Annotated in this window: 52 protein-coding genes and 1 other annotated feature (1 of these 53 cut by a window edge); of the genes, 25 read left to right on the forward strand and 27 right to left on the reverse strand. The window is 39.9% G+C overall.

Annotation, left to right across the window (positions count from 1 at the left end):
• Positions 1–137 precede the first annotated feature (137 nt).
• The 5 genes from G6Q48_RS10955 (at position 138) to G6Q48_RS10975 (ending at position 4,379) form a co-directional block, all read left to right on the forward strand.
• Positions 138–761, forward strand: a complete 624-nt coding sequence (locus tag G6Q48_RS10955; RefSeq protein ID WP_166266423.1) for a hypothetical protein — start codon at positions 138–140, stop codon at positions 759–761.
• Positions 762–820: 59 nt separating this feature from the next.
• Complete coding sequence (locus tag G6Q48_RS10960) at positions 821–1,525, forward strand: hypothetical protein (protein ID WP_166266426.1); 705 nt, start codon at positions 821–823, stop codon at positions 1,523–1,525.
• A 1-nt stretch (position 1,526) separates the two neighbouring features.
• A complete protein-coding gene (locus G6Q48_RS10965) occupies positions 1,527–2,912 on the forward strand; it encodes a serine protease (protein WP_166266429.1) in 1,386 nt (461 codons plus the stop codon).
• A gap of 155 nt (positions 2,913–3,067) precedes the next feature.
• Positions 3,068–3,736, forward strand: a complete 669-nt coding sequence (locus G6Q48_RS10970) for a hypothetical protein (RefSeq protein WP_166266432.1) — start codon at positions 3,068–3,070, stop codon at positions 3,734–3,736.
• Positions 3,723–4,379: a hypothetical protein gene (locus G6Q48_RS10975; RefSeq protein WP_166266435.1), complete on the forward strand. Its 657-nt coding sequence runs from the start codon at positions 3,723–3,725 to the stop codon at positions 4,377–4,379. The genes G6Q48_RS10970 and G6Q48_RS10975 overlap by 14 nt, the downstream gene beginning before the upstream one ends.
• A gap of 157 nt (positions 4,380–4,536) precedes the next feature.
• Here G6Q48_RS10975 and cdd read toward each other — a convergent pair whose 3' ends face one another.
• The 4 genes from cdd to metG form a co-directional block, all read right to left on the reverse strand.
• A complete protein-coding gene (gene cdd, locus G6Q48_RS10980; protein ID WP_004256516.1) occupies positions 4,537–5,424 on the reverse strand; it encodes a cytidine deaminase in 888 nt (295 codons plus the stop codon).
• A gap of 205 nt (positions 5,425–5,629) precedes the next feature.
• Entirely contained in the window at positions 5,630–6,325 is a 696-nt protein-coding gene (locus tag G6Q48_RS10985) for a CidB/LrgB family autolysis modulator (protein WP_004256514.1), read from the reverse strand.
• Positions 6,325–6,792, reverse strand: a complete 468-nt coding sequence (locus tag G6Q48_RS10990) for a CidA/LrgA family protein (protein WP_166266438.1) — start codon at positions 6,790–6,792, stop codon at positions 6,325–6,327. Before G6Q48_RS10990 ends, G6Q48_RS10985 begins: the two co-directional genes overlap by 1 nt.
• A 142-nt stretch (positions 6,793–6,934) precedes the next feature.
• A complete protein-coding gene (gene metG / locus G6Q48_RS10995) occupies positions 6,935–8,962 on the reverse strand; it encodes a methionine--tRNA ligase (protein ID WP_166266441.1) in 2,028 nt (675 codons plus the stop codon).
• A gap of 258 nt (positions 8,963–9,220) precedes the next feature.
• Here metG and apbC point away from each other — a divergent pair, with 258 nt between their 5' ends.
• The 6 genes from apbC to asmA all read left to right on the forward strand — a co-directional run bounded on the left by apbC (position 9,221) and on the right by asmA (position 15,570).
• Entirely contained in the window at positions 9,221–10,333 is a 1,113-nt protein-coding gene (apbC, locus tag G6Q48_RS11000; protein ID WP_102138401.1) for an iron-sulfur cluster carrier protein ApbC, read from the forward strand.
• 223 nt (positions 10,334–10,556) lie between these two features.
• On the forward strand, positions 10,557–11,117 hold the full coding sequence (locus G6Q48_RS11005; RefSeq protein WP_004909264.1) for a LemA family protein: 561 nt from the start codon (positions 10,557–10,559) through the stop codon (positions 11,115–11,117).
• A gap of 86 nt (positions 11,118–11,203) precedes the next feature.
• Positions 11,204–12,160, forward strand: coding sequence for a zinc metalloprotease HtpX (gene htpX / locus G6Q48_RS11010; RefSeq protein WP_102138402.1), 957 nt, complete (start codon positions 11,204–11,206; stop codon positions 12,158–12,160).
• A gap of 178 nt (positions 12,161–12,338) precedes the next feature.
• A complete protein-coding gene (udk, locus tag G6Q48_RS11015; RefSeq protein ID WP_102138403.1) occupies positions 12,339–12,983 on the forward strand; it encodes a uridine kinase in 645 nt (214 codons plus the stop codon).
• A gap of 38 nt (positions 12,984–13,021) precedes the next feature.
• Entirely contained in the window at positions 13,022–13,603 is a 582-nt protein-coding gene (gene dcd, locus G6Q48_RS11020) for a dCTP deaminase (protein WP_004909269.1), read from the forward strand.
• 128 nt (positions 13,604–13,731) lie between these two features.
• A complete protein-coding gene (gene asmA, locus G6Q48_RS11025) occupies positions 13,732–15,570 on the forward strand; it encodes an outer membrane assembly protein AsmA (RefSeq protein ID WP_166266444.1) in 1,839 nt (612 codons plus the stop codon).
• 79 nt (positions 15,571–15,649) lie between these two features.
• Here asmA and G6Q48_RS11030 read toward each other — a convergent pair whose 3' ends face one another.
• The gene (locus tag G6Q48_RS11030) at positions 15,650–16,189 is read right to left on the reverse strand and encodes a hypothetical protein (RefSeq protein WP_166266447.1); all 540 of its coding nucleotides are present in this window, start codon (positions 16,187–16,189) and stop codon (positions 15,650–15,652) included.
• A 183-nt stretch (positions 16,190–16,372) separates the two neighbouring features.
• Positions 16,373–17,956, reverse strand: coding sequence for a TerC family protein (locus G6Q48_RS11035; RefSeq protein ID WP_166266450.1), 1,584 nt, complete (start codon positions 17,954–17,956; stop codon positions 16,373–16,375).
• Between the two features lie 242 nt (positions 17,957–18,198).
• Between G6Q48_RS11035 and gndA the strand changes: the two genes are divergently transcribed.
• Both gndA and G6Q48_RS11045 read left to right on the forward strand, forming a co-directional pair.
• On the forward strand, positions 18,199–19,605 hold the full coding sequence (gene gndA, locus G6Q48_RS11040) for an NADP-dependent phosphogluconate dehydrogenase (RefSeq protein ID WP_166266453.1): 1,407 nt from the start codon (positions 18,199–18,201) through the stop codon (positions 19,603–19,605).
• A gap of 192 nt (positions 19,606–19,797) precedes the next feature.
• The gene (locus G6Q48_RS11045) at positions 19,798–20,994 is read left to right on the forward strand and encodes a multidrug effflux MFS transporter (RefSeq protein ID WP_166266456.1); all 1,197 of its coding nucleotides are present in this window, start codon (positions 19,798–19,800) and stop codon (positions 20,992–20,994) included.
• A gap of 72 nt (positions 20,995–21,066) precedes the next feature.
• On the opposite strand, the gene G6Q48_RS11050 is transcribed toward G6Q48_RS11045, so the two are convergent.
• The gene (locus tag G6Q48_RS11050; protein ID WP_166266459.1) at positions 21,067–24,216 is read right to left on the reverse strand and encodes a M66 family metalloprotease; all 3,150 of its coding nucleotides are present in this window, start codon (positions 24,214–24,216) and stop codon (positions 21,067–21,069) included.
• Positions 24,217–24,517: 301 nt separating this feature from the next.
• Between G6Q48_RS11050 and G6Q48_RS11055 the strand changes: the two genes are divergently transcribed.
• A complete protein-coding gene (locus G6Q48_RS11055; RefSeq protein ID WP_102138410.1) occupies positions 24,518–25,159 on the forward strand; it encodes a CatB-related O-acetyltransferase in 642 nt (213 codons plus the stop codon).
• 48 nt (positions 25,160–25,207) lie between these two features.
• On the opposite strand, the gene G6Q48_RS11060 is transcribed toward G6Q48_RS11055, so the two are convergent.
• Positions 25,208–25,705 (reverse strand): YbaK/prolyl-tRNA synthetase associated domain-containing protein, encoded by a 498-nt coding sequence (locus G6Q48_RS11060; protein WP_166266462.1) that lies wholly within the window; start codon positions 25,703–25,705, stop codon positions 25,208–25,210.
• Positions 25,706–26,037: 332 nt separating this feature from the next.
• Between G6Q48_RS11060 and G6Q48_RS11065 the strand changes: the two genes are divergently transcribed.
• Both G6Q48_RS11065 and G6Q48_RS11070 read left to right on the forward strand, forming a co-directional pair.
• Entirely contained in the window at positions 26,038–28,215 is a 2,178-nt protein-coding gene (locus tag G6Q48_RS11065; RefSeq protein ID WP_166266465.1) for a TonB-dependent receptor, read from the forward strand.
• Positions 28,216–28,278: 63 nt separating this feature from the next.
• Entirely contained in the window at positions 28,279–29,265 is a 987-nt protein-coding gene (locus G6Q48_RS11070; RefSeq protein WP_166266468.1) for an ABC transporter substrate-binding protein, read from the forward strand.
• 34 nt (positions 29,266–29,299) lie between these two features.
• Here G6Q48_RS11070 and hisIE read toward each other — a convergent pair whose 3' ends face one another.
• From hisIE to hisG, 8 genes are read right to left on the reverse strand one after another with little or no spacing between them, the layout of a single operon-like run.
• Complete coding sequence (gene hisIE, locus G6Q48_RS11075) at positions 29,300–29,911, reverse strand: bifunctional phosphoribosyl-AMP cyclohydrolase/phosphoribosyl-ATP diphosphatase HisIE (protein WP_166266470.1); 612 nt, start codon at positions 29,909–29,911, stop codon at positions 29,300–29,302.
• Positions 29,905–30,681: an imidazole glycerol phosphate synthase subunit HisF gene (gene hisF / locus G6Q48_RS11080; protein WP_004909328.1), complete on the reverse strand. Its 777-nt coding sequence runs from the start codon at positions 30,679–30,681 to the stop codon at positions 29,905–29,907. Before hisF ends, hisIE begins: the two co-directional genes overlap by 7 nt.
• Complete coding sequence (hisA, locus tag G6Q48_RS11085; protein WP_166266472.1) at positions 30,663–31,400, reverse strand: 1-(5-phosphoribosyl)-5-[(5-phosphoribosylamino)methylideneamino]imidazole-4-carboxamide isomerase; 738 nt, start codon at positions 31,398–31,400, stop codon at positions 30,663–30,665. The genes hisF and hisA overlap by 19 nt, the downstream gene beginning before the upstream one ends.
• A gap of 5 nt (positions 31,401–31,405) precedes the next feature.
• A complete protein-coding gene (gene hisH, locus G6Q48_RS11090) occupies positions 31,406–31,999 on the reverse strand; it encodes an imidazole glycerol phosphate synthase subunit HisH (protein WP_102138416.1) in 594 nt (197 codons plus the stop codon).
• Positions 31,999–33,066, reverse strand: a complete 1,068-nt coding sequence (gene hisB, locus G6Q48_RS11095; RefSeq protein WP_166266474.1) for a bifunctional histidinol-phosphatase/imidazoleglycerol-phosphate dehydratase HisB — start codon at positions 33,064–33,066, stop codon at positions 31,999–32,001. Before hisB ends, hisH begins: the two co-directional genes overlap by 1 nt.
• Positions 33,067–33,079: 13 nt before the next feature.
• Positions 33,080–34,150, reverse strand: coding sequence for a histidinol-phosphate transaminase (hisC, locus tag G6Q48_RS11100; protein WP_166266476.1), 1,071 nt, complete (start codon positions 34,148–34,150; stop codon positions 33,080–33,082).
• A 3-nt stretch (positions 34,151–34,153) separates the two neighbouring features.
• A complete protein-coding gene (gene hisD / locus G6Q48_RS11105) occupies positions 34,154–35,470 on the reverse strand; it encodes a histidinol dehydrogenase (RefSeq protein WP_166266478.1) in 1,317 nt (438 codons plus the stop codon).
• Positions 35,471–35,476: 6 nt separating this feature from the next.
• Entirely contained in the window at positions 35,477–36,376 is a 900-nt protein-coding gene (hisG, locus tag G6Q48_RS11110; RefSeq protein ID WP_166266480.1) for an ATP phosphoribosyltransferase, read from the reverse strand.
• Positions 36,377–36,429: 53 nt separating this feature from the next.
• Positions 36,430–36,557, reverse strand: a sequence feature (His leader region).
• Positions 36,558–36,825: 268 nt separating this feature from the next.
• Between hisG and G6Q48_RS11115 the strand changes: the two genes are divergently transcribed.
• Entirely contained in the window at positions 36,826–37,653 is an 828-nt protein-coding gene (locus G6Q48_RS11115; RefSeq protein WP_166266482.1) for an SDR family oxidoreductase, read from the forward strand.
• Here G6Q48_RS11115 and G6Q48_RS11120 read toward each other — a convergent pair whose 3' ends face one another.
• Entirely contained in the window at positions 37,654–38,277 is a 624-nt protein-coding gene (locus G6Q48_RS11120; protein ID WP_136134441.1) for a glutathione S-transferase family protein, read from the reverse strand.
• 217 nt (positions 38,278–38,494) lie between these two features.
• On the opposite strand from G6Q48_RS11120, the gene G6Q48_RS11125 reads away from it, so the two are divergent.
• Positions 38,495–39,700, forward strand: a complete 1,206-nt coding sequence (locus G6Q48_RS11125) for a serine hydrolase (protein WP_166266484.1) — start codon at positions 38,495–38,497, stop codon at positions 39,698–39,700.
• A gap of 81 nt (positions 39,701–39,781) precedes the next feature.
• On the opposite strand, the gene G6Q48_RS11130 is transcribed toward G6Q48_RS11125, so the two are convergent.
• The 3 genes from G6Q48_RS11130 to ybjG form a co-directional block, all read right to left on the reverse strand.
• Positions 39,782–41,149: an L-serine ammonia-lyase gene (locus G6Q48_RS11130; protein ID WP_102138424.1), complete on the reverse strand. Its 1,368-nt coding sequence runs from the start codon at positions 41,147–41,149 to the stop codon at positions 39,782–39,784.
• Between the two features lie 74 nt (positions 41,150–41,223).
• Positions 41,224–42,540 carry a serine/threonine transporter gene (locus tag G6Q48_RS11135; RefSeq protein ID WP_102138425.1) on the reverse strand — a complete coding sequence of 439 codons (1,317 nt, stop codon included), beginning with the start codon at positions 42,538–42,540 and terminating at the stop codon, positions 41,224–41,226.
• Positions 42,541–43,393: 853 nt separating this feature from the next.
• Positions 43,394–44,002 (reverse strand): undecaprenyl-diphosphate phosphatase, encoded by a 609-nt coding sequence (ybjG, locus tag G6Q48_RS11140; protein WP_102138426.1) that lies wholly within the window; start codon positions 44,000–44,002, stop codon positions 43,394–43,396.
• A gap of 196 nt (positions 44,003–44,198) precedes the next feature.
• Here ybjG and G6Q48_RS11145 point away from each other — a divergent pair, with 196 nt between their 5' ends.
• Positions 44,199–44,627: a secondary thiamine-phosphate synthase enzyme YjbQ gene (locus G6Q48_RS11145; RefSeq protein WP_102138427.1), complete on the forward strand. Its 429-nt coding sequence runs from the start codon at positions 44,199–44,201 to the stop codon at positions 44,625–44,627.
• 247 nt (positions 44,628–44,874) lie between these two features.
• On the opposite strand, the gene G6Q48_RS11150 is transcribed toward G6Q48_RS11145, so the two are convergent.
• The gene (locus G6Q48_RS11150) at positions 44,875–45,138 is read right to left on the reverse strand and encodes a GrxA family glutaredoxin (RefSeq protein WP_004256424.1); all 264 of its coding nucleotides are present in this window, start codon (positions 45,136–45,138) and stop codon (positions 44,875–44,877) included.
• Positions 45,139–45,298: 160 nt separating this feature from the next.
• Between G6Q48_RS11150 and G6Q48_RS11155 the strand changes: the two genes are divergently transcribed.
• From G6Q48_RS11155 to rlmC, 3 genes are all read left to right on the forward strand, one after another.
• Positions 45,299–45,625 carry a YbjC family protein gene (locus G6Q48_RS11155; protein WP_102138429.1) on the forward strand — a complete coding sequence of 109 codons (327 nt, stop codon included), beginning with the start codon at positions 45,299–45,301 and terminating at the stop codon, positions 45,623–45,625.
• A 139-nt stretch (positions 45,626–45,764) separates the two neighbouring features.
• Positions 45,765–46,280: a YbjN domain-containing protein gene (locus G6Q48_RS11160; RefSeq protein WP_102138430.1), complete on the forward strand. Its 516-nt coding sequence runs from the start codon at positions 45,765–45,767 to the stop codon at positions 46,278–46,280.
• 9 nt (positions 46,281–46,289) lie between these two features.
• Positions 46,290–47,423 carry a 23S rRNA (uracil(747)-C(5))-methyltransferase RlmC gene (rlmC, locus tag G6Q48_RS11165; protein WP_166266486.1) on the forward strand — a complete coding sequence of 378 codons (1,134 nt, stop codon included), beginning with the start codon at positions 46,290–46,292 and terminating at the stop codon, positions 47,421–47,423.
• 71 nt (positions 47,424–47,494) lie between these two features.
• Here the strand turns inward: rlmC and artM are convergent, their stop codons facing one another.
• The 6 genes from artM to G6Q48_RS11195 all read right to left on the reverse strand — a co-directional run bounded on the left by artM (position 47,495) and on the right by G6Q48_RS11195 (position 52,934).
• Positions 47,495–48,163 carry an arginine ABC transporter permease ArtM gene (artM, locus tag G6Q48_RS11170; RefSeq protein WP_166266488.1) on the reverse strand — a complete coding sequence of 223 codons (669 nt, stop codon included), beginning with the start codon at positions 48,161–48,163 and terminating at the stop codon, positions 47,495–47,497.
• Positions 48,160–48,900: an arginine ABC transporter permease ArtQ gene (artQ, locus tag G6Q48_RS11175; protein ID WP_102138434.1), complete on the reverse strand. Its 741-nt coding sequence runs from the start codon at positions 48,898–48,900 to the stop codon at positions 48,160–48,162. The genes artM and artQ overlap by 4 nt, the downstream gene beginning before the upstream one ends.
• 12 nt (positions 48,901–48,912) lie before the next feature.
• Positions 48,913–49,656, reverse strand: coding sequence for an arginine ABC transporter substrate-binding protein (gene artJ, locus G6Q48_RS11180; RefSeq protein ID WP_102138435.1), 744 nt, complete (start codon positions 49,654–49,656; stop codon positions 48,913–48,915).
• Positions 49,657–49,674: 18 nt separating this feature from the next.
• Positions 49,675–50,403 carry an arginine ABC transporter ATP-binding protein ArtP gene (gene artP, locus G6Q48_RS11185; protein WP_004256404.1) on the reverse strand — a complete coding sequence of 243 codons (729 nt, stop codon included), beginning with the start codon at positions 50,401–50,403 and terminating at the stop codon, positions 49,675–49,677.
• 98 nt (positions 50,404–50,501) lie between these two features.
• Positions 50,502–51,983, reverse strand: coding sequence for a DUF2867 domain-containing protein (locus G6Q48_RS11190; protein ID WP_166266490.1), 1,482 nt, complete (start codon positions 51,981–51,983; stop codon positions 50,502–50,504).
• 51 nt (positions 51,984–52,034) lie between these two features.
• Positions 52,035–52,934 (reverse strand): lysine exporter LysO family protein, encoded by a 900-nt coding sequence (locus G6Q48_RS11195; RefSeq protein WP_166266492.1) that lies wholly within the window; start codon positions 52,932–52,934, stop codon positions 52,035–52,037.
• Between the two features lie 405 nt (positions 52,935–53,339).
• Between G6Q48_RS11195 and G6Q48_RS11200 the strand changes: the two genes are divergently transcribed.
• From G6Q48_RS11200 to macB, 3 genes are all read left to right on the forward strand, one after another.
• Positions 53,340–55,004 carry an ATP-dependent nuclease gene (locus tag G6Q48_RS11200; protein ID WP_166266494.1) on the forward strand — a complete coding sequence of 555 codons (1,665 nt, stop codon included), beginning with the start codon at positions 53,340–53,342 and terminating at the stop codon, positions 55,002–55,004.
• Between the two features lie 203 nt (positions 55,005–55,207).
• A complete protein-coding gene (gene macA, locus G6Q48_RS11205) occupies positions 55,208–56,314 on the forward strand; it encodes a macrolide transporter subunit MacA (RefSeq protein ID WP_166266496.1) in 1,107 nt (368 codons plus the stop codon).
• A 2-nt stretch (positions 56,315–56,316) separates the two neighbouring features.
• Positions 56,317–57,671, forward strand: the 5' portion of a protein-coding gene (gene macB, locus G6Q48_RS11210; protein WP_166266498.1) for a macrolide ABC transporter ATP-binding protein/permease MacB. Its footprint extends 589 nt past the window's final position; 1,355 of the gene's 1,944 nt are visible here — the first part of the coding sequence; the start codon lies at positions 56,317–56,319; the stop codon falls past the right edge of the window.

A 57,671-nucleotide genomic window follows, 5' to 3' on the forward strand; every position in this document is an offset into this window, starting at 1 on the left:
TTTTTAGCTAGTTACAAAGAGAAAAAACGGATTCACTGTAAGTTAAATTATATTTTCAAATATCATATATTGCTGCAAGTTTTAAATTTATATAAGTTGAATTTTATTTTATATTTCATTTTTCACTAAGGAGTTTTATGAATTTAATTAATGGGGTGTTAAGAAATAAGCGTATCTATATATTACTTATTATGGCATTTCTAGGAGGAATGAATCATTCAAGAGCAGACTATAACCCAATCGAAACACTAAGGAATATTGACAGCTATTTCTATGAAAACAAATATGGTTCATCAATTTTTGGGCGAGTTATAACAGATTATTTTTATTTGGTGATGAAAGAAAAAAACAAAACAATTAATAAAACATTGATAGACAAAATAAATTATGACCATGCATTAGAAATGCTTCAAGTATTGAAGCGAAAAGCGAGGAAACAGAGTACAGGTGAAAAAGTCTCTCATGATATGACTTATAAAGAAGCAGATGAATTACATTATCTGGTTATGTTGCGTAATAAAATACCGGAAGAAGCTTGGGTTTTAGGTGTGGTATTTTCTGTATTAGATGAAAAAGAAAAAGAATTTTATTGGCAAAAAATTATGGCAGCTTCCGGAGACCGTGGCCATGAATTATCGGTAATATACAGCTTGATGAAAGTGATGTTAGAAAAGGAAAATAAGGCCACTAAAAAACAGAAAATCATTATTAATAAATGGTATGAACGTATGAGTAAAACATTATCTTCTGCTAAATCATAGTTTTCATTTAAATAAGTTTGAAAACTAAATGTTATATAAGTATTAAGGTGTCAATTATTATGAAATTATATTTTGGTTTAATTCTACCGTTATTATTATTTTCCTGCATTGTTAATGGCGAGAACCGCCCCGGTTTTGTCTGTGGGCAGTTTAATAAGAATATTATAGAAGTTCCTGGCGAGTATGTTTTTCCATTTGCTGAATATGAAGGGTATAGCTATTTTGACCCAAGGTTTATTGAAAATAAAAAAGGGTGTGAGGCTAATTTTAGAGTGCTGCCAATGAGGATGTCATGGTCTAATTTGAAACCATCTAATGAGGTAAGTAATGATGTTAAAATTATAGAAGTTTATGCTGAACCATTAAAAGGAAACCCTGAAAAATATTTGAGTTATAGAAAACACGTGTATTTAGATATGGGGTACCTCAAAAGAAAGGGGGAGTTATATTATGATGAAGAGTTGGATCTTTATTTTACTGAAGTGACTGTAACAATACGAAGAAGTATTGGTCATAAAGATGATATGTATTTTAATAAAAAAGGATATTATTGGAAGGAAATTAATAATGAAGTAATTTTTTTAATTGAGTGTGAATGGTTACCAATTGATGAGAAGTATCATAAGTGTTTTCAATATTTTTTGATTCCAGAAATAGGAACTAAGGTTAAATTTTATTTTGATGCTAAAGAATTATCTAATAGCAATATAATGAGGGAAAAAATACGCATTTTTTACTCGACCATGTTAAAAATTAGGAGATAATATGAGAACTCAAGAAATTAGAAAGGGTGATTTAAAGTTAACTCGTAGTGATGTTTCTAATGCAATTGAAATTTTATACGTAACCAAAGAACCAAAGTTGATGTATGAATATTTGGAAAGTAAAGGAGACCGATATGCTAAATTAGCTAATAGTGTGGTTAAAGGTGATTCTCTTTCAGGTGCTTTTGCGCTTAATTATTTAGATGAAGCTATTTTAGAGCATATTGGAGTGCAAGATGAGTTTATAATTGAGCGTATTCGCTATGATATGGCAATAGCTTATGTTCAAACCCTAAAAAATAGATTTGAAGATGGAAAGGATGTAATCTATGGTGATATAAATCACATAGAGGCTAAATTATTTCATAGTAGTGTATTTTCTTATTATAATCTTCCTTCTGATGCATGGACTTTAGAACCTGTATTTTTTGTGTTACCTGGAGAACAAAGAGAGAGTTATTGGCAGAGAGCTTTAAATTCTGTAGGTGATATAGAAAGTGAAATATTATTAAGTATAAATACTAAAGATATAATGTTTAGAGCATTATATGAAGCTCCAGCGCATATGCAGCCTAAAATACATAGTTGGACTAAACGAGTTCTGGATATTGATAATGTAGTAGATGGCGTGGTGGTTACAGCCAAGAAATCTTATCAAAATATTATATCTCATATAGAAGAAGATAATATGGATAGAATAAATACAATTATTTATAATACAGGAAACCCTTTAATTGATAGAGGAACAGAGCGTTTTTCATTTTGGGATTATCCTTCACAACATTTAGAATCATTTCAAGTACAAACAGATTGGCGTGGCCAAACGGAATTTACACATAAAAATCTATTGTCTGAATATTATTTAGAAAGACCTGACTATATATTACCAGAAACAGGCTTATTTGATTCACCATCAGTTAATTATCAACCAGATGTTGCTCATTATGATCGTATGATTGATGATTTAAGGGGAAATATGCCATCAATAAACAACAAGTCAACACCTCCAATTAAGTATCCACACAATATGGTAGATAAATCGATATTGGAAAGCACTTATCCAAAATCCGAACCGAATAGACAATTAGCACCTCGTACAACAAACCTACTTGATAGGTTTAAGGATAATGAAACACCAACAAATTATTATCTAGAACGCCCGAGTGTTGTTCTTCCGGGAACGCCAGGATTTAAAGACTTCCCTACAGATACCATAAGAAATAACCATCATTTTGAAAATATGATTGGCCAGTTAAGAGACAATATGTCATCAATGAACAATTCAATGGACTCATTTGAAGATAAATACTCAATACCCTCAATGCCAAGTATACCTGAATTTAGTTATAGTGGTTATTCTTCTGGAGGATCTTTTAGTTTTAATTAATATTTAAAAAGTCTACTTATAATAAAATAAATTATTTTAGTTATTAGTAAACGAATGGTGATTACTGATGTTTGTTTTTATGTGGGCAATGTGTTTTTTACATAATTGATTTTTAAGATTGTTGGTTTCTAACTTTATGAATCACAAGGATGTATATGAATTATAAATTAATAGTTGTGCTTTCAGTTTTTCTTCTCGGTGCTTGCCAAAATCCTCAAGGAAATAATGTAAAATATAATAAAAAAAATACAATAAATTTTTGTGAAAAAAAAGGTGTTAAAACGCCACGTCTTTTCTTTATGCTACAGATGTTATACTTTTCTGAATCTAAGGATTTAATATTTGATAGAAAAAAATTAGTCATTTTTAAGGGTGAAAAAGATAATAACCCAATGTTAGAATTTTTAAAGTATCCAAAAGAAGCATTTATTAAAAAATTAAGCCATGAACAGGCAATGGATTTTTATCGTGAGAATTTAAATGAAATGGGAATGTCTTATCATGCTTGGATTTTAGCAGATGTTTTAGATGTTATTAATGAGAGAAACCGAGAGGCACTATGGCAACAGTTCGTTTTTGTGATGAATAACAACGATCCTGCGAAGGAAGCTAAATTATTCATGGTGCTTTGGTATGCAATGGTAAGGGAAGCCGCTAAACCATTATCAGACAAGCAAATTAAAAGCAAAAGATGGCTGGGGAAGATGAGGCGGATTGCTTTAGTCAATAAGCTAGAGAGAAAGTTAGATTCTATGTTTGAAGAAATGATTAATGATTCAAAGTTTTATAATAAAAATCGAAGGGGTTCTAATGATATCATTTAAATCTAAATCTATTATTACATTAATTTTTATTTGTATAATTTTATCATGTTTAAGTCTTTTAAATAAAGGTCATGCTTTTACTGATAAAGACAATATTCAAAAGGTTAATAATTCGGATGATAAATATTTCAGTATTTTTATTTATCTAGAAAAAGAGTTTTTAAATAATCATATGAAGGCACGGGGTGAGTCATTTACCAGTGAAAAACGGAGTCAGTATCAAAAAGAAGTGAAATTAGCATATGGACGAATTATGAAAAATCGCAAAGAAAGTGATAACATCCCAATTGGTGATATTACACATCAAGAATTTATTCAAATAAAAAAAGAAGCGATGTTAAATTCAGGAATTCCTTATGAAGGTTGGTTGTTCAAAGATGTATTTGAAGTATTATCTATAGATAAACAGAATAAAATCATAGGGAAACTATTAAATAGTTTTTCTAATAAATCACGTAATGGTGAATCAGCGTTATTTGCTAGCATTTGGTTAGACATGAAAGAAGAAGCCGCGCAATCTGCATCGATAAAACAGCAACAAAGCCAAGCTTGGCTAGAAAAAATGCGGAAGATCCCTTTAGTTATTACATTAGAAGACACGATAAATGAAACAGAGAAATTGTTTAATGAATTCACTTACTAGGGCATATATTAATCAAAACTAGTGAGTCCTATTATGGATGGCCACTTTGCAGGTAAATGGTTTTGTGAACAAGATTAAAGTTCTAATAGCAACTATACGGTTATTACTGTTTATTCAAGCTCCCAGCAATAACCGTTATATTTAAATAAATATAAAATTAATCTAAATAAGCTAATTCAATATTTTGGCAACCCAGTGCCTGTAATGTATTTTCGGTAACATACCAATGTTTGATAATTGCATCTTGCTTTTCAACAAACTTAGCTTGGTCGATGGCGTGAATATCTTTACCTGCAAGGTTAATCATAATTAAAGCGGCTTGCAGTGGCGGTAAACTTGGGTTGAATGCGGCATTTTCTGCGTAGCGGCCTGTAAACAGTGAGCCATCTTTTAACTGTAACGCAATACCTGAATGAGATTGACTATAAGGTGCATGAGATTGGTTTGCAGCCTCAATTGCGGCACTTAATAACCGGTCACGGCTTTGGTTTTTATAGCCATGGTCAACAGGGTCGAGTAGTAAAGTAGTAATGTTTAAGTCAGACGGCCCAAATGAGTCGGGTAAATAGTGGTGTAGTACTGCGGGTGTGCGGCCTGGTAAATTCACCATAATTTTACCACCTTCACGTAATTCATTCATAAATTGGCGGCAGTGGCCACAAGGTGTGTAATTCACGGTAATTGAGGTAATCTGCGTTTCACCTTTCATCCAAGAGTGTGTCACTGCACACTGTTCTGCATGGATCACTTGGCCCATTGATACATGGCTAAATTCCATATTGGCACCAAAATACAAGTTACCACTTGCTCCACGTGCGATTGCACCCACGTTAAAATGGGAAATAGGAGTGAGGGCATAGGCAGCAGCAAAAGGCAATAATGCAAAGGCTAACTCAGCGTCGTCTACACTTGTTTCAGCTTTAATCTGTTTAACTTGTTCCGCCGTTAACATGCCTTGAAAATCAGATTTATCAATGATAGGTCTAAGTACTGACTGTAACTTTTCTGGAAGCTCGGCCCAAGCGGCCTTAAATCTTGAATGCATGAGTTACTCTCCCTATTTAATTGTTTTTATTCTATTCAATAATACGTAGAACTATATGTGATAATTGTCACTATTTTGGGTGTAATATATGAAACATATTCTTTTGTTGTGAGATATATCTCATATTTTATCAGTGTGCGTATGAGCAAGAGGCTATTGAACTCCTCTTACCCATATATTTGGTTATTGGCTTAATGAATTAAGCTTAGCTAAAAAGATGTAAAATGACAGGGAATATAAACGGGGCAATAAGCGAGGTGATAACCCCACAGGTCATTAATGCAAGGGAACTATAAGCACCTTCAATGTAATTCACTTCGGCACAGCGGGCAGTGCCTAGGGCGTGGGAAGCAGTTCCCATCGCGAGCCCTCTTGAGGCGTGGGTTCGTACACGCAGTACATCAAATAAGCTATGGCCAAACATGGCGCCTAAGATCCCAACAAACAACACGCAAGCGGCACTAATCGCAGGGATCCCACCAACCGAATCAGCGACAGCCATCGCAATAGGGGTAGTTACCGATTTAGGTAAAATAGAACCCGCTATATCCGGGGTTGCCCCCAACCATAATGCGATGGCAGCACCGCTGAACATGGCCACTAAACTACCTGCAAAACAAATGCTTAATAAAGATTTCCACTGGGCACGAATTTGGTGCATTTGTTCGTAAAGTGGAAAAGCGAGCGCAACGACTGCGGGTTGTAGTAAATCATTGAGTATTTTGCTACCTGCAAAATAGTGCTCATAAGAGGTATTCGTGATCACTAGTAGTGCAATCAATACCGCAATAGTAATTAATAGTGGGTTTAAAATCGGTAACTTAAATGTGGTCGACAACTTACGCGCTAAATAAAACACCACAATGGTCAGCGGTAATGACCACCAAATATGTTCTAACATTATTCATTCCCCTTAGTTTTATCATTATTAATGACCGAAGAAATTGGGTCTTCGGGGGGTAAAGGAACGTCATCAGGTTGAGCCCCAACGACAGGGCGTTCCTTATGAATATAGTTGGAACTGATGGCGACAACGACCATAACGATTAAGGTACTAACCACACAGGAAACGATAATAGGAACCATTTGTTGGCTAATTAATTCATAGTAATTCATTATGCCAACACCAATAGGAACAAACAGGATGGTCATGTTTTTCAACAAAATGCTGCAACCGGGTTGTGCCCACTTCGCGGGGATAATTTGTAACGCAAGCAATATGAATAAAATTAACATGCCGACAATGCTGCCGGGGATGGAGAATGGAAGTAGTGTTGAGATAAGGTTTCCAATAATCAGGCAAAGGTAGAGTATTGCGAAAGCTCGCAAATACTGCCATCCCGTTATCAGTACCTGTTTAAATGACATGAGATTGGTCCTGTAATGTAATATCTATTCATCATACAATTAACTTTATTATTGTGCTACCGATCACAATAAAAAGCCAATAAAAAATGGAGAGTCTTTAACCCTCCATTTTTGATGAATAGCAACTCAATTTAATGCGTTGTTATTTAACTTGCATACCGGGCTGTGCGCCACTGTCAGGGCTGAGTAAGAAGATATCTTTACCGCCAGGGCCAGCAGCCATTACCATGCCTTCAGAAACACCGAAACGCATTTTACGTGGTGCGAGGTTGGCAACCATCACCGTCAAACGACCTTCTAACGCTTTCGGGTCTGGATAAGCGGAGCGAATACCAGAAAATACTTGGCGCGTTTCACCACCGATATCTAATTGTAATTTCAGCAGTTTGTCTGAACCTTCAACAAAATCAGCTTGCTTGATTAATGCAATTCGCAGGTCAATTTTCGCAAAATCATCAAAAGTGATGGTTTCTTGAATTGGGTCGTCAGCGAGTGGCCCTGTGAGTTGTTGTACTGGTTTAATGCTCTCTTTTGAAGCTTCAACCATTGCATCCACTTTTGCCATTTCAATGCGGTTAAACAGCGCTTTGAACGGAGCGACGCTGTGGTTCAATAACGGGGTATTAATCGCATCCCATGACAGTTCACTATTTAAGAAGGCTTCAGCACGCTCAGTGAGGCCGGGTAAAACAGGTTTCAGGTAAGTCATTAGAACACGGAACAAATTAATGCCCATTGAGCAAATATCTTGCAGTTCTTGATCTTTACCTTCTTGTTTTGCCACAACCCAAGGGGCTTTTTCATCAACATAGCGGTTTGCGATATCGGCTAATGCCATAATTTCACGGATCGCTTTGTTATACTCACGATTGCTGAAATCTTCGCCAATAACGTTAGCAGCATCAATAAATTGTTGGTATAGCTCAGGCTCAGCCAGATTTGCCGATAATTTGCCATTGAAGCGTTTAGCAATAAAGCCCGCATTACGTGATGCCAAGTTAACCACTTTATTGACGATGTCGCTGTTGACGCGCTGTACGAAATCTTCCAAATTGAAATCGATATCATCAATACGAGAAGACAGTTTTGCGGCATAGTAATAGCGCAAGCAGTCAGCATCTAAATGATCTAAATACGAACGGGCGGTAATGAATGTTCCGCGAGATTTAGACATTTTTGCACCGTTGACGGTGACATAACCATGCACAAATAGATTTGTCGGTTTACGGTACTGGCTACCTTCTAACATAGCGGGCCAGAACAGGCTGTGGAAATAGACGATATCTTTACCAATGAAATGATAAAGGTCAGTTTTCGAATCTTTATTCCAAAACTCGTCAAAGTCGAGGTCGCCGCGTTTGTCACACAGGTTTTTAAAGGAGCCCATGTAACCGATAGGGGCATCTAACCAGACATAGAAATATTTACCTGGCGCATCTGGAATTTCAAAACCGAAATAAGGTGCATCACGGGTGATATCCCATTGTTGTAGGCCTGATTCGAACCATTCTTGCATTTTGTTGGCGACTTGTTCTTGTAATGCGCCTGAGCGAGTCCACGCTTGAAGCATGTCGCTAAATGCAGGAAGATCAAAGAAAAAGTGTTCTGAATCACGCATGACAGGTGTGGCGCCAGAAATCACTGAACGTGGGTTAATCAGCTCTGTTGGGCTATAGGTTGCGCTACACACTTCACAGTTATCACCGTATTGATCTTCGGCTTTACATTTTGGACAAGTGCCTTTAACGAAGCGATCCGGTAAAAACATGCCTTTTTCTGGGTCGAAAAGCTGTGAAATAGTGCGGTTTTTAATAAAACCGTTATTTTTCAGTTTCCCGTAAATCAGCTCTGATAAAACTTTGTTTTCTTCACTGTGTGTGGAGTGGTAGTTATCATAACTAATGGCGAAACCAGCAAAATCGTTCTGATGCTCTTGATTCACTGCCGCAATCATTTCTTCTGGCGTTACGCCAAGCTGTTGAGCTTTAAGCATGATTGGAGTTCCGTGCGCGTCATCGGCACAGATAAAGTGAACCTCTTTGCCGCGCATTCGCTGATAACGGACCCAAATATCAGCCTGAATGTGTTCCAGGATATGACCAAGATGGATTGAACCGTTAGCATAGGGTAACGCACAGGTTACCAGTAATTTATTCGCGACTTGAGACATAGTAACTTTCTTACTTCCATTATTTGAAAAGGGTCTTTGATGTTAACCGATCAAAACCATCGCTGCTAGGGGTATAAAATATTAATTGGAAATTTGTTTGAAAAGAATTTTTACCTCTTCGTGGCTTTTCCTATCTCGATATAATAACTTTCTTCCTGTTCTCTGTTATGATTAATCTCAGTCAAAGTATATCCGCCCAATTTTCTGTAACTTATTCTAGGATATACATAGTTCAAAAATATAAATAAAGGAGCCGGGATGAACGATAAATCCCCCGAGCAGAACAAACCAGAACTGCTGACTGAACAAGTCTCCAAAGTTTTGGCTTCATTTACACACCCAACACTGCAACGTAATTTGGTTTCTATCAAAGCGTTACATCATTGTGCAATGTTGGACAACGTGCTGCATGTCGAATTAGTAATGCCATTCGTTTGGAAAGGGCCGTTTCAAACTTTAATTAGTGAAAAAACCGCTGAATTAAAGCAACAAACAGGGGCTCATGCTGTTGAATGGAAACTGCGCCATGATATCACCACATTAAAACGTGCGAATGATTTGCCGGGTATTAATGGTGTTCGTAATATCTTAGCCGTCAGTTCAGGTAAAGGTGGTGTTGGTAAATCCAGTACTTCTGTGAACTTAGCGCTCGCGCTGGCGCAAGAAGGGGCAAAAGTCGGTATCTTGGATGCGGATATTTACGGCCCATCAATTCCAAACATGTTAGGCACTACCTTAGAGCGCCCAACCTCTCCAGATGGTCAGCACATGGCGCCAATTATGGCGTATGGCTTGGCAACCAACTCCATCGGTTACTTAGTAACGGATGACAACGCCATGGTTTGGCGTGGCCCAATGGCAAGTAAAGCATTAATGCAAATGCTACAGGACACGTTATGGCCTGATTTGGATTACTTAGTTATCGATATGCCACCAGGAACAGGTGACATCCAATTAACACTTTCCCAAAACATCCCTGTAACAGGGGCGGTGGTGGTGACAACACCACAAGATATCGCCTTGGTTGATGCCATGAAAGGCATCGTGATGTTTAAGAAAGTCAATGTCCCAGTACTGGGTGTCGTTGAAAACATGAGCGCGCATATTTGCAGTAATTGTGGCCATGTTGAGCCAATTTTCGGTACCGGTGGTGCTGAGAAATTAGCCGAGAAATACCATACTAAATTATTGGGGCAGGTGCCTCTGCATATCTCTTTACGTGAAGACCTTGACCGTGGCCAGCCTACTGTCATGCGTGATCCAGAAGGTGAATTTGCAGATATCTACCGTGAAATTGCTTCAGGTATTTCAGCCTTGATGTATTGGGAAGGGGATAAGATCCCAACAGAAATTTCTTTCCGTGCCGTTTAACTGGTTGCAGCTTAATTAGTTATAGAGCAAAAAGGCTATTTAGTTTTACCACTGGATAGCCTTATTTATTGTTGATGCTTTTCTTTACTAAACACGTTTCTTTTAACCTTCTATTTTTCTGAATTGTTCGCGGAACATTTCTTTATTGAGTCATGTTCGCGTAGAATAGCCACATCTTTTATTTAATCAGTTTTCTTTCTACGGGTAACCCGAAAAGGTGACTATGAAATTTTTAATTTTTATTGTTGTCGTGGTGCTGATCGTTATTTATTTTTATAACCGTATCGTTGCATTGCGAGAAGCTGTTATTTCGAGTGAAACAGAGATTTCAGTTCAATTGGATCGTCGTGGAAAAGTATTTGATAGCTTATTAGCAACAGTTAAAAAATATTTAAGTCATGAAACCGAAGTGTTCAGCAAAATTACTGAGCTACGGACGCAAGCACAAAATGCGACAGGGGATAAAGCCCGTGAAGCCGAAGATGCGCTTTCAAAAATGGTGACTAGTGGGGCGATTAATGTCGCAGTTGAAGCTTATCCTGAGCTAAAATCTGATGCCATTATGGCAAATTTACAAGAAGAAATTGTTTCTTCAGAAAATAAATTGTCATTTGCTAAACGTGGTTATAACCGTTCATTAGAAACTTATAATGCGTATATTGCTTCTATGCCAGCAGCGCTAATTGTTGGCATTATTCCTAGCTTAAAAATTTCAAAGGAATATTGGCGTCTTGATGAAGAAACCATTAAGACTGAGGAATCTCGTCGTATTAATTTCGATTAAAAAGCGCTTAGCCTTTGAAGTGATAAATCATCGGAATGCCTTATGGTGTTCCGATATTTTATGAGCGGTAGATAACAGGTCACATTATGGATTTTAGAAACGTCATTCGTAAAAATAATATTCGTACACGTTTGGTGGTGATGAGCTATATTTTTTTAATGCTAATCATTGGCTTACTGGCTGATGTTGCAACGCATCCAAATGAGCAATTGGATTTAGTCGATAATGCAATGATGTTTGTGACATTCCATGAATTACCTATCGCTACTTTTATTGTTTTAGGCTTAACTTTCCTTGGGTTAGTTTATATTCATTTTAGAGGCCATAAAATGATGTTAGCAGGGATGAATGCCAGAGAAATCACCCAAGAAAATGCGAACAGTCCCCAAGAGAAGCAACTTTTCAATATTATTGAAGAATTAAGTTTAAGTGCCAGTTTAGGCTATATTCCCCGTTTATATATTTTAGAAACGGATGAACCGAATGCTTTTGCCGCAGGATGGAATAATCGAAATGCACTTGTGGGAGTGACAAGAGGCTTATTGCAAACGCTTAATCGACAAGAGGTTCAAGCGGTTCTTGCTCATGAAGTTGGCCATATTATTCATGGTGATTCGAAATTAACCTTGTATGTTGGCATTTTGGCCAACGTGATTTTAACCGTGACTAATTTATTTAGTCAGATTTTTATTCGTACGGCAGGGCGCAGCCGCAATAATGCCGCGAATAAAGCGCAAATGATCCTATTAGTTCTGAATTTTGTTTTACCGTGGATAACACAAATCCTCTATTTTTATTTATCTCGTACCCGTGAATATATGGCAGATGCCGCAGCGGTGGATTTGACCTCAGATAACCAAGCCATGATAAGCGCACTGAAAAAAATCTCAGGTAACCATGAAACCCATGAATATGATAACAGCACGACTGGGCAAGCTTACCGAAAAGCCGCTTATATTTTTAATAAAGGGGATTCTGTGTTTTCAACCCACCCCTCGATTGAAAATCGCATTGCAGTATTAGAAGGAAAAAAACAGTTTTAGTGTATAAATGACATTTTGTACGCTTTGATTTACGGCATTTCCTCTCAAATGGGTGTTTTTTTAGCGAACTTTGTTGAGGTATGCTGGAACAACACGCCATTACCCCCTATAATTCCGCCAACATGACATTTTACTGTTGTGTATTTTCATTTCTAATATTCAACCAGGTTATCATTTTATGACTGACATAGCGCATCACTGTACCATTGTAGGTATATCGGGAGCCTCTGCATCTGGCAAAAGCTTAATTGCAAGCACGTTATACCGTGAGTTAAGAGAACAGGTCGGTGATCATAATATCGGTGTTATTCCAGAAGATTGCTATTACAAAGACCAAACCGAGATCCCAATGGAAGAACGCCTTAAGGTAAATTATGACCATCCCAACTCGATGGACCACAGTTTGCTTTATGAACATCTTAAATCACTGAAAAGTGGTCAAGCAGTAGAAATTCCACAATACGACTATGTCGCTCATACACGAAAACAAAAAACCATCACGTTTAAACCTAAAAAAGTCATTATCATTGAAGGTATCTTGTTATTAACAGATAAACGTTTACGTGGTGAAATGGATTTTTCTATTTTCGTTGATACACCGCTCGATATTTGCTTGATGCGCCGTATTAAACGTGATGTAAATGAAAGGGGCAGAACGCTTGATTCCGTTATTGACCAATATAATAAAACGGTTCGCCCAATGTTTTTGCAATTTATTGAGCCATCAAAGCAATATGCCGATATCATTGTACCGCGCGGGGGGAAAAACCGTGTAGCGATTGATATCTTGAAAGCGAAAATTGGCGAATTCTGTCAAGATTAAACCGCGCAGAAATTAAAATAATGAAGGGGGAAACAACCATGCGTCTTTGTGACCGCGATATTATTCAATGGATGGATGATGGTAAATTAGTGATTAGCCCACGCCCACCAGTTGAACGAATCAATGGTGCAACTGCAGATGTTCGTTTAGGAAATCAATTCCGCGTTTTTCGAGGACACACGGCTGCATTTATTGACCTTAGTGGCCCTAAAGATGAGGTTAATGCGGCATTAGATCGCGTCATGAGCGATGAAATTGTTCTTGATGAAGATGAGCCATTTTTTCTGCACCCAGGAGAATTAGCACTTGCAGTGACGCTTGAGTCTGTTACGCTCCCTGATAACCTTGTAGGTTGGTTAGATGGGCGTTCTTCATTAGCGAGATTAGGTTTGATGGTGCACGTAACCGCACATCGAATTGACCCCGGCTGGCATGGTCAAATCGTGCTAGAATTCTACAATTCAGGTAAATTGCCGTTAGCGTTGCGTCCTGGTATGGTGATTGGTGCTTTAAGCTTTGAGCCGTTATCTGGTAGTGCTGATCGCCCCTATAATAGCCGGCAAGATGCTAAATATAAAAACCAACAAGGTGCTGTTGGTAGCCGTATCAGCGAAGACTGATAACCGGTGAACTTTGCGGAAATTGTTGCGTTTTAATGGATATTAAATAGGTAATTTCCGCCCATTTTCAGGGATAGGTGTGAGTTCATTTTTGTGGCGAGCGCAAGCGGAATTAAAGAGAGGGAAGGATGAAACGTTTTTTGACGACACTGATTATTTTACTTGTGGTGATTGTCGCTGGGCTAACAACACTTGTAATGCTAGTGAACCCGAACGATTTTCGTCATTATCTTGTTGAACAAGTAGAGAAAAAAAGTGGTTATCAACTCGAGTTCAACGGCGACATGCGTTGGCATGTATGGCCAACTTTAAGCATTATTACTGGGCCAGTTTCCCTTACCGCACCGAATGCCGCTAAGCCTATTCTAAGTGCCGATAATATGCGTTTAGATGTTGAATTATGGCCACTCATTTCCCATAAGCTTTCTGTTGAGCAAATTGTTATCGATGGCGCTGTTATCCGAAAAACGCCAGAGAGCGAAATCCAAACTCACCATAACGCTCCTGTAGCACCAGGTGGTGCGCCGACAGCAGCAGCTTCACAAGAGAAAAGTAGCTGGTTATTAGATATAGAAAAAATTAATATTTCTAATAGTTTAGTTATTTGGCAAACAGCTAAAGATGAATTTAACCTGCGTAATATTGATTTATCACTGAAGAAAAATGATAAAAATCAGGTAGCGGTTAAATTCAGTGGAAATCTGAATAAAAACCAACAAGAGTTTGTATTTAATTTACGTGCGGATGTTAACTTATCCGATATTAATCAAAAAATTAGTGGGGCGTTAACTCAATTCGACTATAAATTGAGTGGTGTCGATTTACCTGAAAGTGGGATTGAAGGGCAAATAACGGGTGATTTTCTATATACCAAAGGGAAGGTGGAAAGTGCGAGTTTAAGCAAGCTGGCAATAACGGCCAATGAAAGCGCCTTATCAGGGGATGCCAGTATCCAATTAACAGACACACCGCAAATTGTTATTAAACTAGCCGCAGATAAACTGGATTTAGATAACTTATTAGGCACCGCTTCGGCAAATATTAATTCAGAAATAGAAACGAATAATAACCGTGTTGGTGTTAAACCTGTGATTTCAGGCTCTAATCCTCAGCAGTATGACTTATCAGGGTTAAAGACTTTTACCGCGAATATTAGCCTAGGGATAAATCATTTGATTTATCGTGGAATGATAGTAAACGACGTCATTTTTGAGGCGCAGAACCAAACACCACGCCTGACCGTTTCAAAATTACAAGGCAAAGCCTTTGGTGGTGATTTTTCATTGCCTGTGACGTTTAATTACAGCTCAACGCCTGCTTATGTTTCAGCAAAACCAGATCTAAAAAATATCGACCTAACACCGTTATTAAATGCTTTCAATATGCCACAAAAACTAAGCGGGGTTATTTCACTCAATGCTGCGTTATCCGGTGTTGGTTATGACGATTATGCAGTGAAAAACCAATGGCAAGGGCCGGTTAATTTTGAACTAAGAAACGCAAAATTACAGGGGCTGAATATTCCGCTATTAATTCAGCAATCCGTTTCCAGAGTAACCAATAAGATTAATGCACCCGTCAATTCGGGAAATTTCACTGAGGTTGATTCCTTCACTGTGACAGGAAAATTAAATAAAGGTAATTTGAATATTTCCTCTATGAATGCGGTCTCACCCTTAGTTAACATTAGCGGACAAGGTCGGATGAATATTCCTAATGAAACCATTGATGTCAATTTAGGGGTTAATATTTCTAATGGATGGGGCGGTGATTCACGTTTAGTTCAACAGTTGCAAGCTATGACTATTCCTCTGCGAATTTATGGCAGCTGGCACAATTTAAAATACCAATTAGATGTGGAAAAACTACTGCGTAATGAGTTACGGACGCAAGCTAAAGAAGCTATTGGTAACTTCCTAAAGAAAGAAGAAAATAAAGGGCTCAATGATTTATTGAATTCATTGTGAAGATAAATTTATGCTTCATATATGAATAGTATAAAAATGGAGCCGCTTAAAATAAGTGGCTCCATTTGATGGTAATAATTTATAATTCAAATTTGGATAGTGTTTTTTTGCCCATCAGAAGGTTATCATGTTTTTCATTATTATCTATGTAAGTTTGGTGAGTCTGATTCATTCTGACATTATCTTGTTTTTTTAACTTTGCTATCTGAGCCTCCACGTTTTTTACTTGACCTGGTGCACGATCGAGTGTTTTTTGCTTCGAACTATGATGCTTGTATGAAGAGCTATTTAACAGCTTTTGATATTTAAAGATGTCTTTTTGTATAGTATCTAATCTGTCCCCAAAATCTTTGATATTATCCTTAGAGAATGCCCCATTTTCTTTGTTGTTTTTAAAATCGTTAATTTTTGAAGTAATATCACTTAACAGCTTTGTAATGGCATTATTCAGTTGTTTAACATCTTTTTTATTAACAGTTTTTTCTGATGTAGTAACAGGACATTTTTGATTATTGTTACTAACGTTGTTAGTATGTCCACTTATACCTTTCGATGAATTACTTGTATTTCTATTTACATTCTGGATATTTGTATTTTGTTGAGGAGTTTTAATTCTCATAACATGGCCTTTATTAAAGTTAATTGTATTTTACTGGTCGAATTATTCAGTGTTTCAATGTTATTTTCTTTAATAAAACGCTACTGTTTTTATTGTTAATGGTTAAAGGGATAATATCTGCGGTTTTTAGGCAAAAAAATACCAGCCATATAGGCTGGTACTTAGTCAAAAAGCACGTGCTAATTAGTCATCTTCAAACTCATAACCATCCCCTTCAGGGGCTGGTGGAGTGATTAACACTTTATTGACGCGGTGGCTGTTAACCTCAAGAGGTTGGAAGATACAACCATTGATGGTGACCTGTTCCCCCACTTCTGGAACGCGCTGTAAGTGCTCCATTAAAAGACCTGCAATAGTTTCATATTCACGCTTATCGTCTAATTCCATCGGGATAAACATGATCAAGTCTTCAAGTGGCATAAAACCATTGGCAATCCAGGTACCGTCATCCAGTTTTTGAATGTCGTGGCGAGAGTCATTTTCTTCATCACCCACTGGCAAGTTACCTGCGATGGTTTCCATTACGTCGGTCAATGTCACGATACCTTCGATAGAACCAAACTCATCGACAACGAAGGCAAAGTGAGTATGCGCCTTACGGAACTGCTCTAACGCTTTTAATAGTGATAACCCTTCAGGGAATATTAATGGTTGGGTAATTAGCGCACGTAAGTTTAATGGCTGGCCTTTTAATTGCTGCTTAACCAAATCCATCACATGCACAACACCGACAGGTTCATCGCTGATAGTTTCATCGATGACAACTAAACGTGAGTGTGGGTTCTTCTCCATTAATTGCAGTAAATCTTCAGAAGATTTATTAATGTCGAGATAGTCCACATCATGGCGCGAAGTCATGATGCTTTCAACGTTGCGCTGGGCCATGCCAAGTACGCGAGCAATCATCAAACGTTCTTGAGGGTCAAAAACCGATTGATTATCTGCGATAAGGTTTGAGGTGTGAGGGTCTAATTCCCCACGCTCATTATTACCGCTAAGAATACGTAATACTGCTTCTGCCGTACGTTCACGTAGTGGGCGAGAGCCTGTTAGGAACTTACGACGGTTAAATTGGGCAAATTGGTTTAAGACTTCAATCATGATAGAGAAGCCAATTGCAGCGTATAGATAACCTTTAGGAATGGCATAACCAAAACCTTCGGCAACTAAGCTGAAACCAATCATTAGTAAGAAGCTTAAACACAGTATGACAATGGTTGGGTGCTGGTTAACAAAGCTAGTTAACGGTTTACTTGCCCAAATCATTAATACCATTGCAATGGTTACAGCAGCAATCATTACACCGATATGGTCAACCATACCGACAGCGGTGATCACAGAGTCCAATGAGAATACGGCATCAAGAACAATAATTTGTGCAACAACAGCCCAGAAATTCGATGTCTTTCTTTGGGTATTGGTGTGTTCGTCTTTCCCCTCCAACCGCTCGTTTAACTCCATTGTGGCTTTAAACAAGAGGAATAAACCACCCACTAACATGATCAAGTCTCGAGCACTAAAGGCGTGATCAAAGAGAGTTAATATTGGTTTCGTGAGGGTAATGAGCCATGACAGGCTAAATAGAAGAACTACACGCATAATCAGGGCTAATAAAAGTCCAGTTACACGGGCTCTATCACGCAGCTTTGGCGGGAGCTTATCGGCCAGAATGGCGATGAAGACGAGGTTATCAATACCAAGAACGATTTCTAGAACGATAAGGGTAGCGAGGCCCGCCCAAATCGAAGGATCTGCGATCCATTCCATACAGTTTGTTTTACCTTCTGATATGACGGCTTATACCGACGAATGAATAATGCGGTTTGTTGAATGAAATATCAATAAAAAATCACGTTAATTGGACAATTCTTGACAAAAATGGCCTTGTATACGTCATCGATTGCATCAATAACTACCATGCTGTCCAATCCTAGGTTAATATGTGATCCCGTTAACAGAATGTCAGCACGGTCGAGGCTGACTTAGTCCTAATCAGACAGGAGTTGTTCATGTCAAAGCAGCAGATTGGTGTTGTCGGAATGGCAGTCATGGGGCGTAACCTTGCGCTCAATATTGAAAGCCGTGGTTACTCAGTGTCTATCTTTAATCGTTCTAAAGATAAAACAGACGAAGTGATTGCCGAAAATCCAGGGAAAAAATTAGTTCCCAACTATACGATTGAAGAGTTTGTTGACTCTCTGGAAAAACCTCGCCGCATCTTGTTGATGGTAAAAGCGGGTGAAGCAACGGACAAAACAATTGCCTCGCTGACTCCTCATCTGGACAAAGGGGATATCTTAATTGACGGTGGTAATACCTTATTCACTGATACTATCCGTCGTAATCGTGAATTATCCGAGCAAGGTTTTAATTTCATCGGTACTGGTGTTTCTGGTGGTGAAGAAGGCGCACTGAAAGGCCCTTCAATTATGCCAGGTGGCCAAAAAGAAGCTTATGAATTAGTTGCGCCAATCTTAAGAGAAATTGCAGCGCAAGCGGAAGGCGAACCTTGTGTGACCTACATTGGTGCAGACGGTGCGGGCCACTATGTGAAAATGGTTCACAATGGTATCGAATATGGTGACATGCAGTTAATCGCAGAAGCCTATTCATTACTAAAAGGGTCATTGAACCTCAGTAACGAAGAATTAGCGGGCATCTTTGCTGAGTGGAACAAAGGTGAACTGAGCAGCTATTTAATTGAAATCACTGCAGATATCTTCAAGAAAAAAGATGAAGAGGGGAAATATCTGGTTGACGTGATCCTCGATGAAGCTGCTAATAAAGGTACTGGTAAATGGACTAGCCAGAGTGCGCTGGATTTAGGTATCCCTCTAACTTTAATTACTGAATCTGTCTTTGCGCGTTATATTTCTTTCTTAAAAGATCAGCGTGTTGCGGCATCCAAAGTATTAACGGGTCCAACCTTGAAAGCCGTTGAAGGCGATAAAAAAGACTTTATTGAAAAAGTTCGCCGTGCGCTGTATTTAGGTAAAATTGTGTCTTATGCACAAGGCTTCCAACAGCTGAAAGCGGCATCGGAAGAATATAACTGGGATTTAAACTACGGTGAAATTGCAAAAATCTTCCGTGCAGGTTGTATTATTCGTGCGCAGTTCCTGCAAAAAATTACGGACGCGTATAACCAAGATGCGAAAATTGCCAATTTACTGTTAGCGCCATACTTCAAACAAATTGCTGATGAATATCAGCAAGCACTGCGTGATGTTGTTTGCTACGGCGTACAAAATGGTATCCCAACACCAACATTCTCCGCGGCTATTTCTTATTATGATAGCTACCGTTCAGCGGTATTGCCTGCAAACTTAATCCAAGCACAGCGTGACTACTTCGGTGCTCACACTTATAAGCGTACTGATAAAGACGGTGTTTTCCATACTGAGTGGATGGAATAAAATTCGTTATCATTAATCTTTGATAACCCAAAGGGCGCTAGGTTTAGCGCCTTTTTTCACTTTTGAAGAGCCGTAAAATGTTTAATTTATAATTATAAGTAACTCATTAATTATACGGTGATTTTTGTTTTTTTTATTATTTATTACATCTAATATTTTCTAAACTACATTTATCGAGTCTAGGCATGGTTTATGCGTAATTTTCTTATCTTAGTACTTTTATTAGTATTACTTGGCCCATTAGGGATTGATTTATATTTGCCTACAATACCTGATATTGCGAAGGATTTAGGAAGCCGTGAGTCGGTGATCCAATCTACAATTGCCTTGTTTATTTTAGTTTTAGGCTTAGGGCAGTTAATTTCAGGCCCATTAGTGGATAGGTATGGCCGAAAACCTATCGCGATTTTGGGTATAGTGCTTTACATCATTGGGGCAGGTGTTGCTATTGCAGCAACAACCCCCGTGGTATTTATTGCCTCGCGTTTATTGCAAGGGGTTGCAGTCTGTTGTACTTCGGTAGTGGCATTTAGTTGTGTGCGTGACCGTATGAATGGCACGGAAGCGGCTCGTGCTTTCGGTTTTTTGAATGGAACATTGAATATTGTTCCTGCGTTAGCTCCGTTGCTCGGAGGCCTGTTAGCAGAAGCGTGGGGCTGGCGAGCACCGTTTTGGTTTCTTGCTTTGTATGCGTTAGTCATATTAGTGCTGATTGTTGCCTTTTTACCTGAAACTCGCCCGGCTAATTTGCCAAAAGCAAAAGTTATCCCGCTGAAAACCTATGGCCGAATTTTGGGGGATCGCCACTTTATGGTGTTTGCCTTAGTCAATGCGGGTACGATGGGAATGGCGTTGACTTATGTTTCTCTTGCCCCTACTGTGCTGATGGGGGATGCCCAGTTAACTCCGCTCGCGTTTTCTATTGTATTTGGTATTAATGGTTTTTGGATCATGTTTGCCAGTTACATCGCTAATTATTTTATTCATAAAATAGGGCGACCAACTTGTTTGTTAGTTGGTAGTTCAATGATGGCATTTGGCTGCTTAGGGTTATTGCTAGGTTTTGTCGTATTACCGATAGAAATACAAAGCCATTGGTTAGTTTATATGTTACCTGTCGCTTGCGCTTGTACAGGGCTGGCCTTTATGATGGGAACGGCAACCAGTTATGCTTTAGAACCGTTTGGTAATGAAGCAGGCACCGCATCTGCCTTAGTGGGGTTTGTTCAAATGGCAGGGGGAGCGACACTGGGACTTTGCGCTATCGGTTTGCCTATCGCGCCAAAAATGTCATTGGCGTTAGTTATGTTAGTTGGATGTTTATTCGGTTTACTTGCAAGAAAAACGAGCTTATTGCTTGCTAAATCAGCCTCGACGAGAACAATTTAATATTGTTATTTCAATATGTTATATGTGGTTATCACTAATTGGCTTAGATAATTAGTGATAACTTGGATAATATTATGCAATCTCGCCATTAATCGTTGTCAGTAATCTGTTCTTTTTGATTTCAATTTCTCTAGAATGCACAATTTTATTATCAATATAAAGATTAGCTTTTATAGGGTTTAAACTTCGTTCAATATTAATATGGAATTTATTCATCATATCCTCATTTGAACGGAAGTTATGAAGTTGGTACTGGCTTGTTGTCCCATTTTCTAAAATAACCTCTAAATATGGAATGCGAGTATTTATTTCTTTATCGCAGTTATAAACCATGCCATAGGACCCATATAATGAAGGATAGATATAGCTATCGATGACTTTTTTAGGGTCATAAAAGCCCATTAAGGTTACTACAGGTACTCCTTGTTTATAGGGAACTTTGTAGAGGATTGTTTTATTGTTATCGTTTCGATTCCAAGTGTAGCCATCTGAAATATAACATATTGAATCATTTTTCTTGATTGATTCAATTTGGTTGTTAATATGAATTTCACTATCCCAATCTGCAGATGATTGTATTCTTAAAACAGAATTCCTATTATTTTTATCTGCGAGTGGAATGTTAATTTTTGGGGCGTGATAACCATTTCCATTATAAATAATAACATTATTGTTTTTTCTTAATAGTGAGTTTAAGCCATTAATTGTAATATCTGAACCATTTATTGCAGTAAACTCGGTGGCGTTAAATTGTGAAAGTTCTAAATATGCATCTACCATCTCTTTTGTCTTTGGGTCCCATTTTTTATACCCTGTTTTTGATTCAGGACTAAATATATAGTTATTTTCCAATCTATTTTGAATTGCAATAAAGGAGTTAGGGGTGTAAGCAGTGTAAGCGTTGTAACGAGTATCATAAGCTTCACCTCCACTCATTGCATCATGGTTTAATGTACCATCTTGATATGTATTTGGAATAAAATAGTTATTATCTGAATCCCACAGCCAAGTTGAATTTTTTTTATTTGCGGTTGTATGAGATCCGCCTTCATCTCCCCCATAATAATCACTTAAGCCAAAATTGTGGCCGAATTCATGACTAAGCTCGTTATTATCTGTCCTATTTAACGTCGCTTTACCTCCACCACCAGACCAGCCGTGGACGACTCTACCATTTTTATACATTCCAACAGAGTTATAGGCAGTTATCTGGGATGTTGGAACAAAAGAATCAGCATCTGGAGCCGAGCTATTTACACCATAATTTGCCATATTAACGCCATTAGCATAAAAGTCTTTAGTGATCGACTCCCTCATGCTACCACTATGTCCTCCTCCTTCATCGGGGGCTTTATCTGTAAAAACTTGACCGTCAGGCATAACCACTTTTAATAAATGGATAGGTTCGTAACGAGAAACAATGAGTTTTTTGACTGGGATCGTTTGATAATATTGACGATTCAGTTCAAATTTATCTAGAAAAAGAAGTGTGTCTCTTGGTGGTGTAAGCAACCCAATATCAAAAGTATTAATGAGTAACTCATTTGGCGCACCTACATCAATGTGAGATAACATGCTTTTTTGACCTTGATAAATAAATTCAAGTTTTATCTCTGGATGGATATATTCCTTGGGGACTGTAGTAGACCATGTATTTTCGATATATTCTAAGTTATTAATAAAACTTTCTTTACTATTTTGATTAATAGGAACCCATTTTTTATCTAAGTCATAGACAAAAAGGATGCTTTCACCTGTTTGTAACTGTAAGGTGTTTTTTCCATAATGAATGTAGCTGCTATATGATGCATTCGAGCTAAACAGTATTTTTTTATTATGAAATGCATCATTTTTATCAAGAGTGAAGTCATGGCTCCAATTACCATCACTCGTTGATATTTTCATCGAATTATTGTTTTTTATTAATTGGTTGAAATGTTTTTGATTTTTAGAAATTTCAATAATCGCTTTATTTTCATCTAGAGTGATAGCGAATTTACTAGGGTGTGAGTTGTTAATTCTTGATTTGTTATCAGTAATTGAAATGTTTTTCCATACTCCATTTAAATCACAATGGAATAGTAATAACCCGTCTTTTTTTAGCTCATAAACTTTATTTTTAGTTTGGATGAACGTGGATTCTTCAGCTTCTGATGTAAATATGATTTTTTTAGATGCAAAATTTTTATTCTGCGATAGTGTGAATTTTTTGATTCTATCATAATCCATTTTAGTTATTTTTATGGTGGAGTTTTTTTCTAAGATATCCTCAAAGAACTCTGCATCTATTTTTTCTCTATCTATGTCGGGTAGATTACCAATTTCAAAATCGATAACTGGAAGCGTATTTGGGTGTGCTTTTTTAGGAGGGCTGTAATATTTTATTTTTTTTACATCATTTTTTGTTAGCCAATATCCATTTTCATCGCAGATAAAACGAGTGGCTGATTTTGCCGGTAGTGTTAAGGTGTTATTACCATAGTTAACTTCAACTTCATTATTATTAGTATTGTGTAATGCTATAGTTTTACCTTTATAGCTGATATTGTTATGAAGAATAAATGGTTTTTCTATACTGTTATGGTTGAGCTTTAAATTTATTTTATTATTATTTAATATCGTTTCATGTAAGTGGTTTTGATTTTTCGATATTTCAATTAATTCACTATTAGACCTAATGATGAGGTCAAATTTTACCGATGATTTAAAATCATGAGATGATAAATTAGTTTCTCTTATGCTGTTATTGGCTACTTTGGGTAGTTTGGAAGGAGGGGATAATGGCTTGTTCATTATTAAATAATTATTTTTATCATAAATGTTTAATTGAATATCATTAGCCTCAGGGATGTATGCATGTGGCTTAAACATAATTAAAGTTTTTCGTTCTTTAACTAATTTAGGTTTACAGTCCCCTTCGATATGGATCTTGGCTGGAAGAATATTAGCTTGAGCGAAAAATACATTTCCTTTTAACTCCCCCTTTACATCACTAGTATGTCGGTTGTTATTGAAATAATGTTTTGTTTTTTCATTTTGTAAAAATGAGAGGTTATCGAAGGATTTATTTATCTCGGATATTAAATGAAAGTAATCGATAATAGAATTAAATTCATTTTTAGTATCTGTAAATGAATAATTGTCTTTAATTGATGGTGTGTGGTTATTTAAGCTATTAATAAATAATAAAGGAGAGGCGGGGCTTAAGTGTTTATTCAGCATACAATATTATCTTCTCTATCTATTGTTTCGTGGAAGCAGCTAGAAGTTGTAATTGATGGTAAAATAAAATATCTTTAAAAAAAAGATTAATTGCTTAATAGTTACTCCTAAATGATACTCTAAGCATTGGAAGGCTAACCATTAGTTAGAAAACTAAATTTATTAAAATTAGTGAGGTTAAAATGAATAACTCATTACTAAAAAAACCAATGATTACTCAGTGTGATGTGTTTTGAACGCGGATACATCACCATAGAAAGCGTTCTATGGTAACGATAAACAAATTAAGGGTTTTATTACCATGAATCAAAAACATTGGTCAAAATATCAACTGCTACACGAAGTCGTACAAAATCCTAACATTCATGTTAAAGGCCAACATAGCTACTATAGTGACTGCTGGGATGGTGGGTTTGAAAATTCAGTTGTGCGCTATTTACAGGGGGACGAACAAAGTCGAGATTGGCAATTAGCGTGGGATGTCGACCAACTCTATATTGGTGATTACGTTTGTATTGGTAGCGAAGCTGTTATTTTAATGGGGGGAAACCATACACATCGCATGGATTGGTTTTGTTTGTATCCATTTCTTGAATATATTGAGGAAGCTTATATAGGAAAAGGGGATACAATCATTGGTGATGGGGTATGGGTAGGCATGCGTGCCTTTATTATGCCTGGTGTTAAAATTGGTGAAGGCGCAGTTATCGCAACGAATAGCGTGGTAATTAAAGATGTTGAGCCTTATTGCATCGTCGGTGGAAACCCTGCAAAGGTAATAAAACATCGTTTTTCGCCAGATATTATTACTGAATTACTCGCATTGAAAATTTATGGTTGGCCAGAAGAGAAATTTATTGCACTAAAGCGGTTTATTTGTGGTTCCGATTTTGTGGCATTAAAAAATGCCAGTCAGGAATATGATCAGCGATTGATTAGTTAGTTTTTTTATTGAAGGGTATTCTGTGGAATACCCTTTTTTAATACAAAACTAATTTTCTTCTGTGCGAATAAACTCAACTAAAGTCGGTGTGGCTATTCTTTGATAATCTTCTGTATTTAAAATAATAGAGCGCTCTAATGTACCTGCATTAAAGGCGAGTTCTTCAAAACGTTCAAATAATAGCGGGTCAGCAATTAATTTTAAGTTGGGGTGAAAACTAAAAGGTGGAATAGCCCCGAACACACATTGAGTGAGCTCATCGACTTCCTTTGGGCTTGCTAAAGATGCGCGGGTTCCACCAATTGCTGTGGCAACCTTACTTAAATCAGCCTGTTTATCAGCAGGTAAAATTGCCAATACGTGTTGGCGGATCCCATTTCCTTTTACATGGCATACTAGCCCTTTTGCCCCTTGCCCAAGTTGCGTACCACGTATTTTTGCCACTTCTTCTGATTTACCTGCCGTAGGATGCTCCATCACCCGATATTTTGCATTATTTTTATCAAGTAATTGTGTGAGTTGCAAAAAAATAGAATTTTCAGACACCGTTTTTTCCCTTTAAAACCACATCAATAGAAGGGAATGATATCAAGTTCATTGAGAGATACAATCGTAAAAAGAAATGAACTAAAAATCATAGGGTTGGGAAATTTTTTAAATTGCATATCAGATGCTGTTTTAATCTGTATTGCTATCTGAATGGTGATTTTATCTATTGGATATTCTGTCTGCTATTTTATTTTTAATAAATTCAAATAATTATAAAACAATATTTCAATAGGATAATGAGAATACATATTGTTAAGAATTGAGTTTGATCATTTACGGTGCATTTTATTCTCGGTAATATAAAGTTTTATATAACGAAAACAGATAACATGAAACGTAAAATAAATTTATATGTTCTAATACCTCTTATTGCAGGGATCGCCCCATCAATTGTTGCTGCGCAAGTCTCTGAGCAGCTTACAAGCTCCAAGCAAGACAAAATGTTGGTGACAGCGGCTTCTGGGGATGTCACAACAGAAGCTCAAGCTGGAGCGGGCTTCTTTACCTCTCAAATTGATTTAGGCCCGTTAGGGGATTTGGATTGGATTGATACTCCCTATTCCACAACAACAATCAGTCGTGAAATGATTGATAATCAGCAAGCGAAAAGTATCAGTGAATTACTTAAATATGCCCCGAGTACCCAAATGCAAGCACGTGGGGGTATGGATGTGGGACGTCCACAAAGCCGTGGGATGCAAGGAAGTGTCGTAGCTAATAGTCGGTTAGATGGCTTGTATGTCGTCTCAACGACGGCATTTCCGGTTGAAATGTTGGATAGGGTGGACATTATTAATAGCCTCACGGGGTCTTTGTACGGCCCTTCTAGCCCGGCTGGTCAGTTCAATTTCACGGCAAAACGCCCTGAAGATATTCAACGCTTATCTTTAGGTTATCAAAGCCGTAATGCCTATAGCGGCCATGTTGATCTTGGGGGGTATTTTGATACAGATAAGCGCTTTGGTTATCGTTTAAACTTAATGGATGAAGAAGGAACGGGAAATTTAAAGGATAGCACTCTACGTCGTAAGTTGGCTTCTGTTGCCTTTGATTGGAACATTCAACCGGGGACACAGTTACAGCTCAATGCTAGCCACTATAATTTTGTACAAAAAGGTTATGTGGGGAGCTTCAGCTATGGTCCTAAAATTAATTTACCAAAAGCACCTAATCCGCAAGATAAAAATTTAGCTATGCACACTGCGGGGAATGATTTAACTACAGATACAGTGAGCACTCGCTTACTTCATGATTTTAATGAAGATTGGACATTGAATGCCGCAGTCGGATATCAACAAGCAGATAGAGCGATGCGCACGGTGACCAGTATGTTGGTCAACGATAAAGGTGATATTAAGCGCTCACTCCGTGACTCTCCGGCTTCTGGGCGTTTTCGTGTACTTAGTAATTCAGTGACACTTAATGGCCATGTAGACACGGGGTCTATTGGACACGATTTATCATTCGCGACGAATGGCTATATTTGGTCTATTTATAGTGCAAAGGGAGCTGCTACGGCTTATGACCTTGGCTCAACGAATATGTACCACCCATCTTCATTGATAGAACCTGCAAATGGTAAAATTTACACGGGTGGCTCACGCTATAAATCTGCGGAAAATAGTCAACAAAGTATCACTATCGGCGATACCGTTACATTTGACCCACAATGGTCAGCGATGTTTTATCTCAGCCAAAGTTGGATAGAAAGTCGTAGTTTTGACAAACAGAGCCATAAAACCAGCCAAACTAACTCCAAGGGGTTAAGCCCAAATGCTGCCGTGATGTACAAAATTACCCCACAATTGATGACTTATGTAAGTTATGCAGACTCATTGGAGGAAGGGGATACGGCTCCGATAGGACAAGGCGTTAAAAATGAAGGGCAGACTTTAGACCCATATCGTAGTAAGCAATATGAAGTTGGGGTTAAAGCTGATGTGGCTGATTTAAACCTTGGTGCGGCACTATTTCATTTAGAGCGGCCATTTGCTTATGTGGATAGTCATAGTGTGTTTCGTGAACAAGGTAAGCAAGTGAATAGGGGGCTTGAGTTAACCGCTACAGGTCATGTGTGGCAGGGGTTAAACGTTTATAGCGGCATAACATTTTTAGACCCTAAACTGAAAGACACAGGCTCTCGAACCACTCGGGACAAACGAGTGGTTGGAGTTCCAAAAGTCCAAGCTAATATGCTAGTTGAATATGCGCTGCCAGCTATGCCTGAGTTGGTTTACAGTGCAAATGTACATTACACCGGTAAGCGAGCGGCAAATGATACTAACTCAAGTTGGATTGGTAGCTACACGACGTTAGATTTAGGAACTCGCTATAGTACAAAAATCAACCAGGTTCCTACCACTATTCGCCTATCGGTCGATAATGTCACTGACGAACGTTATTGGGCATCTATTTTCCCATCAGGTAATAACGACCAAGGTGGTGGAAATAGCGCATTCTTAGGCTCTGGCCGTGAAGTCCGCGCAACCATCACATTTGATTTTTAATGGTCGTAACAATAAACGTAAGGAGCACCCTTCTTTATTATGAAGTAAAGAAGGGGCATTAAGATGAGAAAAACAACTTTCTTACAATCCATTATTTTGCTTGCCGGGCTACTAGTCAGTAGCTTGTTAAATGCAAAAACGGATAACCCCGAGTTGCGTATTGCAACACCGTGGCCAGCACAAAATACCATTATTATGATGTTGGGTTATGGCGAGCAAATCGTTGGTACATCGGTGATAGCGAAAAGAATTCCACTATTTCGTCAAATGTTACCCAATATTGATAATGTTCCAGTTATCAGTATTAGCAACCAATTAAATCCAGAGCAAATAATTTCTTTGCGTACACAATTATTGTTTGTGGCGAAAGGCATGGAAGTCCCTCAACGGGACATATTGGAAAGTGCAGGGGTAAAAGTTGTAGAGTACCCTGCAAATTCATTGCAAGCTTTACAAGCTAGAGTTCAAGCGACAGCAAAAGAACTAGGACCAGATGCACAAAATAAAGCGCTTGAATATCAACGCTATTTTGACCGTAATGTCAGGTTGGTAAATGAACGCTTAGTCGGGCTAACAGGTGCAGAAAAACGTAGGGTTTATCATAGTATGGGAAATACGTTATTTACCTCGGGGCGCCCTTCGTTAAATCAAGATTGGATGGATTTGGCGGGAGCCAAAAATGTGGCTGAAACTTGGTTTTCGGATAAGAAAAATAACTCAGGTGAGGTATTACTGGAGACGATTATTGCGGCCAATCCCGATGTAATCGTTGCAATGAATAAAGAAGATGCCAATATCATCCGAACGTCTTCCCAATGGAAAGCCATTAGCGCGGTAAAAAATCAACAGGTGTATGTCAACCCAAAAGGGATGTTTTGGTGGTGCCGTGAAACCTCAGAAGAAGCATTACAGTTTCTGTGGTTAGCGCAAACTCTTTACCCAGAGCGCTTTGCGGATATCGATATGAAACAAGAGACAGCAGATTTCTACCTGAAGTTTTTTGGGATTTCGCTGAGTGATGCACAAATTGATAATATTTTGCACCCATAAAATAAAACTGCCAGCGAGGCTGGCAGTTTATCGATTACTGGTGACGCTCTTTTAATCGTTTGATTATCGTACTTAAATCAAGTTCTTGGTCTTGCAGTAATACCATTAAATGGTACATCAAATCAGCCGCTTCATTGGTTAATTCTGCGCGGTCATTAACGGTTGCCGCTAATGCGGTTTCAACACCTTCTTCACCCACTTTTTGCGCAATACGCTTAGTACCACTTGCATATAAACGCGCGGTATAAGAGCTTTCAGGAGAAGCAGTTTTGCGCTCTTTGAGCAAGGTTTCTAGTTCAAACAAAAAGCCCCAGTCACTTTGTGCGGGTGCGAAGCAGCTTTGTGTGCCGTTATGGCAAGTTGGGCCATCCGGTAACGCGAGAGCTAGCAGCGTATCGCTGTCACAGTCTGGGTAGATATCCACTAAATTTAAAAAATTATTGGAGGTTTCGCCTTTCGTCCACAAACGTTGCTTTGTGCGAGAGAAAAAGGTGACTTTACGGCTGTCTAAGGTGACATTTAATGCTTCAGGGTTCATATACCCAAGCATTAGCACATCACCTGAAACGGCGTGTTGTACGATAACAGGCATCAGGTTATCGACTTTTTGCCATGCAAGTTGGCTACATTGTTCTGTGGTTAACATACTCTAATTTGAACTCCGTTTTCGGCTAGGTATTGTTTTAAGTCACCGATATTAATAATTTGTTTATGAAATACAGAAGCGGCTAAAGCACCGTCAACACCTGCGTCAGTGAAGGCATCAAGAAAATGCACTTTTTCGCCTGCACCGCCAGAGGCAATCAAGGGCACTTGGCAGACTTCGCGGACTTTCTTGAGTTGTTGTAGATCATACCCTTGGCGTACACCATCTTGGTTCATCATATTTAACACAATTTCACCCGCGCCACGTTGTTGCACTTCTTTTACCCAATCAAGGGTTTTCCACGTGGTTTGTGTGGTACGTTTTTCATCACCGGTAAATTGGTAAACGAGATATTCACCTGTGCTTTCGTCAAACCAAGTGTCAATACCAACAACGATACATTGTACGCCAAAGCGTTCAGCTAAACGGCTGATTAATGTAGGGTCGGATAATGCCGGGGAGTTGATGGAAATTTTATCAGCACCAAAAGAGAGAATTTGTGCGGCATCATCGACACTTTTAATACCACCCGCGACGCAAAAAGGAATATCAATTACTTCAGCGACTTTAGCAACCCAGCTTTTGTCTACCACTCGGCCATCAGAAGAGGCGGTAATATCATAAAACACCAGTTCGTCAGCGCCTTCTTGGGCGTAGCGCTGTGCTAATGGAACAATATCACCGATGATTTCGTGATTGCGAAATTGGACACCTTTAACCACTTGGCCGTCGCGAACGTCCAAACAAGGAATTATGCGTTTTGCCAACATTTGATTGCCTCCGCAACGGTGAATTTACCTTCTAATAATGCACGGCCAACAATTACGCCAGCTGCACCAGATGGCGGGATAGCCGCGATATCGTCTAAACCCCCAATACCGCCCGATGCTTGAAAAGCAATATCAGGAAATTTTTGGCTAATTTCTTGGTATAAATTCACATTAGAACCCGCCAATGTTCCATCTTTGGAAATATCCGTACAAAGGACATGTTTTAAGCCATAAGGACGATATATTTCAATGGCTTGTTCTAACGTTAGATTTGAATTCTCCTGCCAACCGCTAATGGCGATTTCTTTTATGCCTTGGTCATTAATACGTACGTCTAAGGCAAGGACAATGGCTTCGCCACCATAGGTCTCAAACCACGTTTTGACCAGCTCAGGCTTAGTGACAGCCGTTGAGCCAATGACAACACGGGTCGCTCCAGCTTCCAGTAAGGCTTTAACATCTTCTTCGGTACGAATACCACCACCAACTTGTACTGGAACACTGACGCCTGCTAATAATTTTTTGAGTAGTGGAATTTGGCGTTTTTGTGGGTCTTTAGCTCCCGTTAAATCCACGAGGTGCAATAATTTTGCCCCTTCTTTTTCATATTGCTGCAAACGTGGGAGCGGGTCATTGCCATAATCAGTTTGCTTGGCGTAATCCCCTTGGTGCAACCGCACCACCGTGCCATCAATTAAATCTAATGCAGGAATGATCATGGTAATTACATCTCCAAAAAGTTTTGAATCAAGCGTGAGCCTGCGGTGCCAGAACGTTCTGGGTGAAATTGGACACCATAGAAGTTATCGCAATTCACTGCGCTGCTAAACGGATTGCCATACTGAGTTTGCGCAATGGTATGACTGGAAATTGGCATCGAATAACTGTGTACAAAATAGAAATAGGCGTTATCTGGGATATCCCGAAACAGTGGGTTTCCTGCTAGCGCTTTGACTTGGTTCCAGCCGCTATGTGGAACAGGAAGCCCATTGGCATCCATTTTTTGTACAGGGCTATCAATTAACCCCAGTAGTGGCACCGTAGATTGGCCTTCTTCACTAAAAGAACCGAGTAATTGCATACCTAAACAGATACCTAATACTGGTTGGGTCAGTGCTTTGATTAACGGTACTAATTCGCGTTCAGTCAGCTTTTCCATGGCTGCGCTAGCCGTACCGACACCGGGCAAAAAGACTTTGTCGGCTTGTAAAATGGTGTTGGTATCGCGGCTCACTACAGGGTCATAGCCTAAGCGTTTTACCGCATAGGCTACAGAGGCTAAATTTGCACAGCCGGTATCAAGGATGACAACGTTCATTACAGAACCCCTTTCGAGCTAGGTAACGTATCCCCTTCAACACGAATTGCTTGGCGCAGTGTGCGGCCGAAAACTTTAAATAAGCTCTCTGCTTTATGGTGATCGTTTTTCCCTTTGGTTTTCAGGTGTAACGTGCAGCCCATCGCATAGGAAAGCGAGCTAAAGAAGTGCTCAATCATTTCTGTGCTTAAGTCACCGACGCGTTGGTATTTAAACTCGGCTTTGTATTCAAGGTGTGGGCGGCCAGAAATATCCAGCGCACAGCGCGCTTGGCATTCATCCATTGGGAGAACGAAACCAAAACGTGCGATACCGCGTTTATCTCCAAGTGCCACTTTCAGCGCTTCACCTAGTGCAAGACCGGTATCTTCAACGGTGTGGTGGTCATCGATAAACAAGTCGCCATTGACCTCAATGTTTAACCGGAAACCACCGTGAGTCGCGATTTGGTCTAACATATGGTCAAAGAAGCCCACGCCAGTGCTAATTTTGCTGCCGCCTTCTTGGTCCAGCCAGACTTCGACTTGAATATTGGTTTCTTTTGTGACGCGTTTGACCAGTGCATGGCGGTCGCGTTTAGTTAATTGCTGGGTGATAGCTTCCCAGTCAAGTTCTGTTGGGCTATAACGTAACCCTTTGATACCCATGTTTTTAGCGAGTTGAATGTCTGTTTCACGGTCACCAATCACATAGCTATTTTCGCTATCTAACACGTTGCTATCTAAATAGCGTTCGACTAACTGGAGCTTAGGTTTACGACAAACGCAGTTATCTTCAGGCTTATGTGGGCAAATTAACACTTCATCAAATTTAACGCCTTGGGACTCAAATACCTGCATCATTAAATTATGCGGTGGCTCGAAATCTGCGGTTGGGAAGCTATCGGTGCCTAAGCCGTCTTGATTGGTTATCATCACTAAGCGGTAATTGGCTTTTTGCAGAGCAAGTAAGCTAGGAATAACCGCCTTTTCAAAGGCGAGTTTACTTAAGCTATCAACTTGGAAGTCGGTTGGCGGCTCGGTAATTAATGTTCCATCACGGTCGATAAATAAAATTTTCTGGCTCATGAGTCATTCCTAATTAGCAAAGTGCTGCAATAGCTTCAATAACACGGGTATTTTCTATTTCTGTCCCAACAGTAATACGCAGGCAATTAATGAGACCGGGTTGTTTGCTCTGGTCACGTAAAATAATGCCTTGGTCCCACAGGGCTTTAAACACTTTATTACCATCGGTAAAACGTACCAAAATATAGTTAGTTTCACTCGGATAAACGTGTTCAACCACCGATAAGTCGCGCAGCGCTTCACGAAGTGCAATACGGTTTTCTGTTATCGTTGTTACGCGGCTTTTCATTGTCTCAATGCCTTGTGGTTCAAGAGCTTGAGCTGCAATCATCGCAACAGGGGTTGATAAAGGATAAGGGGCGATAACCTTTAATAGCACTTCAATTACTTCAGGGGTGGCTAAGGTGAAACCACAACGTAAACCGGCCAATGCAAAGGCTTTGGATAAGGTTCTTAAAATGACCAAGTTTGGATATTGTGCTAACCAGCTTGCTACACTGTATTGTGGGCAGAACTCAATATAGGCTTCATCGACAACGACTAATGCACGACCCGCAGCCATATCTAGCACTTCGCGTAAATCTTTATTGTCGATGATATTGCCTGTTGGGTTATTCGGGCTGCAAATATAAATCAGTTTGGTATTGGATAGATTTTCACGGATCGCATTAACGTTTAATGCCCAGTCTGGCAACGCCATGATTTTCTTTTGTTCAACACCAAAGGTTTCTGCACTGACGCTGTACATGCCATAGGTTGGCGGGCAAAACATTACCGCATCTTTGCCTGGTTCACAAAATGCGCGGATCAGCAACTCAATGGACTCATCGGCCCCACGGCAAACGAGCACTTGTTCTGGTTTAACTTTGACATAAGCCGCATAGTTATTGATCACCGCAACCGGTTGGCATTCAGGGTAACGGTTAAGGTTACGTTCACTGAATTGGTAATCAGGTGCAATCGGGTATTCATTGGCATTGAGCCAAACGTCTCCATTTCCCCCTAGACGTCGTGCAGACATATAAGGTGTCATGGTTTTAACATTTTCACGTGCAAGACTGGCGGCATTAAATGGTTGGCTCATGACTTACTCCTGATTTTGTTTTTTTAGTTCGTTAACGCGTAAGGTAACGGCATTTTTATGAGCCGTGAGTTGCTCTGCTTGAGCTAACGTTTCGATGGTGTCGGCTAAGCCTAATAAGCCTTGCTTTGACAGCTTTTGGACTGTCATTCGCTTCATAAAATCAGCGAGCCCAAGGCTTGAATAGGTTGAGGTATATCCATAAGTAGGCAATACGTGATTGGTGCCTGATGCATAGTCGCCAGCCGACTCTGGCGACCAGTCGCCAACAAACACAGAGCCGGCACTTGTGATAGCATCGACCAGGTCATCGGCATTGCGAGTTTGCAGTATTAAGTGCTCAGGGCCATAACGGTTGCTAATTTCAACGCATTGAGCGATGGAGTCAGCGATGATGACACGGCTGGCACTCAGGGCTTCTCTCGCTATTTCTGCACGTGAAAGTTGCGCTAATTGTTTTTCTGTTTCTTCAATCACGCGTTGGGCAAAGCTTTCATCGTCAGTTAATAAAATAACTTGTGAATCAGGGCCATGCTCTGCTTGAGATAGCAAATCAGATGCGGTAAATGCGGGGTTTGCACCGTTATCAGCAATGACCAACACTTCGGAAGGACCCGCAGGCATATCAATGGCTGCTCCATCATGGCTTTGGCTGACTTGGCGTTTTGCTTCAGTGACATAGGCATTACCGGGGCCAAAAATTTTATCAACCGCAGGAATGCTTTGGGTACCAAATGCCATTGCAGCAATCGCTTGCGCACCACCTACTTGGAAAATATCGCTGATGCCGCACAGTTTCGCTGCATACAAAATTTCATCGGCGATAGGTGGAGGTGAACATAAAATAATTTTACGACAGCCAGCGATATTCGCAGGGGTTCCCAACATCATGACCGTTGATAACAGAGGGGCCGACCCCCCTGGAATATATAAACCGACTGCATCTATTGGGCGTGTGACTTGTTGGCACACGACGCCTGCCTGTGTTTCCACTGTAATCGGAGTGGGTTTTTGGGCTTCGTGAAAACGACGAATGTTGCCAATCGCTGTTTTCATTGCTGTTTTGATTTCATCACCAAGACGAGCCTCTGCTGCGTCAACAGCATTTGCAGGAACACGCACCGTTTCGACTTCAGTTTTATCGAAACGACGGCTCAGTGCTTTGAGGGCGGTATCGCCCTCGTTACGGACTTGGTCAATAATTTGGCTAACCGCAGTACTAATGCTACCAGAAGCCGCTATTGCAGGGCGCAGCAGCAAAGCGCTTTGCTGCTCTTGGTTACAAGCCGACCAGCGAACAGGTTGGTTAAATCCCATTTTCATGACGGCTTACTCCATCATTTTTTCAATTGGCAGGACAAGAATAGAGCTTGCCCCTAACGCTTTGAGTTTTTCCATGGTTTCCCAGAACAGCGTTTCTGAGCTCACCATGTGCATCGCCACACGGCTTTGTTCGCCTGCTAACGGTAAAATAGTTGGGCGTTCAGCACCCGGCAGTAAGGCAATGATTTCTTCGAGTGTTTCACTTGGCGCGTGCAACATGATGTATTTGGACTCACGCGCTTGGATGACACCTTGGATACGGGTCATCATACGGTCAATAAGCTGTTGTTTTTCAGGCGACATTTCACCATCGCGTTGAATTAAACAGGCTTTAGAACGGTAGATGACTTCCACTTCTTTTAGGCCGTTTGCTTCAAGTGTTGCACCTGTAGAGACGAGGTCACAGATGGCGTCAGAAAGGCCAGCGCGCGGAGCGACTTCGACTGAACCATTTAACAGACATGATTTAAATTGAATGCCTTTTTGGTCGAAATAGCGTTTTAACAAGTGTGGGTAGGAGGTTGCAACACGTGAGCCATTTAAGCACTCTGCACCGGTATAGTTGAAATCTAATGGGGCAGCGAGAGATAAGCGGCACTCACCAAAATCGAGGCGACGTAGTGTTTTGTATTGTGGGTTTTCACCTTGAGCACGACGATTCAATAACTCTTCTTCAAGAACGTTTTCACCGATGATCCCTAAGTCAACGACACCGTCCATGACCAGCCCTGGAATATCGTCATCACGAACGCGAAGTAAATCAATAGGCATATTTTCTGCATAAGCAATCAAACGTTGTTGTTGTAAATTGATTTTGATGCCACAGCGAGAAAGTAACTCTCTTGATTCTTCACTCAGACGACCTGATTTCTGTATTGCAATACGTAAACGTGATTTATCCAACATGACTTTACCCTTATCCCTTTAAAATTTTTTGTTTAGTAACTCTTTGTTCAAGAATAAAAAAACCCTCGGAAGATTATCTTCCGAGGGTTCTCTCAATTCGCATTTCAGCCACCGGAAGATTCGTTGAACGTCTTCCAGCACACATCGCCCGAAAGACTAGTCAGGATGATGGTGATGATGATGGTTGCGTGAAATACGATTCATAATGTCTTCCGTTCTGTTATTTAAGTGAATGACTAAACATTCATTGTGCTAACTAAATACTCATTGGTATTCAACCTATCCGATTTCCCCCTATGAATGCAACCTTTTTTTTAAAAATAACCAATAATAATTAGTTGTTCACTTTTTATAGTGATAAATCCCTCAGAAATTGTATTCGGAAGTTTTATGGTTTTCAGCTACTCTGTGATTAATTTCAGTCAGTTGAACGATTGGGGAGTTATCATATGAAGAAAGTTACTATCATCGGGTTAGGCTGGGTTGGGTTACCCCTTGCTCAGGCCTTATTGTCTCAAGGCATTCATGTGGTTGGAACTAAAACAACACCAGATGGTATTGAAGCCGCTCAAGCGGTAGGAATAGAGTGCTATGCATTGAAATTAACCCCAGAACTTGAATGTGATGACGATGATTTAGCACAATTGATGGAACAAAGTGATGCTATCGTCATTTTGCTACCTCCATCTAAAATTAATACTGAATACTATGTGACCGCGGTTGAAGCACTGGTGAATAGCGCAATAGCCTTTCAGGTGCCTAAAGTTATTTTCACGTCATCTACTGCGGTTTATGGGGAACAAAATGGTGAAATGACCGAAAACAGCCCATTGGATGGGGTAACTGAATCAGCTAAAGCCTTGGTGGCGACAGAACAGTGGTTGCATCAGTTACCGAACATATCGGTGGATATTCTGCGATTAGCGGGATTAGTCGGTGAAAAACGCCATGCAGGGCGTTTTTTAGCGGGGAAAACCGGGGTGAAGGGGGCTAACCAACCTGTGAATATGGTGCATCAAGATGATGTGATTGCCGCCATTTTATTATTGCTCCAGCAACCGCAAGGGGGACATATTTATAACCTCTGTGCGCCAGTCCACCCAACACGAGCCGAATTTTATACTCATGCAGCACAATCTATCGGGTTAACCCCGCCTCAATTTATTGAAGAGAAGAATACGTTAGTGGGGAAAACCATTAACGGTAATAGAATTTGCCAAGAACTCGGGTTTGAATACCAGTACCCAAACCCAAGTTTGATGAATATGACCCTGTGATTATTTAATCGGGATCATGACAATTTTTTGGAACGCAGGGCGTGTGGTCAGTTGCTGGTACCAGCGTTCCAAATTGTTAAATTCGGGGCGCTGCGTGACAATTTCATGCCAAGGGTAAAATAGTGGTGCGATAGCAATGTCAGCGATACCAAATTTGTCACCACTGAAATAGGCTTGGTTAGCTAATGCATTATCAGCAATGGTTAGTAACCGGTTGATATTGCCATAAATAATTTTGGCTTGTTCTGGGTCTCTATCTGCTTCTGGGACACGAACAATTTTGTTCATCATCTGTTTAATGTGGTCGAATAAATTAGCACCACTCCAATCCATCCATTTATCAGCGGCCGCTCGTTCTTGTAGGTCTTGTGCGAGTAATAAGTGAGAATGATCAAATTTTTCCGTAAGGTAACGTAAAATCGCATTCGATTCCCACAGCGCAAAGTCATCATCCTGTAGAGTTGGAATTGTGCTGTTTGGATTCATTTTTATATATTCAGGTGTATCTAGCCCACCAAATGGGCCACCCACATCTTTTTGATTGTAAGCGATATTTAATTCTTCTAAGCACCAAAGTACTTTTTTGACATTGGAAGAGTTGACGCGTCCCCAAACAGTTAACATGGCAGTCTCCTAAATTGATTTTTTGGCATCGACCATGGTTAAGATAGATTAAATTTACTCAGAGGCAAATGTTTATTTGTTATCAGTGGCCTCAGTGAAATTAAAGTCTTATATTAGGTCTAGTTATCAAATTTTGTCACAGCGATGGGTTCTCGTTTAGTGATGTTGAGTCAATGACAGTAATTTAAATGTACAGAATTAAGTGAAGGAATAACCGATGAGTAAGAAAATGTTGTCTTTAAAAACCCGCCGAGCTGGAATTGGGTTGAGTCTTTTGGTTGCCGTAAGTACCAGTGCTTATGCGGCGCAGACACCGGTTGCTCCTCAAGTCGATGCAAAAGCGTTTGTTTTGATGGATTATAATAGCGGTAAAATTTTAGCGTCTGGGAATCCAGATGAACGCTTAGATCCCGCAAGTTTAACAAAAATTATGACCAGCTATGTGATTGGCCAGGCCGTCAATGCAGGGAAAATCACGCCACAAGACATGGTCACAGTAGGGGAAGATGCGTGGGCGACGGGTAACCCTGTTCTTAAAGGCTCCTCTTTGATGTTTCTAAAGCCTAAAGACCGTGTTTCTGTATTGGATCTAAATAAAGGGATTGTGATCCAGTCAGGGAATGATGCCAGTATTGCTCTTGCCGATTATGTTGCAGGTAGCCAAGACTCATTTGTGAGTTTAATGAATCAATACGTGCAAAAGATTGGTTTAAAGAATACCCATTTTAAAACGGTTCATGGTCTAGATTCAGAAGGGCAATACAGTACAGCGCGGGATATGGCATTGTTAACCCAAGCAATGATCCGCGATGTGCCTGATGAATACGCACTGCACAAGGAAAAAGAATTTACCTTTAATAAAATTCGTCAACCAAACCGTAATCGTCTGTTATGGAACCAAAATTTAAAAGTGGATGGCGTAAAAACTGGGCACACGAGTGGAGCAGGCCATAACTTAGTCGCCTCTGCAACAGAAGGTGATATGCGTTTGATTTCAGTCGTGTTGGGGGCGCCAAGTGACCGTGTGCGTTTTTCTGAAAGTGAAAAATTACTGACATGGGGCTTCCGCTTCTTTGAAACTGTCACGCCAATTAAGGCTGATGCTACACTGAAAAAACAACGCGTTTGGTTTGGTGATATTTCAGAAGTTGATTTAGGTGTTGCCGATGATGTTTCTGTTACTATTCCTAAAGGGCAGCTGCAAAACTTAAAAGTGGATATTCAACTGACTAATGATTCACTTGAGGCGCCACTGGCTAAGAACCAAGCGGTAGGTACGATTAACTTTATTCTTAATGATGAAGTCATCGAACAGCATCCTTTAGTCGCAAAAAGTGCTGTTGAGGAAGCCGGGTTTTTCGGCCGTATTTGGGATTATATTATGAAAACGATTAGCGGCTGGTGGAGTGCCATTTTCGGTTAATAATTGATTAAGTAGAAAATGATGTGAACACAAAAATGCCTGCATTAGCAGGCATTTTTATCGAGGTGATTAAGACACAAACTATTCGCAGTGAGCCAGTTTAATCGCTAAGCCGCCTTGGGAGGTTTCACGATACTTAGCGTTGATGTCTTTACCCGTTTCATACATGGTTTCAATGACTTTATCGAGGCAAACTCGTGGGTCACTGACGCGACGCAGTGCCATACGGGCTGCATTGACGGCTTTAACGGAAGCAATGGCATTACGTTCAATACAAGGTACTTGTACTTGTCCACCAACAGGGTCACAGGTTAAGCCTAAGTTATGCTCCATGGCAATCTCTGCCGCAATACACACTTGCTCAGGGCTACCGCCCATTAGCTCGGCTAATCCCGCAGCGGCCATCGAACAAGCAACACCCACTTCCCCTTGGCAACCAACTTCTGCACCAGAAATTGACGCATTCATTTTATATAACGCACCAATGACACCGGAAACTAAAAAATAACGGGTATAGGAATTTTCATTCACCGGGCGAATGAATTTATCATAGTAAGCTAAAACGGCAGGTATAATGCCACAAGCACCGTTAGTTGGCGCTGTTACAACACGACCACCCGCTGCATTTTCTTCGTTAACAGCAAGGGCATACATGTTGATCCAGTCTATTACCGCCATTGGGTCCATATTAGTGCTATCTGTTGTGACCAATTGGCGACGTAGAGCCGCTGCACGACGAGGAACACGCAATGGGCCGGGTAATAAGCCTTCAGTCGTGACACCGCGCTCAATACCCGCTTTCATCACATCCCATATGGATGAGAGATATTGCTGAATTTCTTCTTTACTACGCAGTGCTAATTCATTCTGCATCACGAGCGCGGAAAGCGATAAACCGGTTTCTTTACAGTGTTTTTGCAGGTCAGCTGCATATTTAAATGGGTAAGGGACTTGAACGGCGTTTTCGTCTGACTGGCCAAAATGTTCTTCATCGACAATAAAACCACCGCCGATAGAATAGTAATTTTTGCTGTAAATAACATCATCACCACTGAATGCTGTAATACTCATTCCATTTTCATGGAGCGGTAGGTTGGTAGTATGAAAATTCATGCCACCTTCAGTAGGGAAATCAACTTCATGTTGCCCATGAGCAAGGGAGAGCCTTTCAGTTTGCTCAACATTACGCATAAAAGCAGGAATAGCGTCAATATCAATGGTATCCGGTAAGTTACCCGCAAGGCCCATAATAATTGCCATATCCGTTGCATGGCCTTTACCTGTTAAAGAGAGCGAACCATAAACATCAACTGCAATTCGTGTTGTGCGAGTGAGTATTTCTTGCTGGATAAGGTCGTCAACAAATTGTTTGCCCGCTTTCATTGGGCCGACGGTATGGGAACTTGAAGGGCCGATGCCAATTTTGAAGATATCAAATACACTAATCATATTCAGTGCTTCCTTTTGTAGAAAGTCATTGAAATTAGGTAGCTTCCATTTAGGACGCTACCTAGTGGCTTCAATTAGAAGAATAACTTATATGTTGCCGCAGAGATAGCGACCAGACCCATAATTACAATAAATATATTACTGATTTTACCTGAGTATTTACGCATCGCAGGTACTTTGCTAATTGCATACATTGGCATTAAGAACAGTAAAATTGCGATTACTGGGCCACCGAGGCTCTCGATGATATCTAGCACACCTGGGTTTAATGTTGCTACTATCCATGTTGTGACTAACATGAAGATAGCAGTACCACGGTTTAACTTGCGAACATCAATTGTTTTACCTTTTGCACGGTAAGCACGCTCAACCAAGCCATTGAAGCCTTCACGTGCGCCTAAGTAGTGACCTAGGAAAGATTTAATAATTGCGATAAAGGCAATGATTGCAGCTGCATATTTGATGAATGGCTGGTCAAAATAGCCAGACAGGTAGTCAAGAATACTGATATTTTGTGCTTTAGCTTGTGCGAGATCTGCTGAAGATAAGGTAAAGACACAGCTGATCACGAAGAACATAACGGTCAGCACCATCAGAATGTGTGCAGAAGCAAGAATTCGTGAACATTTTTGTTCAGCTGCATCACCGTATTCTTCACGTTTTGCAACGGAGAAAGCAGAAATAATCGGCGAGTGGTTAAATGCGAATACCATCACTGGGATTGTCAGCCAAATAGTGACCCAGATGCTTTGTCCGCCGGTATTTTTTGTTGCTTCAGTGATACCTTCCCAAGTTAATGTATTCAGTACATCACCAGACCAATGTGGGATCATATACAGTGAGAATGCAACCAGCACGGCGATAAATGGAAACACTAACATACTCATGACTTTTACGATGTATTTCTCACCGAATGCCACAATCGCCATCACTCCGCCTACAAGGATCAAGGCAAGTAGCCAGCGTGGTGGTGCGCCAACGCCTAATAATTCGGTTAAGAATTTATTGACGTTATTGGTAATGGAAACACCATAAACAAGAAGAATAGGATAAATAGCAAAGAAGTAGAGTAGGGTGATCCAGTTACCTGCTGTGCGACCAAAATGCTCCTCTACGACCTCAGTAATATCACCGTCCGGTTTTGAGCCAGACAGAACGAAGCGTGTTAACCCACGGTGAGCAAAAAATGTCATTGGGAAGGCTAATACCAGCATCAGTAAAACAGGTAATAAACCACTCATACCTGCGTTGATGGGCAAAAACAGTACCCCAGCACCGATAGCTGTACCATATAAACCCAGCATCCATACTGTGTCAGTTTTGCGCCAAGCATTGCTAGTTACTGTTTGCGAGGCTGTTTTGTCGATGGAACCAACTTTTGTTGCATCCATAATAGTCTCCGAAAATATAAGTCAAAAAAAAATCATTTAGCGTAACGGCAAATGCATTACGAACTTTTAATCTTTTGGTACGAACAATTACTCAATAACAATTGTTTTCTTTTGCGTAACAATCTGATTGGAAATAAAACTAATATTAGGTCTAAATTTATTTTCAATCAGTTTTGCATTTTTATCATAAATTTTTAAAAGTGGATTTTGAGGGTGTGAATTTATAGTTTACCAGAATAAAATGCCGTGATCATTATCTCAAAAGAGAAGTATCTCCTTAGATTGCGATAGATAATCATATTTTATAAAAATGTTAAGAAAATTTGCGTTAGGCTTGCTTTTATTAGAGGCTAAATGCTAATTAAATAAGTTTAAATTTTCTTAATTTTTGACAGAATTAAATTCTGCTGAAAAAATATTATTATATTAATGATTAAAATTGAGCTGATTAAAATATCATCCATATCAATATAAATATTGAACTGTACTGTAATGGAAGTACGATTCAGTCGATTTTATTTCTCAGTAATATGTTGATAATTATGGTTATTGTTTTGGTTTTTAGAATGATTCTTTGCGTGATTAATTAGTTTGGGAGTTGGAAGAGATAGTGCTATATATTAATTAATTTGAATTTTTTTCATACTTATATTTGCCACTTTTTTCGCAACGAAAAAAATAATTAAAATAGGTAACAAAATATTTGTTAACTGATTGTTTTAATAATTTTATTGATAACTTAAAAAAGATTTTAATGCTGAATATAAAAATAAACAGAAACTTTGATCTAGCTCAGTTTTTATCATGGGAAAGGAACTGGCATTAATTAATGCCAGTATTTGGATATAGGTTGTTATGGCTGAAACCAACCTTTACGAATAAGAGGGGCACAAATGAAACTATATAGCTGAGTAATAGGTGATTGAATTTTATTCGCACCAATAGACCAGAGAATTTGAGCTAAACCGCATGCGACAATCGCAAGTATAAAGGCGCCTGCCATATCTAAAGGCCAGTGAACACCGAGGTAAATACGCGACCAAGCAATGACAATAGCGGGGATCATCATGACAAGCCCTACCCAGGTCCTTAGCCAGAAAAGAAACGCGAAAGCGAATGTAAAGACAATCGTGCCATGGTTGCTCGGGAATGAAGGCGTGGCTTTATGTTCAGAGAAATTGGTGCCAATTCCCATGACAAATGGGCGGTCATGCGGCGCGAAATAGCCTACTAACCACGAAATTGCTAAACCAATGACAATAGCAATGGCCGCTTTGCAGGCAAAGGCACGTTGGCGAGTCATATTTGGCTGGGCGCCCCAAAACCAACAAGCAACAGTAAATAGTGGAAATAACAGAATTAAGCGTTTTGCAATCACGTTAGCTACAGCAATGGTTCCACTTGCAGTTTCTGGAGTAGCATTGATCAAATTGAATAGATCAAGGTTAAGTTGTTCCAGCACAGTTCAGTACCTCGGACAGATAGTTAGTAAGACAAAATAGGTATTAAAGGGAGATTAAAGTTTCTTAATGAGCAGGTAAAGTCCCTTTGTCTTATTATTGAAAGCTTTGTGCGACAAATTTACTTGCGGTTTAACTATTACTCAATAATTATTTAGTGCAGTAACAGACTTAGATAAGTAAAAGGGAGAAAAAGTGATGTGGTGGCAAAAAGAGATACAACTTAGCGCAAAAGTAAGAGGGTTTCATTTAGTGACAGAAGAAATTCTCAAGCAGCTTCCTGAACTTAGCTTAATTAAGGTTGGTTTAGCCAATATTTTTATTCAACATACATCGGCATCTTTAACGATCAATGAAAATGCGGATTACACTGTCAGAGAAGACTTCGAGAGTTTTTTTAATCAGGCCGTTCCTGAAAATGAGCCTTATTATAAGCATGATTATGAAGGAAGTGATGATATGCCTGCGCACCTAAAAAGCAGTTTATTGGGTGCAAGTTTAACGATTCCGATTACGAAAGGGCGTTTAAATTTGGGAACGTGGCAGGGGATTTATTTATGTGAACATAGAAATCATGGTGGAAAGCGTAGGTTAATCATTACATTGCAAGGCGAACCCAGCCGTTAGAAACAAAAAACCCGATAGCATGAAAACAAACAGTTGGCTATCGGGCTCCTCAATATGGGGACATCAAAGAAAAGCAGTGGCACTAATTAAGACCCCGTCTAAAAAAGAAAGTTCTCACTTAGATGAAAAAAAGTGCAATATTTTTATTAAATTTGGCTTAAATAGCACAAAAAGAACAAGCAAAGTGTTAACACCTATAAATAAGTGAACAACTTTGCTTGTTGGGATGAAAAACGGATGTGACTAATTACTTGTATAGATTCAAATTTTCTTTAGCGTAAGCTTCGAAATCTGTGCACCCACCGATGTGTTGCTCATCAATGAATATTTGTGGAACGGTTTCAACAGGTTTACCGACAGTTTTAGATAAATCTTCTTTAGAAATACCTTCAGCTTGAATATCAACATAGCGGTAGTCAAAATCTTCACGCTCATTTTTCAGTTTTTCAGCGAGTTCTTTTGCACGAACACAGTATGGGCAGCCAGGACGACCAAAAATAACAGTATACATAGTATCTCCTTTTTATCTTGAACTCAGATTCTAATTGCAATGCTCAATACTATGCCTATATAACTTATGAAATAAAAGTCGAATTTTCCTGTTATACCTATAGGTATGGCATATAATTCACAGTTTGAGAAAGAGACACAATAATGAGAGGAGAAAAAGAATGAGTCATAAACCTCAATCTAAAGGGACAATGCGTTCATTGGCTGATATGCCAAAGCCCATTATCGTGTTAGAAGGTGTGGGGATCATTCTGCTTATTATTGTTTTGTTAGCACTAAATGACTACATCACACTGCCAGAGCCTTTAATGCAGTCAGGGGTGATCGTGAGCATGATTATGGTCGGTATTGGTTGTTTGGTGCCTGCAATGATCAACATTGTCTGGCGAGCAATTCATGGTCTGAGTTTTTTGGGTATTGATCATAAACAGCCAGAAAAGAGCGCATCTAAAAAGTCAGACTCTGCAGATAATAAACCTGATGAATAAGTAGATTAAGCGCAGTTTTACTGGTGTTTCGCCCTACAATATGTGAGAATTATTCGTTTTTTTCGTTAGGGGGAAATGTGCCAAAACCCTAACAAATCGATATTGCACGACTATTTTGAGTTGAAGAAGGTTATTGCCCATGGATTCTATTTGTTACCCTGACATCACTAAGCTACGTGAATGGCTAGACCAACTCAAAACCTCTTATTTCGAGTGTGATTCCTGCTCTGCATTACATTTACCTCATATGCAAAATATCGACGGTATTTTTGATGCGAAGCTCGATATTTTAAATAATGTTTTGGTGTTATCTGCATTAGCTGAGCTTAAACCGACAGCGATTGTGACGTTAGTGGCGAATATCAGCCAAATCAATGCCAGCTCATTAACAGCGAAAGTTTTCCTTGAAATAAACAATGAAAACTTGCCTAAATTGATTGTTAGCCAATCATTTTCATTAGAAGCAGGGATGACGTATCGTCAATTCGGCCATTTTTTACAGCAAGCAGAAGACCAAATTTCAGCCATTGTATTTGAAATCTTTAGCAATAATTTGCTGTATGCGAGTCAGGATGATTTCAGCGAAGATGATGACAATGTTGATGAAGACTCTGAGCATTCCCTTGACGACAAACCTTCGATAATTATCCACTAAGTCTCTGTTATGCACTGTGAAAAATATGCCGCAGGGCAGTGCCATTCATGCCAATGGTTGACATTAACGCCTGAACAGCAAGTTATTGAAAAACAGAGCCAACTACAGGCTCTTTTGCCAGCTATTGATATCTCTCTATTTCAGCCTCCAGCCACAGGGCCATTGATGGCTTTTCGCAATAAAGCCAAAATGGTCGTTAGTGGTAGTGTTGAGAAGCCAATTTTAGGTATTGTTGGGCGAGATGGGCAAGGTGTAGATTTAACGGACTGCCCGTTGTATCCAGATGCCTTTTCTGATGTGTTTAGTGCCATTATTCCTTTTATTGCAAGGGCAGGGCTGACGCCTTATAACATTGAGCGCAAACGCGGTGAATTAAAATACCTATTATTAACCCAAAGTCATTACTCTGGGAAATTCATGCTGCGGTTTGTGTTGCGCTCAGAGAAAAAAATTGAGCAGTTAAAAAAGGCACTGCCATGGCTACAAGCACAGTTGCCACTGCTTGCGGTGATCACCGCCAATATTCAACCCGTGCATATGGCAATACTTGAAGGTGAGGATGAGATTTTCTTAACGGAGCAGCGCACACTTCGTGAAGAGTTTAATCAAGTCCCTTTATTTATTCGGCCACAAGGTTTTTTCCAAACGAATCCTATAGTGGCTGCAAAATTATACCAAACCGCGAGGGAATGGGTTAAAGCGTTAGATATCGATAGCTTGTGGGATCTGTTTTGTGGCGTGGGCGGCTTTGGGCTGCACTGTGCTGAAAAAGACACTCACTTAACAGGGATAGAAATCAGTGCGCCAGCGATTGCCAGCGCACAGCAATCAGCGGATGAACTTGGATTAAAGCATGTTGAGTTTAAAGCACTTGATTCAACGCGTTTTGCTACAGCGAATCAAGATATCCCGCAGCTTATTTTAGTCAATCCACCACGTCGAGGGATTGGTAAAGAATTATGCGATTACCTTACTCATATGCAGCCTGAATATATCCTGTATTCTAGCTGTAACGCGCAAACCATGGCGCAAGATTTACAGTTGTTAACGGGGTATCACGTATGTAAGGTGCAGTTGTTTGATTTGTTCCCTCATACGTCTCATTATGAGGTATTGACCTTATTACAACGGGTAACTAATTAGTCAATTATATAAAAAAGCTTGGTATTAATACCAAGCTTTCTATTTTTTAAGCCATCTAAGTTGAGATAAAGTTAGCCTCTGTGCTCAAATTCCAATGATTTGCGTTCAATTAAACGCATTAAAATAGTTAAGATTGCATTGACCACTAAATAAATAATACCCGCAGCAACAAATGCCATGACATCCCATGTTTGACCAAAGATAAGCTGGCTGTATCCCATGACATCTAGCATGGTAATGGTACTGGCCAGTGAGGTACTTTTGAAAATTAATACCACTTCGTTGGAATAGGACGATAACGAGCGTTTGAAGGCATAAGGCAAAATAATTCGCATGGTTTGCATTTTACTCATCCCAAGGGCTTGGCAAGACTGCCATTGACCTGATGGAATGGCTTTAACTGCGCCGTGGAATAATAAAGTGGAATAAGCTGCACTATTTAAAGCTAAGGCTACCATTGCACAGACCCAGGGTGTGGAAATAACCTCCCACAGCATAGGATAATCTTGCAAAGATTTAAATTGGCTTGGGCCGTTATAAATTAAGAAAAATTGTACCAATAACGGCGTACCAGTAAACAGTGTAATGTAGACCTTCACTGCTTGAGAGATCACTGGCGTTTTTAGCGACAAAATTAAGGTGAATAATATGGCTAACAGAAAAGCCACAATGAGTGCGCTAAACGTCAGAGACAAACTGGTTGGAAGTCCCGGTAATATTTTTAATATTAAATCTATCATTTCGATTCACCTCGCTCAAAGCGGGTGGTACGTAGCTCAATACGCTTTAGGACTAGCTGGCTGACTAACGTAATTGCAAGGTAAATCAAACCGACAATGGCATACCAAGTAAACGGTTCCTGAGTACGGTTAACGATGGTTTTAGTTTGTAACATCAAATCATTGACGCTGATGAGTGAAACTAATGCGGTGTCTTTCAATAATACCAGCCATTGGTTACCTAGCCCTGGAAGGGCATGGCGCCACATCTGTGGCATGATAAACCGAAAGAAGATCGTGCGCTTTGTTAAACCTAATGCAAAACCTGCTTCCCACTGACCATAAGGGACGGCTTTCAATGCGCCCCTAAGCGTTTGAGATGCATAGGATGCATATAATAAGGCTAGCGCAATAACACCACAAACAAATGGGGTATAGTCAAATTCGCCGCTATTAGCAAAGAAAATACTTGGGTCGATTTGGATGGTGGTTTGCCAAAAACCGAGGTTTAGTTCAAAACCATCACCGAGTAGATTGATGAATTGCAATGTACCGAAGTAGACAAATAAAACCACTAACAATTCAGGTAAACCGCGGATCAAAGTGACCCAGCAGGTCCCTAAAAAGGCAATTGGTTTAAAGCGGACAGACTCCCATGCAGTAAACAGCATGGCTAGAACCAAACCCAAAATCAGCGCAGAAACAGCAAGGCCGACGGTGATACCGGCGGCACTTGTTAAAAATAGAAAGTTGCTCATTAATTATATCGATTACTGTTGAAACCATTTTTTGTGGATAGCATCATAAGTGCCGTCTGCTTTAACTTCTGCTAAGGCTTTATTCATTTTATCCAGCAGCTCTTTATTTCCCTTACGAACGGCAATACCTAAACCAATACCGAAGTATTGTGGATCAGTGACTTTCTCGCCAACTGCACCTAAGTTTTCATTACCTTTCCCTTTTAACCACTCGTCAGCGACTGCGGTATCACCGAAAACGGCATCGATACGGCCATTTTGTAAGTCTAAAATAGCAGATTGGTAGTTATCATAAGGAACGGTTGTCATCCCTTTATGTTGTTCCATGATGTATTTTTGGTGAGTGGTTCCGTTTTGTACGCCAATTTTTTTATCTTTTAATTGGTCTATTGAGCTGATTTTTTCTTTAACGGCAATAAATTCCGCTGAGTTAGGGTAGTAAGTCTCAGTGAAATCTACTTGCTGTTGGCGCTCAGGGGTAATATCGATACCTGCCATTAATGCTTCAAAGCGACGGAATTTTAAGCTAGGAATTAAGCTGTCAAAAGATTGGTGAGTAAATGTACAGGTTGCATTCATTTTTTCACACATTGCATTGGCTAAATCAACGTCAAAGCCAACGATTTGGTTATTCTTATCGAACATTTCAAAAGGCGCGTAAGTCGCTTCTGTTGCAAAACGAATAGTTTCTTTTTCCGCAGCAGTTGCAGATAGGGTTACAGCGCCCAGCAGTGCAGCTAATATAATTTTTTTCATTGCTTAATCCTATATCTATTAGTGTGACAGATAATTTGCAAATGCTTCTGTTTGAGGTGCAGTGAAATGGCTTGCATCCCCTTGTTCTACTATATGGCCGTTTTCCATATACACGACACGGCTAGCGGTTTTTCGCGCAATTTCCACTTCGTGAGTAACGATGACTTGTGTAATCCCAGTTGCAGATAGTTCACGTATGATATCAACAACTTGAGCGGTGATTTCTGGGTCAAGTGCAGCGGTTGGTTCATCAAATAATAAAACTTTTGGTTCCATCATTAGCGCTCTTGCAATCGCAACACGCTGTTGCTGCCCACCTGATAAGTGTAATGGGTAGCGGTCAGCAAATTGCGACAACCGTAAGCGTTCTAATAGTTTAGAGGCTTTTGCTTGCGCTTCTTGTTTTGACAATTTTAATACGCGACAAGGTGCTTCAATTAAGTTGTCCATGACACTCAAATGAGGCCATAGATTATATTGTTGAAATACCATCCCCACATTTTGACGCAGCTCACGGATCGCTTTCGCATCTGGAGCGGAAGAAAAGTCAAATTGCTGACCCACAATGTTTAAGTGGCCTGAACGTGGCATTTCTAATAAATTGAGGACACGTAACAACGAGCTTTTACCTGCTCCGCTTGGCCCGAGTAATACCATAGTCTCACCAGCAGAACACTCTAGATTGATATCAAAGAGTGCCTGATGGGAACCATAGAAACAGTTGATGTTTTTTAATTGAATGCTCATGTGTACCAATAATATCTTATTTCACTACCCGCGATATTAATCCTATGAGCATATTTATGCAATAATTTCTGCATAAAAATTTGGTTTTTACGCTAAAATTAGTCTGATTTAACGGTCAGTTGGTCTGCTTGCTGTTCTTTAGCGAGTTGTTTATCTCGTTCAAAAGCCAGTTCACTGATGCGTTTTGCCATGCCTTTAAAAATAAATAAATGGGCAGGCATCATGGCAAACCAATAGAGTAGGCCGCAAAAGCCAGCTGGATGCCACCATGCCCGAACATCGATTGAACGGCGGTTCCCGCTATCATGAATAGTAAAAGTTAAGCGGCCAAGCCCTGGGGCTTTCATACCAAATAACAAGCTAAGTTGTTTATTTGGTTCAAGATTAATCACGCGCCAGCCATCAATTTCATCACCGAGTTGGAGCTCTTCACGGTCGGGGCGGCCGTACTTCACTTTATTCAGCATCATATCATCCATGATGGCACGGGTTTTCCACAGACCATTGGCATAGAAATAGCCGTTTTTTCCACCGATTTGTTGCACCGTATACCAGAGCGATTCTGAACTGGCTGTTGTTCCAAGGGTTGCTCCCGCTTGTTTTGGGTAATAGCCATAACCGGGGCGCCAGCGTTTTCTGACTTCTGGGTCATACCCCCAATCTGCGTTATCAACGGCATCGGCTTCTTCTGCTAAAGTCGTTCTAACGGCATCATCAAAAGAGACTAAGGTTTGTGGGATCAGCTCTCGTAACGCTTTATCATCTGCCGGAAGGTCGTGCTGCAAGCCTTGGATTAGCTCCTTAGCAATTGATGGGGGGACGGAGGTGATCAAGCTGATGAAATGCACCGAGATCATACTAATCGGGATCGGGATAGGAATAAGTAAACGACGTTTACCACTGACCTTAATAAAGCGCTTAAATAGCTCTTGATAGCTAATAAACTCAGGGCCACCCGCATCGAAAATTCGGTTCTCGGTTGTTGGTATTTTCGCCAATTGCGTTAAATAATATAAAATATTCGACAGGGCGATGGGGGATGATTTAGAACGAACCCAACGTGGCGGGGTTAAAATGGCTAAGTTGTAGACCATATCGCGCATAATTTCGAATGCGGCAGAACCAGAGCCAACGATAATAGATGAACGAATTTCGGTAACTGGGATTTGGCTTTCACGTAAAATATCGCCAGTTAAACGTCGTGCAATTAGATGTGGTGAATAGGTATGCCCATGTTGTAATGCACTAAGATAAATAACATGTTTAACGCTTGAACCTTCAAGGACTTGTTGCACGTTACGAGCGGCGGTGCGTTCACGCTCAACCAAATTGGCTTGGTCGGCCATGCTATGAACGAGGAAATAAACAATATCAATGTCTTGCATGACATCTTTTAATGTTTCAGGGTCATGGAGATCCACATAAATGCATTGGGTATCTTGCCAGCCTTGGGATAACATCCAATCAACACGGCGTGCGCCTGCTGTTACGTCATATCCTTGCTCAATAAGTTTAGGGATCAGATTTTGACCAATATAACCACTAGCGCCCAACACTAAAACACGTTGTTTATCTGTCATGTTAATTTCCTGTTTCACGCAAATTAACGGCTATTGTGACTGAAATTTTACCTATGTAAAGAAGGCCATGAGAATTGGCGTAATAAGACTAAGTACGAAGCCATGAACAATGGCCGCAGGGACAATTGAAACCCCACCGCTGCGTTGTAAAACAGGCAGTGTAAAATCCATTGACGTTGAACCACAAATGCCAAGAGCGGTTGAACGGTAACGATTAATAATAATTGGAATGAGCATGATTGCAGCAAGTTCCCTTGCTAAGTCATTGAAAAAAGCGGCGCTCCCCATGACTGGGCCATAAGCATCGGTGATGACAATTCCTGTTAATGAGTACCAGCCAAAGCCTGAGGCGACTGCTAACCCCATTTTAACTGGGAGACCGAGTAATAACGCGGCTAACGCACCGCCCGCGAGCGCACTGACCCCCATGACAAATGCAATGGTTGTTCCGCGTCGATTGATTAAGATCTGTTTAATACTCATTCCACTATTGCGTAATTGAATGCCAACAAGTAGCAACAGCAGCATTAATGCAGCCTGACTGCCTTTATCGGCATAGTGTAAGAAATTAAAACCCGTTAACCCAACGACAAAACCCAACAGTAACACCCCACAAAGTTGCAGAGACTCTAAAACCATTTTGATCCTAGATGGCGGCTTTTCTTGTTTGTGTTGTGGGATTTTCCAAGGGTCCAATTTATCAAGTAATAACAAAGAGATAACATTTAATGAAAATATACAGCCAAAAAAGGTAATGGCATAAATTAAAATAGAAATTAAGTGAATACTTAAGTTTTCAAGCAGTGCGAGAGTTATTCCCATTAGAAATAAAATAACATATACCATCGAGTTAAGTGATTGGTGTACTCGATGGAGAATTTGTTTATTTCTAATAGTAATAAGGTAACCAAGTGTTAATGGTAGCAGTATAATCAAAAGTCCTGAATACATGGCCGGATCCTTAAAGGTTAACCCATAGACTAGGTAACTATAAACAAAGAGTTATGCTTATCTTTTTTATTTAGGTTATCGAAGCATAAACCTGATATAGCGCCGAGTAAGAAAAGAATTTTTTGTGATAAAATTTTTTTATTGGCGTCTCAATGAAAAATAGGTCAAAAACACTAAAAATGAAAGTTTTCCTATTTTATAACACTGCCATTGGATGCTCAATATAGTTCTCTGTTTTGTTATGAATAATTTTTATTTAGCATATATTGTGATAGTAATGAATGTGGTTAATCGGTAAGCTTTGGTTATTATTCTTTTATATTTTCACTTGGCATAATCATTCAGTACGTAATGGTAACTGATGAAATTGAAGGGGGAATATAAATACTTCAAGGAGAGAGTAATATGTACCTGGAACGTGTGGAAATATACGGATTTAGAGGGATTAACCGGCTTTCTTTAGAACTAAATAATAGTACGGTTTTAGTCGGTGAGAATTCCTGGGGGAAATCGAGTTTACTTGACGCACTTGATCTTCTTCTTTCCCCTGAACATACAAATTACCAATTCAGCCTTCATGATTTTCACCACCCAGCAGGGAATGATGAATCGCGTTACCGCTCATTACAGATCGTTCTAAAATTTGGTGAGCGTCGAAAAGGGCGTCATCAATCATATCGTTTTCATAATCTTAGCTCTGTTTGGGTCGATAACGGAGATGGGCTTAAACATATTTTCTATCGTGTTAGTGCAGAGCTTAAAGATGATGGCACAATCGCCGTCGATAAAAACTTTTTAAACGCAGGCGGCAATAAGCTTTCTTTGGATAATGTAGGTAAATATATCAAAGAAATTATTCGGTTATATCCGGTTATTCGCCTACGAGATGCTCGATTCTTACACTCGCTTAACCCGGAAACGATTGTTTCAGGGCAAAAAGAGGTACGTGACTTATTTAATGCCCGTATTAAGGAACTAACCAGTGCATTGGTCAACAACCCTGAACGCTTAAGTGATGAAGACCTTGGTGATGGAATTGATGCGATGCAACAATTGCTTAGCCATTACTTTTCAGGGCAAAGTTCCCATATTATTCGTTCAGATAATTCAATTGTTAAAATAGAGCCACGTAAGCGCGGCTGGAAAGCGCTTGATAATATTAGTCGCTTAATTGCTAAACCAAACCAACGCAATATTCGATTAATTATTCTAGGAATGTTTTCTTCGTTATTACAATCAAAAGGTAATATTCACTTAGATAAGCATGCTCGGCCATTGATTATTGTTGAAGATCCAGAAACGCGTTTACATCCGATTATGCTCTCCATCGCATGGGGCTTATTTAGTTTATTTTCTCTGCAGCGGATTACCACAACGAACTCAGGAGAGCTGCTTTCATTAGCACCTCTGGAAGACTTGTGTCGTCTGGTTCGCAATACCAATAAAGTTTCAGCTTATCGTTTGAATGAAAATGATTTAAGTGCTGAAGAGTTACGTAAAATTTCTTTCCATATTCGCTTTAATCGCCCATCAGCCTTATTTGCTCGTTGTTGGTTATTAGTTGAAGGGGAAACGGAAATTTGGTTGATGAATGAGTTCTCACGTCAGTGTAACTATTACTTTGAAAGTGAAGGAATAAAAGTTATTGCATTTGCGCAAAGTGGCTTGAAGCCTTTGCTGAAGTTTGCCAATAAGATGGGAATTGAATGGCATGTTTTAACCGATGGTGATGAGGCTGGGCGTAAATATGCGGCAACTGCGACGCATTATGCTAACAAAATTGATTCCTCAAATAGGGATAGGCTAACGATGCTGCCAGCACCAGATATGGAACATTTCCTATATCGAGAAGGGTTTAGAAGCCTTTATCATGAAATTGCTGATATTCCAGATAATGCAAAGGTTTCAACTAGGCGGGTGATTATTAAGGCAATTTCTCGTACATCGAAACCGGATTTAGCGCTAGCCACTGTTAATAGAGCCGCAGAATTAGGGCCAGATAGTATCCCGCTGCAATTGAAAATTATGTTTTCTCGTGTGGCATGGTTGGCAAGAGGTAAAGCAAACTAATAGAGATATTGATAAATTTTACTCGTTGTTGATTGAGTATTGAAGAATGGCTATCTCATGTTGAATCAATTGATAACTTAAGTGATATATAATTTGATGATTGTTTTTTAGCTGGCAATAAATTGGGGATCCACCTCCTTTAACAAGTTGTCAGCAATTTTAGAGGGCAACGCCCTCTTTTTGTTCATAGGAAGCAAGAAAACATGAAGGCAAAGCCTAAAAAAAAGTGGCCGATTTACTTGGTAATCATTATGTTAGCCCTAGTCACCGCAGGGTTTCTTTTAAATCGTGAAAAAGAAGCGGTTTTCCAAACCGTAGATGTCATACGAGGCGATTTAGATAAACAAGTACTGGCAACGGGAAAACTCGATGCTGTACGTAAAGTCGATGTTGGGGCTCAGGTGAGTGGGCAGTTACAAACACTGTATGTTAAAGAGGGCGATTATGTTAAAAAAGGCGACTTATTAGCGGTTATTGACCCCAAAAAAGCCCAAAATGATGTTATTGAGTCAGAAGCAACAACACGTGAACTCGAAGCCAATTTATCATTAGCTCAAGCGGAGCTTCGCCTTGCTCAAGTGACTTATCAACGTCATTTAAGCCTAGCGAAACAGCAAGCAGTTTCTCAACAAGAACTTGATAAAGCTAGAACAGATGTGGAAGTAAAAAAAGCGCAAGTCGCCACTTATCAAGCTCAAATTAAGCGTAACCAAGCCACCCTTGATTCGGCAAAAACAAATCTAAAATATACGCAAATTACGGCTCCAATGGATGGCATCGTCACCTTTATTAAAACATTACAGGGGCAGACGGTTATTGCGGCTCAGGAAGCACCAACGATTTTAACGCTTGCGGATTTGGACACGATGCTAGTCAAAGCCGAAGTTTCTGAAGCCGATGTGATTTATTTACAACCGGGTCAAGATGCCTCTTTTACTGTTTTAGGGGCTCCAGATAAAAAATTTGCGGGGCAATTAAAAGATATTTTACCGACACCTGAAAAAATCAATGATGCCATTTTTTATTATGCGCGTTTTGAGGTACCCAACCCGCAACATTTATTGAAATTACAAATGACGGCTCAGGTCACTATTGAATTAGAATCACGTAAAAATGTGCTGTTACTACCGCTATCTGCATTAGGCAATGAGATCTCACCACAAACCTATGAAGTGGATATCCTTCAAGGCAATAAAGTCGAGAAAAAACAAGTTGAAATTGGTGGCCGAAACGATGTGTATGTGGAAATTATCAAGGGCCTAAATGAAGGTGACAAAGTGGTCATTGGGCACAGCGAGACGGAATACTAACTATGTCTGCGTTAATTGATCTTCAAGGGATCACTCGCCGCTATGGGGAAGGTGAAAACCAAGTTACGGTCTTAAAAAACGTTTCACTGCAAATTAATGCAGGTGAGATGGTGGCGATTATTGGCGCTTCGGGGTCAGGGAAATCTACACTCATGAATATTATTGGGTGCTTAGATAAACCAACAGAAGGGAATTATTGTATTGATGGCCAAAGCGTCGCAACGTTAGATAACGACCAATTGGCAGAACTGCGCCGTGAACATTTTGGTTTTATTTTTCAACGTTACCATTTATTAAACCATTTAAGTGCGGAACAAAATGTTGAGGTGCCTGCGGTATATGCAGGGGCCGGTAAAAACCAACGTCGCGAGCGAGCTGCTCAACTATTGCAGCGTTTAGGGCTCGGAGAGCGGGTTGATTACCGCCCAAGCCAGTTGTCTGGTGGGCAACAACAGCGCGTGAGTATTGCCCGGGCTCTAATGAATGGTGGGCAGATAATTCTAGCGGATGAGCCAACAGGAGCACTGGATAGCCATTCGGGAGAAGAGGTCATGAATATTTTAAAAGACCTTTGTGCCCAAGGACATACCGTAATTATTGTCACGCATGACCCTGAAATAGCTCAGCAAGCGGAACGTATCGTAGAAATTAAAGATGGCGAGATCTTGAATGACTCGGGTAGCAAAGCCACGACACGAACAAATTCATTACCAAAAGCTCCGGCAAGAAAACTTACATTAAACCAAATGTATGGTCGGTTTAGCGAAGCTTTGTTAATGGCTTGGCGTGCCATGGTTGTCAATAAAATGCGCACATTACTGACGATGCTTGGGATTATCATTGGTATTGCGTCGGTGGTATCAATAATGGTGATCGGTGATGCGGCGCAAGGTATGGTCCTTAATGATATTAAATCGATCGGAACCAATACCATTTCTATCTATCCAGGGAAAGATTTCGGTAGTGACGATGCGGAAAATAGGCAGTCATTGAAATCTTCGGACATTGACGCGATTGCTAAGCAGCCTTATGTCCACGCTGTCTCTGGGGAATTGAATAGCTCAACTCGGTTAAGAAAAGGCAATTTAGATGCATCAGCTCAACTTTTAGGTGTTGGGCGTGAGTATTTTAATGTTTATGCCTCGAAGTTTTCAGAAGGAATGGGGTTTACTCAAGATATGGCGGACAGGCGAGCCCAAGTGGTGGTGATTGATGCCAATACCAAACGCCGGTTTTTCCCTAAACAAGAACATATTATTGGCGAAACTTTGCTCATTGGTAATATGCCTGCAACGGTTATCGGTGTGCTTGAAGAGAAAAAATCTGCTTTTGGCTCTAATAAGTCATTATCCATTTG

Origin of the sequence: Providencia sp. M-27 (genome assembly GCF_011077905.1) — a bacterium.
Lineage (GTDB): Bacteria > Pseudomonadota > Gammaproteobacteria > Enterobacterales > Enterobacteriaceae > Providencia > Providencia huaxiensis.

What these genes read in the sequence shown, in the direction of transcription:
- G6Q48_RS10955 (WP_166266423.1), top strand. Translation starts at nt 138, where the DNA reads ATGAATTTAATTAATGGGGTGTTAAGAAATAAGCGTATCTATATATTA.
- G6Q48_RS10960 (WP_166266426.1), top strand. Translation starts at nt 821, where the DNA reads ATGAAATTATATTTTGGTTTAATTCTACCGTTATTATTATTTTCCTGC.
- G6Q48_RS10965 (WP_166266429.1), top strand. Translation starts at nt 1,527, where the DNA reads ATGAGAACTCAAGAAATTAGAAAGGGTGATTTAAAGTTAACTCGTAGT.
- G6Q48_RS10970 (WP_166266432.1), top strand. Translation starts at nt 3,068, where the DNA reads ATGAATTATAAATTAATAGTTGTGCTTTCAGTTTTTCTTCTCGGTGCT.
- G6Q48_RS10975 (WP_166266435.1), top strand. Translation starts at nt 3,723, where the DNA reads ATGATATCATTTAAATCTAAATCTATTATTACATTAATTTTTATTTGT.
- cdd (WP_004256516.1), bottom strand. Translation starts at nt 5,424, where the DNA reads ATGCATTCAAGATTTAAGGCCGCTTGGGCCGAGCTTCCAGAAAAGTTA.
- G6Q48_RS10985 (WP_004256514.1), bottom strand. Translation starts at nt 6,325, where the DNA reads ATGTTAGAACATATTTGGTGGTCATTACCGCTGACCATTGTGGTGTTT.
- G6Q48_RS10990 (WP_166266438.1), bottom strand. Translation starts at nt 6,792, where the DNA reads ATGTCATTTAAACAGGTACTGATAACGGGATGGCAGTATTTGCGAGCT.
- metG (WP_166266441.1), bottom strand. Translation starts at nt 8,962, where the DNA reads ATGTCTCAAGTCGCGAATAAATTACTGGTAACCTGTGCGTTACCCTAT.
- apbC (WP_102138401.1), top strand. Translation starts at nt 9,221, where the DNA reads ATGAACGATAAATCCCCCGAGCAGAACAAACCAGAACTGCTGACTGAA.
- G6Q48_RS11005 (WP_004909264.1), top strand. Translation starts at nt 10,557, where the DNA reads ATGAAATTTTTAATTTTTATTGTTGTCGTGGTGCTGATCGTTATTTAT.
- htpX (WP_102138402.1), top strand. Translation starts at nt 11,204, where the DNA reads ATGGATTTTAGAAACGTCATTCGTAAAAATAATATTCGTACACGTTTG.
- udk (WP_102138403.1), top strand. Translation starts at nt 12,339, where the DNA reads ATGACTGACATAGCGCATCACTGTACCATTGTAGGTATATCGGGAGCC.
- dcd (WP_004909269.1), top strand. Translation starts at nt 13,022, where the DNA reads ATGCGTCTTTGTGACCGCGATATTATTCAATGGATGGATGATGGTAAA.
- asmA (WP_166266444.1), top strand. Translation starts at nt 13,732, where the DNA reads ATGAAACGTTTTTTGACGACACTGATTATTTTACTTGTGGTGATTGTC.
- G6Q48_RS11030 (WP_166266447.1), bottom strand. Translation starts at nt 16,189, where the DNA reads ATGAGAATTAAAACTCCTCAACAAAATACAAATATCCAGAATGTAAAT.
- G6Q48_RS11035 (WP_166266450.1), bottom strand. Translation starts at nt 17,956, where the DNA reads ATGGAATGGATCGCAGATCCTTCGATTTGGGCGGGCCTCGCTACCCTT.
- gndA (WP_166266453.1), top strand. Translation starts at nt 18,199, where the DNA reads ATGTCAAAGCAGCAGATTGGTGTTGTCGGAATGGCAGTCATGGGGCGT.
- G6Q48_RS11045 (WP_166266456.1), top strand. Translation starts at nt 19,798, where the DNA reads ATGCGTAATTTTCTTATCTTAGTACTTTTATTAGTATTACTTGGCCCA.
- G6Q48_RS11050 (WP_166266459.1), bottom strand. Translation starts at nt 24,216, where the DNA reads ATGCTGAATAAACACTTAAGCCCCGCCTCTCCTTTATTATTTATTAAT.
- G6Q48_RS11055 (WP_102138410.1), top strand. Translation starts at nt 24,518, where the DNA reads ATGAATCAAAAACATTGGTCAAAATATCAACTGCTACACGAAGTCGTA.
- G6Q48_RS11065 (WP_166266465.1), top strand. Translation starts at nt 26,038, where the DNA reads ATGAAACGTAAAATAAATTTATATGTTCTAATACCTCTTATTGCAGGG.
- G6Q48_RS11070 (WP_166266468.1), top strand. Translation starts at nt 28,279, where the DNA reads ATGAGAAAAACAACTTTCTTACAATCCATTATTTTGCTTGCCGGGCTA.
- hisIE (WP_166266470.1), bottom strand. Translation starts at nt 29,911, where the DNA reads ATGTTAACCACAGAACAATGTAGCCAACTTGCATGGCAAAAAGTCGAT.
- hisF (WP_004909328.1), bottom strand. Translation starts at nt 30,681, where the DNA reads ATGTTGGCAAAACGCATAATTCCTTGTTTGGACGTTCGCGACGGCCAA.
- hisA (WP_166266472.1), bottom strand. Translation starts at nt 31,400, where the DNA reads ATGATCATTCCTGCATTAGATTTAATTGATGGCACGGTGGTGCGGTTG.
- hisH (WP_102138416.1), bottom strand. Translation starts at nt 31,999, where the DNA reads ATGAACGTTGTCATCCTTGATACCGGCTGTGCAAATTTAGCCTCTGTA.
- hisB (WP_166266474.1), bottom strand. Translation starts at nt 33,066, where the DNA reads ATGAGCCAGAAAATTTTATTTATCGACCGTGATGGAACATTAATTACC.
- hisC (WP_166266476.1), bottom strand. Translation starts at nt 34,150, where the DNA reads ATGAGCCAACCATTTAATGCCGCCAGTCTTGCACGTGAAAATGTTAAA.
- hisD (WP_166266478.1), bottom strand. Translation starts at nt 35,470, where the DNA reads ATGAAAATGGGATTTAACCAACCTGTTCGCTGGTCGGCTTGTAACCAA.
- hisG (WP_166266480.1), bottom strand. Translation starts at nt 36,376, where the DNA reads ATGTTGGATAAATCACGTTTACGTATTGCAATACAGAAATCAGGTCGT.
- G6Q48_RS11115 (WP_166266482.1), top strand. Translation starts at nt 36,826, where the DNA reads ATGAAGAAAGTTACTATCATCGGGTTAGGCTGGGTTGGGTTACCCCTT.
- G6Q48_RS11120 (WP_136134441.1), bottom strand. Translation starts at nt 38,277, where the DNA reads ATGTTAACTGTTTGGGGACGCGTCAACTCTTCCAATGTCAAAAAAGTA.
- G6Q48_RS11125 (WP_166266484.1), top strand. Translation starts at nt 38,495, where the DNA reads ATGAGTAAGAAAATGTTGTCTTTAAAAACCCGCCGAGCTGGAATTGGG.
- G6Q48_RS11130 (WP_102138424.1), bottom strand. Translation starts at nt 41,149, where the DNA reads ATGATTAGTGTATTTGATATCTTCAAAATTGGCATCGGCCCTTCAAGT.
- G6Q48_RS11135 (WP_102138425.1), bottom strand. Translation starts at nt 42,540, where the DNA reads ATGGATGCAACAAAAGTTGGTTCCATCGACAAAACAGCCTCGCAAACA.
- G6Q48_RS11145 (WP_102138427.1), top strand. Translation starts at nt 44,199, where the DNA reads ATGTGGTGGCAAAAAGAGATACAACTTAGCGCAAAAGTAAGAGGGTTT.
- G6Q48_RS11150 (WP_004256424.1), bottom strand. Translation starts at nt 45,138, where the DNA reads ATGTATACTGTTATTTTTGGTCGTCCTGGCTGCCCATACTGTGTTCGT.
- G6Q48_RS11155 (WP_102138429.1), top strand. Translation starts at nt 45,299, where the DNA reads ATGAGTCATAAACCTCAATCTAAAGGGACAATGCGTTCATTGGCTGAT.
- G6Q48_RS11160 (WP_102138430.1), top strand. Translation starts at nt 45,765, where the DNA reads ATGGATTCTATTTGTTACCCTGACATCACTAAGCTACGTGAATGGCTA.
- rlmC (WP_166266486.1), top strand. Translation starts at nt 46,290, where the DNA reads ATGCACTGTGAAAAATATGCCGCAGGGCAGTGCCATTCATGCCAATGG.
- artM (WP_166266488.1), bottom strand. Translation starts at nt 48,163, where the DNA reads ATGATAGATTTAATATTAAAAATATTACCGGGACTTCCAACCAGTTTG.
- artQ (WP_102138434.1), bottom strand. Translation starts at nt 48,900, where the DNA reads ATGAGCAACTTTCTATTTTTAACAAGTGCCGCCGGTATCACCGTCGGC.
- artJ (WP_102138435.1), bottom strand. Translation starts at nt 49,656, where the DNA reads ATGAAAAAAATTATATTAGCTGCACTGCTGGGCGCTGTAACCCTATCT.
- artP (WP_004256404.1), bottom strand. Translation starts at nt 50,403, where the DNA reads ATGAGCATTCAATTAAAAAACATCAACTGTTTCTATGGTTCCCATCAG.
- G6Q48_RS11190 (WP_166266490.1), bottom strand. Translation starts at nt 51,983, where the DNA reads ATGACAGATAAACAACGTGTTTTAGTGTTGGGCGCTAGTGGTTATATT.
- G6Q48_RS11195 (WP_166266492.1), bottom strand. Translation starts at nt 52,934, where the DNA reads ATGTATTCAGGACTTTTGATTATACTGCTACCATTAACACTTGGTTAC.
- G6Q48_RS11200 (WP_166266494.1), top strand. Translation starts at nt 53,340, where the DNA reads ATGTACCTGGAACGTGTGGAAATATACGGATTTAGAGGGATTAACCGG.
- macA (WP_166266496.1), top strand. Translation starts at nt 55,208, where the DNA reads ATGAAGGCAAAGCCTAAAAAAAAGTGGCCGATTTACTTGGTAATCATT.